The following is a 55,242-nucleotide window of genomic DNA, read 5'->3' on the forward strand; positions in this document are numbered from 1 at the left end:
GCCTGCTTTTGTCCACCGGTTTGGGGGAGTTGGGCCACCGATTGCGGCAGTTTTTTATGGGTCCCTCGGTCAAGTCCGGATCAATGAACTTGACCATGGTCTGAAAGTGAATTTTTCAGGTACGACTATTTAAATCAAAACTGCCGCATATACACGATTTCATGACTGGCAAGGACTGCTGGGCATTGAGATGCGCGCTTCTTCATCAGGGTATCTCTGATACAACTAAACAGAAGTCCAAGGACACCATCTCTAAGTTTTGTTTTACAACTTTGCCGATGCATAGATGTAAACATGATGGCGTGTTGGTGCTGAACACTAAAAATTTTTGCGAAGAAATGATTGGAGCTGTTGAAAAATGGCTTGAATATGTAGCTACACGGGGTGATGTTATGGAACGGATCAATTCATTAATGAAAATACATCAAGGTCCTGGTTTTTCATATGATTTGATTAAGTGACATTTTCTTAAGCAAATCTAAGGCGGTGTGGAGCGCAGCCAGGGCAAGGCCAAACGAGTAGTGGATTTGCGTAGTCAGTGAACCATTACCTCGCGGGTGATTGTTTGCATAAGCCCATCCCTGCAGACGATTGCACACACACCGCCAAGGCTTGCCATCGAACAGGGTCGCTGACTGCCGATGCAATGCCCGCAGGGCATGCCTGGCAGCCCTCACGCTGCGGGCCAGCCGCTTTGGCGGCCCTCGGCCGTGGCCAGTTTCCAGGTGCTGGACTCCTCGGGCATTTTCATGGGCAAGCGCAGCAGGCGTTTGTCGCGTGCGACCAAGGCGATGAATTGACGCTCTTGGCCAAGCAAAGCGCTCAGCTCATCGAGTTTGTTCAGACGCCAACTGCCGCCTTGGCCCTTGTTCCCCACATCCAGCCCCAACCACTCGTCACCTGCGGCCAGGCCTGCTGCCTCGGCAGCGCTGTGGCGCAGCACGCTTTTGACGTGCACATGGCCGCTGTTTTCATTCACGCGCAGGCCCAGGCGCTGTGCCAGGGAGCCGGCTTCGGACTTGATGTCAATGCCCTGACTTGACAGCAGTTCGCGCAGGGGCAGGTCATGGGTGCTGTGCACCCAAGCTTGGATTTCAGCTTGCCAACTGCGCCCGGTCAGGGCGTGCAACTCGTCGAGCAAATCCTGTTCGCGCATGGGCCCAGCTTTGCAGCGTTTCCACAGGCCGCGCATCACGCCGTCCAGGGTGTGGCCTTCTTTGCGCAGGCTCAAGTCCAGACACAAGGCGACCAAGGAACCTTTGGTGTAATAACTCACGGTGGCGTTGAGTGTGTTTTCGTCCTGGCGGTAGTACTTGACCCAGGCGTCAAAGCTGGCCTGTGCCACAGTCTGAACATGGCGGCCTGGCGTTTGCTGAACTTGGTTGATGGCTTGGCCCAAGAGCTTCAGGTAAGTGGCATCGTCAATCAGGCCCGCTCGGCGCAGCAGCAGATCGTCGTAATAACTGGTGAAGCCTTCAAAAAACCACAGCAATGGCGTGTAGTTTTCTTGGGTGTAGTCGTAGCTGGCCAAGGCATCTGGGCGCAGTTGCTTGACGTTCCAGGTGTGAAAGTACTCATGGCTGATCAGCCCCAACAAGGTGGTGTACCCGTCGCTGGCAAACGGGCGGCCCTGCTTGTGCACGAGGCGTGGCAGGTCGGCGCGGTTGCAGATCAGCGCAGTGCTGTTGACGTGTTCCAGCCCGCCGTAGCCGTCGTGCACAGCGTTGAGCATGAAGAGGTAACTTTGGTGAGGTGCTTTGGAGCCGGCCTGCGTGCCTTGTCCGTGCCAAAAGCGAATTTCAGCCTCGCAGATTTTTTGTGCATCGGCCAGCAGGCGGTCACCATCAAAAGAGGGCAGAGCACCGGCCACCACAAAGCGGTGCGCAATGCCGCAAGCCGAAAACTGACCGCTCCAAAACTCGCCCAACTCCACCGGACAATCCACCAGTTCGTCGTAGTTGACAGCTTGGTACAGGCCAAACCCTTTTTTGTCGGTTTTGACGGGTGTCAGGCCCGTGGCGGCTTGCCAGGTCGCTTGGCCTTTGACGGCGGGCAGCAGCAGCTGGTGCGGCGCATGCTCTTGACCATGCACCCGCAAGCAAAGACTGGTGCCATTGAAAAAACCGCGCTGGCTGTCGAGCCAAGCGGTGCGCACCGACGGGTCAAAGGCATAGACCTCGTAGCTGAGCACCAAAGCTTGATCGCGCTTGCAGCTCATCACCCATGTGCATTTGTCCTGTTGGATCAAGGCGATGCTGCGACGGCCTTGTTTGGCCGTGAGTTTTTGCAGGTTTTTTGCAAATTCGCGCACCATATAACTGCCGGGAATCCAGACTGGCAGTGACACGGTTTGAGTGGCTTGGGGCTCCGGGACGGTCAGCGTGACACGAAACAAGTGGGCGTGCAGGTCGGCGGCTTCAACGGTGTAGTGGATGGCGGTCATGGGTCAAGGCTGAAATGGGGGGGCTTGGGCTCAGGTGGCGCCTGCGGCCAAAAAACAGCTCAGGCTGGCCACGATGGTCAGCTGCAAGCGCATGGGCAGCCACGGTGCCAGGCCTGCGGCAGGCCATGTGCGCCGGTCCATCACGTAGCAGCCGATCAGCACAAATCCCAGCAAGGGCAAACCGGCAAAGGCGGGCATCATCACGCCCACCCAAGCCAGGATGGAAGGCACCACGCCCCAGGTGAAATGGATGCGCGGAGCGTTGGGCACGATCAAGGCATTGCGAAACCCCACACCCCAGTGAATGCCCCCCAAAAAGGACACGATCACTGCGCCATAGCCCTGCATGGCCAAGGCCACATAAGGGTGCAAGTCAGGACCCACCAACCACAGACACAGGGCCAAAAACACAAAAGGGATCAAGCCTGCATAACCCAGGCGTCGGATCCATTGCCAAGTAGGGTCTTCGGTTGTGTGCATGTTCATTTGATGTCAGCGAGCATTTTTTCGATCTGGGCCAAAGGCACAGCACCTGGCACGCGTGTGCCATCGGCCAACAAGATCATGGGTGTTCCGGTGATGCGGTTCTTCTTGCCAAACTCCACTACGGTGTCAATGGCGCTGGCATCGCAGTTGGCTGTCACCGGCACTGTCGCGTTGATCATCCAGTCGTTCCAGGTTTTGGCTTTGTCTTTGGCGCACCAGATGTTTTTGGACTTGGTCTTGGAGTCCTCGCCCAAGATGGGGTAGAGGAAGTGATAGATGGTCACGTTGTCCAACTTTTGCAGGTCTTTCTCGAAGCGCTTGCAGTAGCCGCAGTTGGGATCGGCGAACACCGCCAATTTGCGTTTGCCGTTGCCGCGCACCTGGGTGAAGGCGGTTTTCAGGGGCAACTGGTCAAAGGGGATGGCCGACAGTTTGTCCATGCGCTCTTCGGTCAGGTTGCGTTTTTGCTTGACGTCGATCAGCGCCCCTTGGATCAAAAAGTTGCCCTCGGCGTCGCTGTACATCACATCGTTGCCCATGCGGATTTCATAGAGGCCGTTCATCGGCGTTTTGCTGACCTCGTCAATTTTGGGCAGGTTGCTCAGGCGTTCGCTCAGGTTTTTGCGGATGGTGGCTTCCTGGGCCATCACGCTGCCCAAAGACAAAGCGGTGGTGGCCACAATCAAGGCCAATTTGGAGAGAACGAACTTCATAAAAACGCTTTCAGATGCAGAAAAACAAAAGGGCAGTTCAGCGCGAAGCTGAAGCTTCATGCGCACTTTGGCCCATGGCGCGTTGGGTCATCCAGTGCTTGAGGGGGCCGCTGCGGTCAAAGCCGCGCATCCCCCAATTGCGCAGGTTTTGCCAGACCGGACCGGGCTGCGCAAACAAGCGTTGCAGGCCATCGGTGACCAGGCCCATGGCCTGGACATCGGCTTGACGTGCGCGTTCGTAGCGGCGAAGCAGTTTAGGGTCATAAACTGGCCGCCAAAATTCTTTGGCACGGATCACCTGCACCAGTTCAGCCACATCGGCCAGGCCCACGTTCAGGCCTTGACCTGCCAGCGGGTGCATGGCGTGAGCGGCGTCACCGGCCAGCACAAAAGCCTGTTTCGTGGTGCCGGGCATCACGCCCATCCAGCGCGAGGCACGGGCCAGTTGCAGCGGCCACACAGCACGCTCTGCAGACAGCGTCATGTGACCCAAGGCCAGGCCACAGGCCTGTGCCAATTCGGCGGCAAAGGCTTCGGCAGTCAGACCCATCAGGTCAGCGGCGCGCAGAGGGTGGACGGACCAGACCAGCGCCACTTCACGGCCGCCTTCGCCGCCCAAGGGCAGCAGCGCCAAGATCTCGGCTTGGGCTTCAGTTCTGCCCGGCACTTGGCCCCATGTGAACCACTGGCGAGCCACGCCACCGTGCGGCCGTTCGCAGAGCAAACGGGTCGCCACGGCGTGCTGCTCATAGGCCTTGATGTCAAAAGCCACGCCCAGTTGTGCGCGGGTCAGGCTGTCGCGGCCTTCACAAATCACAGTGAGGGAAGCGGCCACGGGGGCCTGCACGACTTCGATCAACGGTTGAAACTGAACGGCTGCCGTCAAGCGTTCTTCCAGCACGGGCACGTCCACCATCCAGTTGAGTTCGCCTGTGCCCAGGTTGGGGGTGTCAAAAGTCAATTCACCGCCGTGGTCGCCAAAGACCTGCATCTGGTGCACAGGTGTGACGGCCGGGCTGTCAGGCCAGCAGCGCAGGTCTTGCAAAATGCGCTGCGAAGCCCCATTGAGCGAGTAGGCCCGCACGTCGGGGCTTGCGCCTTTGACAGGTACATCGACCAGCGCCACGCGCAGACGTTCGCGGGCCAGCAGCAGTGCCAAAGTGCGGCCCACAATGCCAGCGCCGCGGATGCATATATCGGAAGGGTTAGCCATGGCTGCATTGTAGGTGGCCGCCCCAGAGCACCAAGCGGTCACTGGACCACAAGACCCTGTCCATCCTGGGCATGTCCTGGAAGGGCACATCTCACCCGTGCAGGGCTGGGTGCTTGTGTTCTTTGGGTCAATTGACCGTAAAAAATATCTACTTTTATCAATTAAATGTGAAATATTGAATTAAATTCAGTCTTTTTGATGAGGTGTTCAGTGAGTTACAAAAGCAAAGTGGCCATGGTTTTGGGGTGCATCGGGCTGGTTTCATGCAGCGCCATTCCTGATGTGACGCATCAAGGTCAACCCACGGGCACCACCGCGCAGTCACGCCACAGTGGTGCGACCCCGTCCTTGGTTTGTGTCGTGCAACCCGGCGACCCCTCCAACGGACAAGAGAAAACGGCCGGAAGTGGCGCTGAAATCGGTCGTCGAATTCAGCAGTCGGTGCAACTAGCGGGATCGAAAACACTGATGATCCAGGGCGGCACGGGGCAGCCCTCGGAAGAGTGCCTGCGCCGAGGGGGCACGCATGTGCTTGAGACCCGAATCGCCCACTACGAAGACAACATGACAGGCTGGTCTGGCAAGCCGGACCGGATCGAGCTTCAGCTGCGCTTGAGCCTGGCATCTGAACCCGCATCGGTGCGGCAAATCAGCTACGAGGCCAAGTCCAATGTGGCGGCCAGTGCTTTCATGGAGTGGGGAAATGCCAAACCGGTCAGCCTTTTGAAAGGCGATTTTGACCATCTGGTCAGCCGTCTCTTGCGCGATATTCGCTGATCCATCGTTTCTTGGGTCCGTGCAGTCTGGATGGGGTGAGCGCTTTTGAAATCACCCCTGAAACGGATGGACGACAGCCACGACAGATGAGACTCGATCTTTTCAAAGTTCACAGGGCTGGATCCCTCAGTACAATCGTTGGCACACCCCCCAGGACAAAACCAGGACACAAAACCCGCATTTGGCGCAGTTTTGGATGAAACCCCCGGCACTTTGGCTACCACGGATCTGCGCAGGTCAGGCTGATTGACCACGCGGGTTTTGGACATGAACGCATGACTGGGGTCTTGATTTATAAGGACTTTTTCCATGAGCCTCAAATGCGGCATCGTGGGTTTGCCCAACGTTGGCAAATCCACCCTTTTCAACGCCCTGACCAAAGCCGGCATCGCCGCTGAGAACTACCCCTTTTGCACCATCGAGCCCAACACCGGCGTGGTCGAGGTGCCTGATCCGCGCTTGCAGCAATTGGCCGACATCATCACACCCGAACGCATCGTGCCGGCCATTGTGGAGTTTGTCGACATTGCCGGTTTGGTGGCCGGGGCCAGCACGGGCGAAGGCCTGGGCAACAAGTTTTTGGCCCACATCCGCGAGACCGACGCCATCGTCAACGTGGTGCGCTGCTTTGAAGACGACAACGTGATCCACGTCGCCAACAAGGTTGACCCGATTGCCGACATCGAGGTCATCCAGACCGAGTTGTGCCTGGCCGACCTGGCCGCTGTTGAAAAAGCCATCCATCGCGTGAGCAAAATCGCCCGTTCTGGCGATAAAGACGCGGTCAAGCAAATGGCGATCCTGGAAAAGTGCCAAGCGGCTCTGAACGACACCCAGCCGGTGCGCACCATCGACTTCAGCAAAGAAGAACGCGCCGAACTCAAGCAGTTCTTCTTCATCACCGCCAAACCCGCCATGTTTGTGGCCAACGTGTCGGAAGACGGCTTTGAGAACAACCCCTTCCTCGACCGCTTGAAGGCTTTTGCCGCCAAGCAAAACGCACCCGTGGTGGCCATTTGCGCCAAGATCGAAGCTGAGTTGTCCGAAATGGAAGATGCAGATCGTCTGGAATTCTTGAAGGAACTGGGCCAGGACGAGCCCGGCCTGAACCGCCTGATCCGCTCGGCTTACAGCTTGTTGGGCCTGCAAACCTACTTCACCGCGGGCGTGAAAGAAGTGCGCGCCTGGACCATCCATGTGGGCGACACCGGCCCGCAAGCGGCTGGCGTGATCCACACCGACTTTGAAAAAGGCTACATCCGCGCCCAGACCATCGCCTTTGACGACTTCATCACCTTCAAGGGCGAGCAAGGTGCCAAAGACGCGGGCAAGATGCGCGCCGAAGGCAAGGACTACGTCGTGAAAGATGGCGACGTGATGAACTTCTTGTTCAGCTCCTGATGCCGCGTCAAGGCGGTCAGTTCAAAAAACTTTTCACCGCCTGCACCGTGGCCTCGGGGTCCTCTTCGTGGGGCACATGGCCCAGGCCCTCAAAGACCTGGAGTTGGCTGCCTGCGATGTCCTTGTTAAAACCTTGCCCGTGCTCGGGCGGTATCAACCGGTCTTCGCTGCCCCACAAAATCAAGGTGGGTTGGCGCAGCTGAGAAATCTCCCCGGCCAGGGCGGCGTCGCTGCTGCGGTATTGGAAGCGTTTCGTCAAGCTGGCCCGGTTGCCTTCGCGCAGCGTCAACTCGTAGTAGCGATCCACCAGATCGGCGCTCACCCTTTCCGGCTGGCCATAGACGTTGCGCACGCTGGCGGCAATCATGGATCGGGGCAGGACTTTCTGGGTGACTGGCGCCAGCCATGACATCTGGGCCAGTCGAAAACCGATGGGCATGGACTGGGGTTGCAAGGGGTAACCCGTGGCATCGACCAGCACCAGTTGGCGCACCCGCGTTGGGTGGGCCAGCGCGGTTTGCCAGGCAATGCCGCCGCCCAGCGAGTTGCCCGCCAGCACGGCCTGGTCGATGTTCAGCAAGTCCAGCAAATCCCGCATGAAGCCGGTGTATCGCGCCATGCTGTAGTCGCCATCGGGTGCGGGGCCGGTCAGCCCGAAGCCGGGCAAATCCATGCGGACCACACGGCGGTGTGGGCTCAACGCGGCCACCCAGCCGTCCCAAGTGTGCAAACTGGCCGAGGTGCCGTGGATCAACACAATGGGGGTCGGGTCATCGCGTGGCCCCTCGTCGCGAACATGCACCTGCATGCCTTGCAGCGTCACAAAGCGCGATGGCGGTGCGGCCCAGCGTGCTTTGAGGGAGTCCACCGAGCGGTCGGGTGCCCAGCTCCAGGCCAAGACCCCAATGCAGGCCACCAGTAAAGACAAAAACAAAGTCCAAAATGTGTTGGCCATGTGCAAATCTCAGAAAGTGAACAACTGCACACTTGTTGTGTGATGTGCCTTGTTGGTGTGCAAGCGGGGGCAAAAGTGCATGCAATGGGGTCAGCAGTCAGGCTCAAAGCCTGGCCAGCGGAGAATGGCTGTCGATGTTGCTCAGCAAGCGCTCGCGCCCTTTGAGCACGTGCCGCTCGGCGGTGGTTTTGGCTTTGGCCTTCGAGCCTTTGACGATGGCTTCATACAGTGTGCGGTGCTCGGCATTGGACTGGCGCATGTTGCCCGGCGCATTGAAGTATTCACGCCGAAACAGGTGCATTTCTTTCACATAGTCGTCGTAAGCCGCCTGCGCCCGCCGGTTGTTGGCGAGCTGCAGAACCAGGGCGTGGAACTGCAGATTCAACTCGTAATAGAGGTTGGGGTTTTCAGTTTCACAGGCATGGTCCATGGCTTGCAGAAGTTCTTCGAATCTGGCTTTGTGACTCTCGGCCATGTGTTCCGTGGCGCGTTCGGCGGCAAAGCCAAACACCAGGGCCCGCAGGTCGTAAAGCTCCAGCATTTCGCGCACCGACATCTGGCGCACAAACACCCCCCGGTTGAGCACGGCCGTGACCAATCCCAAACCGGTGAGCATGCGAATGGCCTCGCGCACAGGGCCACGGCTGGTGCCCATGCGCAGGGCCAAAGCCGCTTCGTTCAGGCGCTCACCGGGTTTGAGCTCACCGCTGTAGATGAGTTGCTTGAGCTGGTCCGCCACAAAAACAGGCAAACCTTGCTCGGGCTTTTCGGGGGCTGCGTTCATGGGCTGAAGGTTGTGCTGTTCAGGGTTGGATGTTGCTGAAAAACGCAGCAGTTGCATGTCTTCATGCTAACTGATGATGTGACAAATCATCCCATTGGCGTCGCCAATGTGTCAACAATTCAGTCAAAGTGTTGACACTTTTTGGGCTGACGTTCACACTTTATGTGGTCAACAAGTGTCTGTTTTTGACCCGTTCGTGTTTTCCGTTTGGAACTTTTCATGCCGCACCAACCCGCATCTGCTGCGCTGTCGCGTTTTCGAGTGATCGACTTGACCCAAGTCCGCGCCGGCCCCACCGCTTGCCGCCAGCTGGCCGATTGGGGAGCCGATGTGGTGCAGGTGCAAATGCCCGAGCACATGCGAGGTGACGACACGCTGGGTGGGCAAGAGGGCTCGGACTACCAGTACACGCACCGCAACAAGCGCTCGATCACGCTCAACCTCAAAGAGCCCGAGGGCATTGCGCTGCTCAAAGACTTGATCGCCAGGGCCGATGTGGTGGTCGAAAACTTCCGCCCCGACGTCAAGTTCCGCTTGGGCATTGATTACGAGACCCTGAAAAAGGACAACCCTGGCTTGGTGTACGCCAGCATTTCGGGCTTTGGCCAGACCGGGCCTTTGGCTGCACGGCCGGGCTTTGACCAGATCGCGCAGGGCATGGGCGGACTGATGTCGGTCACGGGCTTGGCCGAGCAGGGACCCATGCGCGTGGGCATCCCCATTGCTGATTTGTGCGCGGGCATTTTTGCCGCCCAAGGCATTTTGGTGGCCTTGCTGGAGCGTGAAAAGTCTGGCCAAGGCCAGTGGCTGCACACCTCGCTGCTCGAGTCCATGGTCTACATGATGGATTTCCAGACTTCGCGCTGGCTGATCGACGAAGAAGTGGCCACACAGGCGGGCAACTTCCACCCCACCAGCATCCCCACCGGGGTGTACAAGGCCCGTGACGGCTACATGAACATCGCGGTGTTTGGCTCCAAAATTTGGGAGCGCTTTTGCGATATTTTGGAAGCGCCGCAATGGGTCACCGACCCGCGTTACCAAGACAAGCCCAGCCGCTCGGTCAACCGCGACGCCCTGAACGCCGAGATCAACGAACGCCTGGCCAAGCAAGACCGTGCTTATTGGATTGAGCGCCTGAACGATGGCGGTGTGGCCTGTGGCTTGATCAACAGCATGGACGAGGTGTTCAACGAACCCCAAGTGCAGCACTTGAAGATGGTCAAAGAAGTGGTGTCGGTGCACCAAGGGCCGCAGCGTTTGGTGGGCCAGCCGGTGCAACTCGAGCGCACGCCCAGCACCATCGCCCGCGCCGCACCCCGCCGTGGCGAGCACAGCGAAGAAATTTTGGGCGAACTCGGGCTCGATGCCCAGGTGCTTGCCCAACTCAAATCCAAAGGAGTGTTTTGAATGTCCGACGTCGTCTACACCTCACCCACCGAACGGGTCAACACCTGGCTGGAGGGCAGCACCCTGCACATCCAGTTCAACAATGTGGCGCGGCACAACGCCTTGTCGGTGGACATGTGGGAGGCCGTGCCTGCGCTGCTGAACCAGGCCGAACACGACCCGCGTGTGCGTTTGGTGGTGTTTTCGGGGGCAGGCGAGAAAGCCTTTGTGTCGGGGGCTGACATTTCGCAGTTTGAAGACATGCGTGCCGCGCGTGAGGCGGTGACCCGCTACGAGCACATGGCCGAGACCGCGCTCATGGGCATCTTCAATTTCCCCAAGCCCACACTGGCCTGCATTCGCGGTTTTTGCATCGGTGGCGGCATCAACGTGGCCATCAGCTGCGACATGCGCATTGCCGCCAGCGATGCGGTGTTCTCGGTGCCCGCCGCCCGACTGGGCCTGGGCTACCGTTATTCGGCCATGAAAAACCTGGTGGACTTGATTGGCCCGGGTGCGGCCAAAGACTTGTTTTTCACTGCTCGAAAAATCAAAGCGCCAGAGGCGCTCAGCCTGGGTTTGGTCACGCGGGTGTGTGCCCCCGAAGACTTGCCTGAGTTGCTGGCCGAATACACCTCGGCCCTGGCGGCCAACGCCCCCCTGACCATTCAGGCAGCCAAGGCCATCACCCGCGAAATCCTCAAGCCCTCACCCGAGCTGGACATGGACCTGTGCACCCAGCTCATTCGCGGCTGCTTTGACAGCGCCGACTACGCCGAAGGCCGCAAAGCCTTCATGGAAAAACGCCAACCCGTCTTCAAAGGCGAATGAGGTCTCACATGAAATCGTATTGGATGAACATCGCTGAAGGCCAAGCCAGCATGGCGCTGCGCGAAGTGGACAGGCCGGAGCCCGGCGCAGGCCAGGTGTTGGTCAAGCTGCACGCGGCGTCGCTGAACCGGGGTGAATTGATCGTGGGCCACGGGCTGCACGGCAAAGGCGGCAGCAAGCCTGCCGGCATGGAAGGGGCAGGACAAATCGTTCAGCTGGGCAGTGACGCCGGGGCCTGGCAAGTCGGTGATCGTGTCATGGGCCGCTGCCCGGGGGCGTTTGCCGAATACGCCTTGATGGATGTGCGCGAAATCATGCGTGTGCCGGACAACTTGAGTTTTGAGCAAGCCGCATCGATACCCCTGACGTTTTTGGTGACCTATGACCTTTTGGTTTTGCAAGGTCATTTGCAAGCCGGGCAATGGCTGTTGGTCAATGGTGTGTCTTCTGGTGTGGGGGTGGCCAGCCTGCAAATGGCCAAGGTGCTGGGGGCCAAGGTGATGGGCACCTCAGGCTCGCAGGCCAAGCTCGATCAATTGAAACCACTTGGCTTGGACGTGGGCTTGTGCACACGCGGTGCCGATTTTCACCAGGCCGTGTTGCAGGCCACCGATCAACAAGGCGTCAACCTGGTGGTGAACACCGTGGGCGGCACGGTGTTTGCCGAAAACATGCGCTGCATGGCCTTTCAAGGGCGCATGGGTTTTGTGGGGTATGTGGACGGCACGCTCAACGCCAACATTGACCTGGAAGCGCTGCACGCCAAACGCTTGTGCTTGTTTGGGGTGTCCAACAAATTGCGCACGCCCGCCCAGCGGGCGCAAGGCATTGCGCAGTTTGCCGCGCAGATTTTGCCGGCCTTTGCCGACGGTCGCATCCAGCCCTTGATCGACCGCGTGTTTGAGTTTGACCAGCTGGAGGCGGCCAAGCTGCACATGGAAAGCAACCAACACACGGGCAAGATCGTCTTGCGCATTGCCAGCAGCGCCTGAGACCGCGCTCAGGCCACTGCCCATTTTGAAGCCATGGAGACAACAGCATGAACAAAAGAATCCTGATTTCCGCCTTGGTCCTGTCCTGTGTGACCTGGAGTGCGCAAGCGCAGGGGACGGCTTACCCGAACAAGCCCGTGCGTTTGGTGGTGGGCTTTGCGCCCGGTGGTGCGGCCGACTATGTGGCCCGCGCCATGAGCGACGCCATGGGCAAATCTTTGGGCCAAACGGTGATCGTGGAAAACCGGGCAGGTGCCGGCTCCAGCATCGCGGCCGAAAACGTGGCCAAGTCGGCAGCCGATGGCTACAGTGTGTTGCTGGCCAGTCCCAGCAGCATTTCGGTCAATCCTGCTTTGAACCCCAAGCTCAACTACACACCCAAAGACTTGGTGCCGGTGACCAAGGTGACCACGTCGCCCCTGGTCATTGCCGTCAACCCCGGCATCGGCATCAATTCGGTGCAAGAGTTGATCGCCCGCGCCAAACAGGCCCCAGGCAAGATCAATTACGCCACGTCGGGCAATGGCTCGGCACCGCATTTGGGTGCCGCTTTGTTCACCCAATTGACCGGGGTCGAGATGGTGCACATCCCGTTTCGGGGGGGCAGTCCAGCCATTCAGTCGGTCATTGCGGGCGACACCCAGGTCACCTTTGGCACACCGCCTTCGGTTTTGCCCATGATCCAAGCGGGTCGTTTGAAAGGCTTGGCCGTCAGTACCAAGAACAGCACGCCATTGGTGCCCGGCTTGCCGGGCATGCAGGAAGCCCGATTGCCCGAATACGGGATTGAGTTTTGGTATGGCTTGTTTGTGCCGGTGGGCACGCCACCTGCCGTGATCAAAAAGATTTTTGATGCAGCACAAACCGCCATGGCCCAGCCTGCTGTGAAAGCGGCTTTGGCCCGCGAAGGCACCGATGTTGCTGTGTCCACTTCGCCAGAACACTTCGGGACCTTCTTGACCGAAGATGCCAAATTTTGGGTGAATCTGGTCAAGAGCGCCGGCGTCAAACTCGATTGAAACACTGGAGTTGTCATGCTTGAAAACGGAATATTGAAAATCGAGTCGATGCAGGCTCGTTGTACACCCGAAGAGTGGCAGGCGCGTGTCGATCTGGCGGCTTGCTACCGGCTGTTGGCCATTTATGGCATGTCGGACATGATGGCCAACCACATCTCGTCGCGAGTGCCGGGCGAGGAGGGCGCTTTTCTCATCAACGCCTACGGCATGATGTACGAAGAGATCACAGCGTCGAGCTTGATCAAGATTGATCACGACGGCAACATCTTGGCCAAGCCCGATTTTGGTGACTTGAACTACGGCATCAACAAGGCCGGTTATGTGATCCACAGCGCGGTGCACGCGGCTCGTCCCGAGGTGGACTGCGTCATTCACACCCACAGCTGGGCCTCCATGGCGGTGTCCTCGCTCGAATGTGGCCTCTTGCCGATCACGCAAACGGCCATGCGCTTTTTGAAGATTGGCTACCACGACTACCAGGGTGTGGTGCTCGATCTGGCCGAACAGGCGTCCTTGGTCCAAGACCTGGGGCAGGGGGAGGCGCTCATCTTGCGCAACCACGGGGCCTTGACGGTCGGCCGCAGCGTGGGCGAGGCCTTCAACTGGATGCACCGCTTGGAGCTGGCTTGCCACGCTCAACTGGCGGCCATGGCCTGCAACACGCCCTTCGTGAAAGTGGCCCCTGAGGTGCTGGAAGAAACCTGGAACAACTACCAGCCCAGCACGCGCAGGCCTTACGGTTTGATGGAGTGGCCCGCCTTGCTGCGCAAACTCGACCGCATGGACCCCAGTTACAAGACCTGAGGTTTGTTTTGCCCCAGGGCTGTGATCACCATTGTTGAATAAACGGAGACACCCATGAAACTCAAAGCCATGACCTTGTTGGGCTGCCTGACGCTTGTGGCGTGGGTTGGAGCGCCGTTGGCCCAGGCGCAAACCTATCCCCAAAAGCCGGTCAAAGTCGTGGTGGCCTTTACCGCTGGGGGCACCACCGACATCCTGGCCCGCACCGTGGCGCAGCAATTGTCTGAAAAGCTCAAGCAGCCTTTTGTGATTGACAACAAGCCCGGCGCAGGGGGCAACTTGGGCACCGAAATGGTGGTGCGTGCAGCGCCCGATGGCTACACCCTGATTGTCAATTCGGTGGGGCCGATCGCGGTCAATCCTTCGCTGTATGCCAAGCTGCCCTATAACCCCTTGACCGATCTGGTGCCCATGGTGCAAATTGCCGATGTGCCCAATGTGCTGGTGATTCACCCGTCGGTGCCCGCAAGCAATATGGAGGAGCTGGTCGCCTACGCCAAAGCCAACCCGGGCAAGCTCAACTACGGCTCGACCGGCATTGGCACCTCTTCGCATTTGTCGAGTTTCATGCTGGCCAAACGGGTGGGTTTTGAGGCCACCCACATTCCCTACAAAGGGGCAGATGCCTTGAAGGACCTTTTGGCCGGGCGCATCCAGTTCATGTTTGCCACCATCCCGTCCGTCATGCCGCACATCACGGCGGGCAAACTCAAGCCCATGGCGGTCAGCTCGCTCAAGCGCTCCCGTTCCATGCCCGATGTGCCCACCGTGGTCGAAAAAGGTTTTCCCAATTTCGAGGCGGGTTCGTGGTTTGGTTTTTTTGCACCCAAAGGCACGCCCGAATCGGTGATCAACTTGGTCAACAAGGCGGTCAACGAGGTTCTGCAAGTGCCCGCGATCGAGCAGCAAATGATTGCGCAAGGGGCTGACCCTGCAGGTGGCACCCCCGCACAGTTTGGACAGTTTGTGCAGCGCGAACACGACAAGTGGCGCTTGATCGTGCGTGACTCGGGAGCGCGGGCCGAATGAACGCCCCCATACGCCCATTGCGCTTGCTGATGTCGCAGCCAAGCATCGAACAGTTGGGGCCGGCCATCTCAGCGCTCATGGGCCCGCGACCCCACGAGTTGCTGGCGCTGGACACGGCGGTGGCCACGCAGCGCACCGATGCCGATGTGGCCTTCATCTCGCGTGAAGTCACTGGCACCTCGACCAAGCACCAAATTCACCCCGCCTTGCAGCGGGTGTATGACTTGCTGCGCCAATCGCCGGGTTTGAAGTGGGTGCACATCCACTCGGCAGGGGCTGACCGGCAGATCTATCTGGACTTGAAGGCCCGGGGGGTGCAAATTGCCACCTCGTCCGGGGCCAATGCGCAGGTGGTGGCCACCGTGGCCTTGGCGGGCTTGTTGGCTTTGGCCCGGCGTTTTCCGGGTTTGTGGGCCGAGCAACAAGCACGCCAGTGGATCCCGCTGCTCGGTGAACGCATGCCGCGCGACTTGCCAGGCCAAACCGCCACCCTTGTGGGCTGGGGACCGATTGGTCAAAAGCTGGGCAGTTTGCTGCAGGCTTTGGGCTTGCATGTGGTGGCCGTGCGCCAGCACGCCGCATCACCTTGTCAGGCCACGCCCGATGCGGTCGAGCATGTCACATTTGAGCGCTTGCATGAGGTGCTGCCCCGCACCGATTGGCTGATTTTGGCCTGCCCCTTGACCGACAAGACCCGTCAATTGGTCAATGCGCACACCTTGGCCGCCTTGCCAGCGGGGGCTCACCTGATCAATGTGGCGCGAGGTGAGGTGGTGGATGAGCAAGCTTTGGTGTTCGCCCTGCAAAGTGGCCATTTGGGCGGTGCTTTTCTGGATGTGTTTGCGCACGAACCCTTGCCAACAGACTCCCCTTTGTGGGCCATGCCCCAGGTCATGGTCACGCCCCACGCGGCGGGTCATTCGGATGGCAACGAACAGCGCGTTCGTCAGATGTTTTTGGACAATCTGCGGCGCTACACGGCCGGGCAGTCTTTGTTGAACGTTGTGAGCTGAGTTGGGGATTCACTTGACAGCAGCAGCGTTGGTTTTGAGCCAGCAGGCCGACTGGCCAACTGGCAAGGCTCGCTCGGCCAAGCCTGGTCAATGCCAGGGAAACACCCAAAGCAACAAGGCGGTCATGACCAGGTAGCGCAAGAATTTGCCGATGGCCATGTACAAGGTGCAAGGCCAAAAAGGCATCTTCAGCCAGCCAGCCACCGCGCACAAGGGGTCGCCCACCACCGGCAACCAACTGAGTAAACAGGCTTTAGGACCCAGTTTTTCGAGCCAAGACAGGGCTCTGAGGTGCCCTGGCGTGTCGCGCCAGCGCTTCATGGCGTGCAAGGTGCCTCGGCCCATCCACCAGCTGAGCATGCCACCCAAGGTGTTGCCCGCCGTGGCGACCACCACCGCAGGCCAAAAAAGTTCAGGATTGAGTTTGACCAGCCCAAAAACAACGGGCTCAGAACCCATGGGCAACAAAGTGGCCGAGATGAAGGCCACCACAAACACCGTACTCAAACCGTGTTGCGGCAAAGCCAGCCATTGCAAGAGGTGATTCAACCAAACATCCATCGGGGCAGTGTAGCGGTGTCCGGTTTTGTGGTTTTTTTCCGGGTTACCCGAGGCCCTGAGGTCATGGAACAGTGGAAACAAAGACTGATTCGAATGAATACTTCAAATATAACAAATTGAATAAATGCAAGTTTTCTTTGGACATCAAAAAACAGGAAATATAAAATCTAATAACTGATCTTGAGGTGACAATAGATTCAAAAGGGAGCATGCCGATGAGGGAAAACAAAAACAAACGCCAAAATCTCTGGCGATGGACGCTGTTGGCATGCGCCATTCACGCCTCGTGTGCAGCAGCGGCCACGGGCAATGAGTTTTTGGACATGTCTTTGGAGGAGTTGGTCGATTACCGGCTCATGTCCATGTCGCGCAAAGAGCAGCGTGTGGCCGACATGGCGGCAGCCGCCTATGTGATCTCGGCAGAAGAAATTCGGCGCTCCGGTGCGCAATCCATCCCTGAAGCCTTGCGTTTGGTGCCGGGCCTGAACGTGGCGCAAATGGCGCGAAACCGTTGGGCAGTCAGCTCTCGCGGGTTCAATGAGCGTTTTTCCAGCAAATTGTTGGTGCAAGTCGACGGCCGCAGCGTTTATTCCCCCTTGTTTTCTGGCGTGTTGTGGGAAACGCAAGACCTGATCATGGACGACATCGAACGGATTGAAGTCATCCGTGGCCCAGGCGCAGCCTTGTGGGGCACCAACGCCATGAATGGCGTCATCAACATCGTCACGCGTTCGGCCAGCGCCAGCCAGGGCCAACGGGTAAGTGCTGTGCTGGGCAATGGTCAAACGGCCTCGGCCTCGCTGACTCAGGGTGGCGAGTTGACCCAAGGCGGGCACTACAAGGTGTATGGCAAAGCCAGCAGCATGGGGGGGTCTTTGGAGCGCGACACGGGTTTGACGGGTGTCGATGCGGCCAAGGGGCAGCGCTTGGGCATCCGGCTTGAGCCCAAGCTTGACGGTGGCTCTTTGAGCCTCAAGGCCGAGGTGTACCAAGACCGGTCGCACGATTACTGGGGCACGCCCTCGGTTTTGGCTTTGAGCGACCCGGCCACCCCATTTGCGCGTGACAGCCTCATGAACGAACGTGCCCAGGGCGGGGCCTTGCAAGCGCGTTATGCCTGGAAAGGCAGTGCCGGGGCCGAGAATGTCTTGCAAGCGTCGATTGACCGAGACCGGTCGATTCATGAGGGGCTTTGGGGCTCAGGTGCAGGCACTTCAATGCCCTTGGCAGAGTTGCCTCGATTTATGGACATGGGGGGCAGCAAAACAGATGCCGATGTGGATTTTCAGCAGCGTCAAATTTGGGGTGACCATGATTTCATTTGGGGACTGAACCTGCGCTACACCTCGGACAAGCTGATCTTGCCCACCTCGCCCTATCTTTTGCTGGATGGCGAAAGCCATCGACTGAGTTACAGCGCCTTTGTGCACGACGAAATCACCTTGGTGCCCGAACGCTTCAAGCTGATTGTGGGCTCCAAGTTCGAAAAAGATGGTTTGACAGGGTTCAACATCCAGCCCAATGTGCGCATGCTCTACACGCCGGGACAGAACGAAGCCTATTGGGGGGCCTTGTCGCGTTCGGTGCGTTCGTCGCGTCGCACCGAGAGCCTGGCCACGATTGACATCAGTGCTGCGGATGCTGCCAGTTTCAATGGCGTGACGGGCTTGAACCTGCCGGCCCAGATGCTCACGGCCATCACTCAGATCTCGCCGCGTGCGCAGGCGGGCTTAAAAGCCGAGCAGGCACTCAGTCTGGAGGCCGGTTGGCGCAAACAATTCTCCAATTTCCTGAGCGTCGACGTCTCTTTGTTTGCGTCCGATTACAGCCATTTGCGTGGTGCCCGCATGAACAGCCAACCGGTGGTGGGTTTGCCCGAGGCCCTGGGTTGCTTGGCGGTTTATGGTCCGGGCATGTGTTACTACACCATGTCTGGCTACAACACCAACCTGGACAAGGCCCGTTCATGGGGTGGGGAGCTGTCCCTGGAATGGCATCCCCGTGCCTGGTGGAAGGTGCAAGGTTCTTACAGCCTGTTGCGTGTCAAAGGGAAAATGTCTGGCGACTTGTTGGGTGATATCCAGGTCCGGGCCTTTGAAAACAGTGCGCCACGTCACCAGATTTTGCTGCGCAACAACTTCAACCTCGCCAGCGATCTGAACTTGGACGTGCGCCTGCGCTACAACTCGGGGACGGCCCACTACACCCTCAACACCGACACGCCCACCCCCTTGCCTGGCTATACCGGCCTGGACATGCGACTGGCATGGCAAGTCAACCGCAGCACCGAACTGTCCTTGATGGGGCGCAACCTGCTCAAAGACCGTCACACCGAATTCATCAACATTTTCCCCGTGACCCGGGCGTATGACGTACAGCGCAGCGCTCTGGTTCAAGCGGTGGTTCGTTTTTGAAGGACATGACCATGACCTTTCAAAATATGAACCGTCTCGCGTGCCTGCGACAAGTCTCTGTGCAGGTGGGGCAAGGCCTTCGCTGGGGTGCCATGTTGTGGTGCTGTTTGTCCTCTTGGACGGCTGCAGCCCAGCCCGCAGGGCAAACGGTGGACCGCATCAAAGCCGCTTATGTGTTCAACTTCGCCAAGTTTGTCGAGTTGCCCGCCTCCGAAGACAAAATTCTTCGGATGTGTGTCATGGGTCGCGATGACCTGAATGGGGCCATGCTCAGCTTGAATCGCCGCGTGGCTCAGGGCCGCGAAATCATGGTCCGCAAGGATGTGGCCATCGAGCAGGCCAAGGAGTGCAGCATGGTCTTTGTGGGCGAGAGTGATGCACGACTTTTGCCTTTGTTGGTGCGGCAATTGGGCTCAGCTTCGGTGCTTTTGGTCAGCGACGCCCGCCAAGCCATGGACCAGGGTGCGCACCTGTCCATGGTTTTCAACGACGACCGGGTGGAGTTTGATGTGAACCTGCTGAACTTGCAAAAATCCAGCATCAAAGCCAGCAGCCAGATGCTCAAGTTGGCCCGCGTGGTCGTTCGATAAGGGCTCGATGGTGCTGACCTTTTCCAATTGGCGTCGAGAAAAACTGCTGCATGCGCCCATGCGCGAGAAGCTCAACCATATTTTGGCTTTGGGCATCTGGTGCGTGCTGATCTTGTTTTTTGTGGTCATCACCTTGTGGCAAGCCAGTCAGACTTTGCAAGCCACACAGGCTGCGGCCAAAAGCCTGGCCGAGCTGGCCGCAGAAAGCAATGCAGCAGCAGTCCTTTTTGAAGACAGCGCTGGGGCCCACAAGCAACTGGAAATTTTCCGGCACATCAAAAATGTGGAAACCGTCGACATTTACACCAAAGCCTCGGGTTCGGTCGCTTTTGCGCATTACCCGTCACGGCTGGGCGACGTGAAGTCAACGCCAAGCACCACCCCAGCGGCCATGCTGGACGGGACCCAAATCTCGCAGCTCACACTCAGCCGCTATGCCATTCGCTTGCCCATTGTTCAAGATGGCGAGCGCATCGGCTTTGTGCTGGTCAAGATCCGGCTGGATGACTTTTGGTGGAACATCGCTATCACCTTGCTGGTGGCCGTGGTGGCCATGATGTTGGCCTATGCGGTGGTGCGCCAATTCATGGGCCAGTTGATCGTCATCATCAGCCAGCCCATTTTGGATTTGGCCGAGGTGATGCGGCGCATCACCTCGGTGCACGACTACAGCCAACGCGCCAAACGTCAAAGCCAGGACGAAATTGGCGAGTTGGTGGCCGGTTTCAATTCCATGCTCGACCAAATCGAGCACAAAGACAAAGCACTGGGTCAATACAGCCAGCAACTTGAATCCGAGGTGCAAGCCCGTACCGCCGAGCTGTTGTTGGCCAAAGAGCACGCCGATGCCGCCAACCAAGCCAAAAGCCAGTTTTTGGCCAACATGAGCCATGAGATCCGCACCCCTCTCAACGGCCTGATCGGTGTCTCTGAGTTGCTGGGCTCGACCGACCCGACTGAGCAGCAGAAAAAACTCATCAGCATGATCAGTTCCTCGTCGTCGACGCTGCTCTACCTGATCAACGACATCCTTGATTTTTCCAAGATCGAGGCGGGCATGCTGCACTTGGAAAAAGTGCCTTACAGCCCGGAACAGGCGGCGCGTCAGGTGGCTGCCTTGTTTGAGCCGCATGCCCAGGACAAAGGTCTGAAGCTGGTGTTTGAGCCACCCGCCGATGGGGTTCCCCTGATGCTGCTGGGCGACCCGCACCGATTCACCCAGGTGGCCAGCAATTTGGTGTCCAACGCCGTCAAGTTCACCGCCCAAGGCCAGGTGAGCGTGGGCTTGGTCTACATGACGCAAAACGACGGCATGACCCGTGTGCGCTGCACGGTGCGCGACACCGGCATTGGCATCAGCGAAGAAGAAGCCCACCGTTTGTTCAGTGCGTTTTCGCAAGCCGATATTTCCATGGCCCGGCGCTATGGAGGCAGCGGCCTGGGCTTGGTCATTTCGCGTCAGTTGTCCGAACTCATGGGCGGGCAAGTGGGTTTTTCCAGCCAACCCGGGCAAGGTTCAGAATTTTGGTTTGAGGTGTGTGGCCCCCGCCTGAAAGACCTGCCGCTGGAAGCCAGCCACACACAGGCCAAAACCCCGCAAACACTGGACTGCACCGTGTTGATCGCCGAAGACAACGATGTGAACCGTGAAATCTTGGTGACCATGCTCAAAACAGCGGGCTGCCGTGTGCTCCAGGCCCACAACGGCTTGGAGGCGGTGCACATCAGCGCGACCGAAGGACACGACATTGTGTTGATGGATGTGCAAATGCCCGAGATGGATGGCATCACCGCCACACGCGCCATCCGTGCTCGCGAAGTGGCGCTGGGCTTGCCCCGCAAGCCGATTTTGGCCTTGACGGCCAATGCCTTGGCCGACGACAAGGCCAATTGTCTGGCCGCAGGCATGGACGATTACCTCACCAAGCCCTTCATGCGCCGCCAGATCCTCGAATTGATGGGCAAGTGGCTCGACCGGGCAAGCGGTCATTGAAGCCATTCGACGGTCAAAACCGCCTCTGCATTGAGCCCATCAAGCTGCAGGGATGCCGCAAGCCCTGAAACGAAGACTGCGCTCGTGGAGCGCAAGTCGCCATCAAGCGGGTGCTGCTGCCCGCCGCAATGGCTAGCACACTTCGCTTTCATTTGCTGAAATATTAAGCAATTACAATCGTGCTTCCTTTTCAGGCCCCCCCACCAAATACCGACCCCCAGTCATGCAGATTGGCCCTTACCTATTGCCGAACAATTTGTTTGTCGCCCCCATGGCGGGGGTGACGGATCGGCCATTTCGCCAGCTGTGCAGGCAGTTTGGGGCGGGTTATGCCGTGAGCGAAATGGTGACTTCGCGGCCCGATTTGTGGGCCTCGCTCAAAACCTCGCGCCGCGCCAACCACGACGGCGAGCCCGGCCCGATTGCGGTGCAAATTGCGGGCACCGAGGCGCAGATGATGGCCGACGCTGCCCGCTACAACATCGACCGGGGCGCGCAAATCATCGACATCAACATGGGTTGCCCGGCCAAAAAAGTTTGCAACAAATGGGCTGGCTCGGCCCTGATGCAAGACGAGCCGCTGGCGCTGGAGATCATCAGCGCCGTGGTTGAAGCGGCTTTGCCTCACGGCGTGCCCGTCACACTCAAGATGCGCACAGGCTGGTGCGATGCCGAAAAAAACGCCCTGAGCTTGGCCCGCGCCGCTGAGAGCGCCGGGGTGCAAATGGTCACCGTGCATGGCCGCACCCGCGAGCAAGGCTACAAAGGCCTGGCCGAATACGACACTGTGGCCGCCGTCAAGGCCGCCTTGCGCATTCCTGTGGTGGCCAATGGTGATGTGGATTCGCCTGAAAAAGCCCGCGATGTGATGAAGTTCACCGGCGCAGATGCCGTGATGATCGGCCGCGCCGCGCAAGGCAGCCCCTGGATCTTCCGTGAGATCGACCACTTTTTGGCCACGGGCGAACACCTGGCCCCACCCCTGGTGGCCGAGGTGCGCCGCGCCTTGCTGGAACACCTGCAAGATCACTACGGTTTGTACGGCGAATACACCGGCGTGCGCTCGGCGCGCAAACACATCGGCTGGTATGTGCGCACGCTGCCCGGTGGCGACGCCTTTCGTGAACACATGAACACCCTGGAAACCGCAGACGGACAACTGGCCGCCGTGGCTGCTTATCTGGACGGCTTGGCCGAGCAGATGGAGCGTCTGCCCCAGCGCCAGGCCCAGCGCCCCGAGGCCTGCACCGATTTAGAGACCACGCCATGAGCGAACCCCAATCCATTGAAAACTGCATCCGGGACAACCTGGACATTTACTTCCGCGACCTGGACGGCACCGACCCCACGGGTCTTTACGACATGCTGGTCAAGCTGGTCGAAAAGCCACTGCTCGACGTGGTGATGAACCAGTCTGGGCAAAACCAGTCACGCGCCGCCGAATGGTTGGGCCTGAACCGCAACACCTTGCGCAAGAAACTGCTCGAACACGATTTGTTGAAATGAAGCTGGGGCGGCCTGCTCCCGCCCAGCCCACTTGAATACCTGCCGGAACCCTTTAGCCCGGCCCCACCTTAAATACTCTGAATTTTGAAGAAAGCCCCCATGAGAGCCCTCATCTCTGTCTCCGACAAAACCGGCATCGTCGAACTCGCGCGTGACCTGCACGCCTTGGGCGTGGGCCTGATCTCCACCGGCGGCACCGCCAAACTGCTGGCCGAGCAAGGCCTGCCCGTGACCGAGGTGGCCGAAGTCACCGGCTTCCCCGAAATGCTCGATGGCCGCGTCAAAACACTGCACCCCAAAGTGCACGGCGGCTTGCTGGCGCGCCGCGACACGCCCGAGCACATGGCGGCATTGCAAGCGCATGGCATCGAGACCATCGACCTGCTCATCGTCAACCTCTACCCCTTTGAGGCCACCGTGGCCAAGCCCGGTTGCACACTGGCCGACGCCATCGAGAACATCGACATCGGCGGCCCCGCCATGGTGCGCTCTGCCGCCAAAAACTGGAAAGACGTGGGCATCGTCACCGACGCCAGCCAATACGCCGACGTGATCGCCGAGCTCAAAGCCAGCGGCAAACTCAGCGACAAACTGCGTTTTGCCTTGTCGGTGGCCGCGTTCAACCGCATCAGCCAATACGACGGTGCGATCAGCAACTACCTCTCCAGCGTGAACTTTGAAGCTGAAAAACTGAGCGAAGACTACGTGCCCGAGCGCGCCCAGTTCTCAGACCAGTTCAACGAGCAATACGTCAAGGTGCAAGACCTGCGCTACGGCGAGAACAGCCACCAGCAAGCCGCTTGGTACCGTGACTTGGCTCCAGCGGCTGGGTCTCTGGCCACTGGCGTGCAGCTGCAAGGCAAAGAACTGTCTTACAACAACATCGCCGATGCCGATGCGGCTTGGGAATGTGTGAAGAGCTTCGAGAACACCGCGTGTGTGATCGTCAAACACGCCAATCCCTGCGGCGTGGCCGTGGGCGCGACCGCACTCGAGGCCTACAGCAAAGCCTTCCAAACCGACCCCACCAGCGCCTTCGGCGGCATCATCGCCTTCAACCGCCCTGTGGACAAAGCCGCTGCCGAGGCGGTGAGCAAGCAATTCGTCGAAGTGCTGATGGCCCCTGACTTCAGCGCCGAAGCGCTCGAAGTGTTCAAGAGCAAAGTGAACGTGCGCTTGATGAAAATTGCTTTGCCTGCCAACTATGGCGACGTGCGCAACGCACTCGAAACCAAACGCGTGGGCTCTGGCCTGTTGCTGCAAAGCGCCGACAACCACGAGTTGGCTTTGGCCGACATGAAAATCGTCACCGTCAAACAACCCACCCCCGAAGAACTGCACGACCTGCTGTTTGCCTGGAAAGTGGCCAAGTTCGTCAAATCCAACGCCATCGTGTTCTGCAAAAACGGCATGACCATGGGTGTGGGCGCCGGCCAAATGAGCCGCCTCGACTCCGCCCGCATCGCCAGCATCAAGGCCGAAGCCGCCAAGCTCAGCCTTCAACACACCGTGGTGGCCAGCGACGCCTTCTTCCCCTTCCGCGACGGCCTCGACGTGGTGGTGGACGCGGGTGCCACCTGCGTGGCCCAGCCCGGTGGCTCCATGCGGGACCAGGAGGTCATTGACGCCGCCAACGAGCGTGGTGTGGCGATGGTGTTTACGGGGGTGCGGCACTTCCGTCATTGACATCAACGGTCACGACGAACCAAATTTTCACGGCGAGTGCAGCGCAGCAGCGCAAACTTGGCTCGCCTTGTGCGCCGCGATCTCTGGTGCATCATTTCTGTGCACCCACGTCATTAGGCCCGATGCTGATTATTCGCTGATATCATTGGCAACATCATGAAAATCATGTTGCTGGACACCAACGTGCTGGTTGCAGGCTTGAGCAGCGCTCGGGGCGCGTCGTATGCACTGCTTCAAGCGGTGGCTTCGACGCGTTTGCGCGTGGTGGCGTCGCCTGCTTTGTGGCTTGAATACGAGTCGGTGCTCAAGCGCGATTCGATACGGGCCTTGCATGGTTTTTCTGTTGAGCAGGTCGATGCGTTTTTGTCCGCCTTGGCCCTTTGGGTGGAGCCGGTGAGCTTGCATTACATCTGGCGGCCACAGTTGCGCGACCCGGGTGATGAGATGGTGCTCGAGGCCGCTGTCAACGCGCGGGTACATGCCCTGGTCACCTTGAATGTGAAAGATTTTTCGATCGCCGCGCCACGCTTTGGCCTGGCTGTCAAAACACCAGCCCAGGCTTTGGCTTTTTTGGAGGATGCCGTATGAGTACTTTTGCGCTTCGTTTGCCCGATTCTTTGTATGCCCATGCACGCAAGTTGGCAGAACAAGATCAGGCTTCGCTCAACCAGTTCATTACTGTGGCTGTGGCCGAAAAGGTGTCCGCCCTCAACGCAGTGGCTTTTTTTGCCGAACGTGCTGGTGCGGCCAAGCCGGGCGATTTGGCCAGCTTTTTGGCGATGGTGCCCGAACGTTCTCCGCTGGAGGGTGATGAGCGATGAGCCGTTTCACCTTGATCCTTAACGGGCAGCATTTTTTTGAGGATCAAGCATGACCTTGAGTTTTGGCCCATTGGGCCTGTCCCCCGCGCTGCAACGCGCCGTGTCCGACATGGGCCTCTATGCCCCCACCCCCATCCAGGCCGAGGCGATTCCGGCTGCCCTGAAGTTGGCTGACGTGTGGGCCACCGCGCCCACCGGCTCGGGCAAAACGCTGGCTTTTGCGCTGCCGCTGCTCCAGCACCTGCTGGCCGCACCGCGCCAGACCAATTTTCGCCGCCCCGTGCGTACGCTGGTGCTGGTGCCCACGCGCGAGCTGGCGGTGCAGGTGGGCGATGTGTTGGCCAACCTGGCTTACAAGTTGCCGCAGTCGCTCAAGGTGAACACCGTGTTTGGCGGCGTTTCGGTCAACCCACAAATGATGGCGCTGCGCGGCGGTGCCGACATCGTGGTGGCCACACCCGGCCGTTTGCTCGATTTGATCGACCAGAACGCCGTGCGCCTGGCCGATGTGCAACACTTGGTGCTGGACGAAGCCGACCGCCTGCTGGATTTGGGCTTTGCCGATGAGCTGCAACGCGTGCTGGCGCTGCTGCCCGCCCAACGTCAAACCTTGTTGTTCTCGGCCACGTTTGCACCCGAGGTGGAAGCCTTGGCGGCCAAGCTGCTGCGTGATCCGGTGCGCATCACAGTAGAGGCTTTTGAAGGCCACAAGCCCGACATCACCCAGCGGGCCATTGCCGTGGACGAGAAAAGCCGCACCGCCTTGTTGCGCCACCTGATCACCGAAAACAGCTGGAAACAGGTGCTGGTGTTTGTGGCCACGCGTTACGCCTGCGAGCATGTGGCGAACAAGCTCTACAAGGCGGGTGTGTTTGCTACGCCTTTTCATGGCGAGATGAGCCAAGGGGCAAGGCAAGAGGTGCTGAGCGAGTTCAAGGCCGGACGCTGGGACGTGGTGGTCACCACCGACCTGGCCTCACGCGGCATCGACATCGCCATGCTGCCCGTGGTGGTCAACTACGACCTGCCGCGCTCGGCCACTGACTACACCCACCGCATCGGCCGCACCGGCAGGGCGGGTGCGCATGGCGACGCGGTGAGCTTTGTCACGGCTGCAGCGCTGGCGCACTGGCAGCTGATCCAGAAACGCGAAAGCTTGGAGCTGCCTTTGGAGCAGGTGCCAGGTTTTGAGCAAACCGAAACCCCACCGCCGCCATCACCCGGCAATGGTGGTATCAAGGGTTCACGGCCCAGCAAAAAAGACAAGCTGCGGGCGGCAGGTCTGCTCAAATCCAACGATTGATCAGACCGCAGGCTGTTGTCTGTATCTTTGTAGGAGCCCACCCCCGTGGGCGATGGCTTGCCCTGGCGGTTGGATGCAATCGCCCAGGGGTGGGCTCTTACAAGCAGCCCATCAGCCCATCCACCCGGGCAACCAGGTAGCGATGCCCGGCACCATGAAGACGGCCACCAGCAGCAACACGCTCATCGCCAAATAAGGCGTGACCGCCAAAAAGATGTGCGTCATGGTGACCGACGGTGGGGCCACGCCGCGCATGGTCATGAGCAGCAAACCATGGGGCGGCAAAAGCAGACCCATTTGCATGCAGATGAGGAACAACACACCAAACCACACCGGGTCGATGCCCAGGGCGTTCACGATGGGCATGAAGATGGGCAGGGTGATCATCATCATGCTGACCTGGTCCACAAAGATACCCAGAAAAATCAGGAAGAGCATCATGCCGATCAGGATCTGGTTGGCCGACAAACCTTGTTCGGTGATGAGCTGCACCAAACCTGAACTTGCACCCGAAAAAGACAAAATCTGTGCGAAGGTGGTGGCCCCCAAGATGATGAACAAAATCATGCCGGAGATGCCTGCCGTGCCCTTGAGGGCCTTGAGCACCGCCTCCCAGCGCAGGGCGCGGTAAAGCGCGGCCAGCAGCATGGTGGCAAAGGCACCGAGCGCTGCGCACTCGGTGGGCGTGGCCCAGCCCGCTGCCAGCGCGCCCACCACCACCCCAAAAATCGACAAGGTGGGCAAGACGTAGGCAAACAGCGGTTGCCAGCGGTCCCAGCCTTGGTGCTGCACGGCCTCGGTGTCGTTAGGCGCCAGATGGGGGCTGATGCGCACCCGCACAATGATCCAGGCCACAAACGCCACCGACAACAGCAGCCCGGGAACAACACCACCCAGCAGCAGCTTGGAAATCGAGATGCCTGAGAGCGAACCCAGCAAAACCGTCAGGGCCGAAGGCGGAATCAGCATGTCCACCGCGCCAATGGCCATGATCGGACCCGTGGCCATGGTGGGGTGGTAGCCGCGGGCCAGCATCACAGGCAGCATCAGGGCGCCCAGCATGGCCGTGGTGGCAATGGTGGAGCCCGAGATGGCCGAAAACACCGTGCCCGCCACCACCGCCACCACCGCCAAGCGCCCAGGCACCCGAACGATCAAGCGCTCGACCCCGTCGATCACTTTCACGGCCAAACCGGTATGGAACAAAATCTCGCCCATCAGCACAAACAGCGGAATGGGCGTGAGCGCAAAGGCCGTGACCGAACTGACGCTGTTGCGCACCAGCTGCACCAAGCCGGGCTCGCCACCCATGTAAAGCACGGCCCCGATGATGTTGACGCCCAAAAAAGTCAACGCCACGGGCATGCCCATGAACAGCAGCAAGGTGGAGCCGCCCAACATCAACCAGGCTGCGATGGGCCAACTGCTCATGTGCAGACTCCAGATGAGGAAAATAAAAACATTTGGAACCCGTTCAAGCGGCGCTCACCGCGTCCTGACGTGGTCCGCGCTCGGCGTGCAGCAGGCGGTGCATGCGAAACACCATCTCGATGGACAGCAGAACAAACACCACCGGCAAAGGCGCGAGCGACCACCACTCGGGTGTGACCAGGGTCTTGATGCTGAGTGACCCTGCGGCATAACTGGCCCAGGTGGCCAAAACGCCATACCAGGCAAGCACCAGGCAGCACAACAGGCCCAGCACATCGCCCACCCATTCCAGAGCCCAAGCCATGCGCGGTGGAATGGCCTGCAGAAAAATGTCCACCCGGATGTGCTGACCCTGACGCAGCAGCCAAGGGGCCACGCACATCGTGATCAGGTAGAGCATGAGTTCAGACACCTCGTTGCTCCACGACAGCCCCAGTGGCATCCCTGGAATGGCCAGATTGCGCAGGGCCACATCGGCCACGATGATGAGCATCATGGCCAGCAGCAGCAGGCAGCCCAGCAGGGCCAGACCCGACAGCCACCGGCCAAATCGCTCAGACAGCGCTTGCATCATTTGGAGAACAGCGCCTTGAACCGAGCGGCCACTTCAGGGCTTTGCTTGGCAGCACCGGCCCAGCCGATGTCGTAAGCCTTGTCGCGAAAGGCCTTGCTGGTGGCGGCATCAAAGGTGATGGTCTGGATACCCGCCTTGGTCTGGCGTGCGATTTCATCGGCCCCGTAGCGTGCCCAGAACGTGTTCTCGGCCTCCAGCGCCAGCAACTGTTTTTGCAGGTAGTTGCGCTGCGTGTCGTTGAGTTTTTTGTAGGCCGGCAGGTTCATGATCAGCGAGACCTCGGCGTCGTAAAAGCCCGGGTCGATGCGGAACTTGGTTTTTTCATGCCAGTTGAAGTCAAAAATACCGCCAATGGGCCAGCCATAACCGTCCACCACACCGCGCTCCAGGGCGGTGTAGACCTCGCCCGGAGGGGTGGTGATCACACTGGCGTTGAGGGACTGAAAGAAGTCGCGGTAAACCGGTGTGATGCGGATTTTTTGACCCGCCAGGTCGGGCTTGTCGACCTTCTTGTTGGTGTAGATGTGGAAGGGCTGGTTTTCGACCATGCGGGCCAAGTACTGCATGTTGCCTTTTTCGTTCCAGACCTTGTTGATCGCATCAAAAGCACCGTTCTTGCGCTGCTCGGCCACCGGGATCTGGGTGAGCTTCAAAAAGTCGGCCTCGGGCATCACGTTGGTGTAGAAAGCGCCGGTGTTGAGCGCCATGTCGACCACGCCGGTTTTGACCGCGTTGCCCAGCTCAAACGAGGGAATGGCACGGGGGCCGCCGATGAAGTTGATTTGCAACACGCCTTTGCCTTCGGCGTTGACCTTGTTGATCCAGGGCTGCAGGCGTTGCACGTAGATGCCGTTTTCGGCAAAGCCACTGATCAGGCGCAAAGTGACCTCTTGCGCCAGTGTGGCCGAGGTGGCACCGAGGGCCAGAACCAGTGCCGTGGCCTGGGTGAGTAAACGTCGTTTCATGGGCTTGTCTCCTGAGTGTGTGGAAGGTGGATGGGAAACTTGAAGGGTAGTCCTGCCTGGTCGGATGCATGCGTCACGCAGGTGCCAGCTGGCTCAGGGCTTGCTCCAGCGCCTGGCCGCTGTCGTCGGCCAGCGCCGCTTTGCGCAAGGCGCTCAACCGGTTGGCTGCATCGGGCAGCTTCTGCAGGCGCGGCAAGGCGGCCATGAGTTTTTCAAAATGTCGCCAGCCACGGGCATGGGTGTCGCCATAGCCCTTGACCAGCTGCTGGGCGCGCAGGACTTCCAATGCCAGATCGGCATGTTGCGGCAGCAGCGCCAAGGTCTGTGCCCACCAGACATTGATGCGTTGATGTTCGGTTTCGTAGCGCAGTGACAAGGGTCGAATGCGGCGCAAACTGGCCACGCCATAAAGCAGCAAAAAACCGCGTAAGGAACTGGTTTTCACCACGCGCCCTTTTTGCGTGAAACGGCCCACCACGGCGCGGGCTGTTTTTGAAGCCAGCAACCACCGCCCCAAACCTGCAGGCAAGGTGTCGGCGATTTCTTCGAGGCGCGGGTGCATGAACTCGTGGATGTCGATGAGCTGTTTGTCGCTCTGGTTGACCTCTTGGCTGACGCGGGCGAAACGTGAGCGGCGTGTTTTCAGATCGGCCACACGCACCGTGTCTTCGTAGGACATCCAAAGCGCCAAGTGCCGAGCACCGTCGCGCAAGAGGTCTTCGGCCAAAGACGGGGCCAATGTGGCCGAGGCCAAAGCTTGGGCCAGGTCTTGCAAGTACCCCGCATACAGGGTGGCATAGCCCACACTTTGGTAATCGGCCAGGCGCGTCAAACCCGAAGCGATGACGGAGTGCGCGGATGGGGCAAATGTGCCCTCCAAACTGTGCGCCAGGGCCTGCAGCTTGGGGCCGACTTGGCGGTGCAAGGGCAGGGCAAGCGGGGTGACATCGGCCACGCTTGTCGTCTGGGGATGCAACACCTGCATGGCAGCATCAAAGCCAGCGGCAAAAGCCTTCAGGCTGGTTTTGACACCCACGCCGCTGCGCTCAATCGTGGCTTCAAACTGCGCCCTGGAAAACGGCAGACGCTCACTGGCCGCCAGCGCCCCATACAAGGCGGGCGCAATCAGGCTGCCGGTTTGCTCGGCCAGTTGGGCAAAGTCGGCGCTGATGAACAACTTGGCAGCCGCTTGTGCACCGGCGAGCAGCTTGGCCTCGTCCACCCGACCATCGCCCATGGCGGTGCGCTCGGTCATGGAGTAGACGCGGTGCGAGGACGCGATGAAGGTGGTTTTGTGGGCATCCACCAGGCCGCGCTGCAGAGCGCGGCCTGCTTCCATGAGCTCGGAGGCCAGCACGATGTCCACTTCGCCTGGAAAGGGGCTGAGCGCCATCACCGGCAGCTGCCCTGTGGGGGAGGCCGCTTGCGGGTACATCTCGATGTAATAGATGGTGGCCCCGGTGCGTTGCGCCACGCCGGGCACCGAGGTGGTCTGGGCCCAATGGCCGTTGTGCTCGGCCAAGTCCACCAGCCAGTCGGCCAGCACACCGCCGCCTTCACCGCCCATGGCCAAAATGGCCAGGCTGATGATGCCTTGGGTTTGGGGAGAGTCGTTCATGCGGCAATGCCTTCCAGGCGGCGCTCGATGCGGTTTTGCAGCCAGCCAATCACGCGCTGGCGCAGGCCTTGTTTGAAGCGGTCCCAGCCGCTGGGGTTGTTGATGATCTCGGCCCGGTAAAACGAGGGGCAGAGCACTGCAGCGTGCGCGACCTCGCCGCACAGGCCGCAGCCCACGCAGCTGTCGGCCACGGCCGCCACCGGGTCCAGGCGCAGCGGATCGGGGTTGGGCTTGATGCTGAGCGATGGGCAGCCCGACAGGCGAATGCACGAGTGGTCGCCGGTGCAGGTGTCGGGGTCGATGCCAAAGCGCTCGCGCACCACGCGCTCGCCTTTCTGGATGCGCTGGCGGATCAGTGGTTTGACGCGGCGCTGGCGGTTGAGCATGCATTCGCTTTGCGCCACGATGACCTTGGGGCCTTGCTGCTTCGTGGTCAGGGCCTCACGCAAGGTCTGGCGCATCTGGTCCAGGCTGTAGGTGTGGGTCACGGTCTTGACCCACTCCACGCCCACGCCGCGCACCGCTTTTTCAATCGGGTTGTTGGTGCTGCGGATCGGGTTGATGGCTTTGGACGAGAGCACGTCTTGCCCACCGGTCGCTGCCGAATAACCGTTGTCCACCACCAGCAACAAGTTGTCGGACTGGTTGAACACCGCGTTGCCCACGCCGCTGGTCAGGCCGTTGTGCCAAAAGCCCCCGTCGCCCATGATCGAGACGGTGCGCTTGCTCGTCTCGTTGGTGTTGAAGGCCGAAGCGCCCGCCCAGCCCAGGCCATAGCCCATGGTGGTGGCGCCAATGTTGAAAGGCGGCAGGATCGAAAACAAATGGCAGCCGATGTCGCAGCTGACATGGTGTTGACCCAGCTCTTTTTCGATCATCTTGATGGCCGTGAAGATGGGCCGCTCCGGGCAACCGGTGCAAAACGAGGGCGGACGCGGGTGCACCTGGGCCACGGCTTCGCTGATCGCCAGTTGGTTGCTCGCTTGAACTGCGGGCACCGTTGCTGGCAGCAAGTGCGCCGCGTATTGCGCGATGAACGCCCGGATACCTTTCAGCACCACCCCACCGGTGTATTCACCGCCCATGGGCAGCACGTCTTTGCCGTGGATTTGGTTGCTCAGACCCGCTTTGTGCAAGATGCTGTGGATGTTTTGCTCGATGAAGTCGGGCTGGCCTTCTTCCACCACCAGCAGGCCGCGCTTGCCTGTACAAAAGCGTTTGAATTCATCGTCGACCAGGGGGTAAGTGATGTTCAGCACATACAGCGGGATGTCGGTCTTGCCAAAGTCATCGGCCAGGCCCAGCAGCTGCAGTGCACGCACCACACCGTTGTACAGGCCGCCCTGCATGACGATGCCAAAGTCTTGCGCGTCTTCGGAGAAAAACTCGTTGAGCTGGTGTTCCTGAATGAATTGGACCGCAGCGGGCCAGCGCTTGTGTGTTTTTTCTTGCTCGTGCAGGTAGCTGGCGGGCGGCAACACGATGCGGTTGACATCGCGTTTGGGGTTTTCGATGGCGTCTTTCAGCGTGAAGCTGGGGCGCACGTTGTCCCGGGTGGGAAAACGGCCGTGTACATGGCAGGCGCGGATGCGCAACTCCAGCATCACCGGCGTGTTGCTGGCCTCGGACAACTCAAAGCCTTTTTCCACCGCGTGCACGATGCTGGGCAGGTTGGGACGGGGGTCGATCAGCCAGACCTGCGATTTCATGGCAAAGGCGTGCGAGCGCTCTTGCATGATGCTGGAACCTTCGCCGTAGTCCTCGCCCACGATCAGCATGGCCCCGCCGGTGACGCCGCCTGAGGCCAGATTGGCCAGTGCGTCCGACGCCACATTGGTACCCACAGTGGATTTGAAGGTGACCGCGCCGCGCAGAGGGTAGTTGACCGAGGCGGCCAAAGTGGCGGCGGCCGTGGCTTCGGAGGCGCTGTGTTCAAAATGCACACCCAGTTCTTGCAGGATGTCGTTGGCGTCGGTCAGCACATCCATCAGGTGCGAGATCGGCGCACCCTGGTAGCCCGCCACATACGACACGCCCGATTGCAGCAAAGCCTTGGTGACGGCCAAAATGCCTTCGCCATGGAATTCGTCGCCATCGCCCAAGCGCAGTTTTTGCACCTCTTGCACAAACGAGCGTTCAGCCATGCCCAAAACCTTTCATGGGGCCTTGCCCCGTGGTGTTGCCTGATCAAGTGAGGGCAATTTAGGCCAGCTGAGGCCTTGTCGCAAATGGATTCTTTCAATGCAGTACATTGATCGTGTGAATAATTAGGGGCAACCCTTATTCACATGAACCATGGGCAAAGCATGAATTTCCGACAACTCGACCTGAACCTCTTGCGGGTGCTGGTGGCCATCCACCGCAGCCGCTCGGTCACGGCGGCGGGCAAGGCGTTGGCCTTGTCGCAGCCCGCCACCAGCAACGCCTTGGCCCGTTTGCGCGAATTTTTTGGCGATGAATTGTTTGTGCGCTCGCCCGCTGGTTTGCAGCCCACGCGGCTGTGCGAACAATTGGCACCCGCCATGCAATCGCAGTTGCTGGCCATGGAAAGCCTGGTGCTCAACCACCAGCCTTTTGACGCATCCAGCAGCCACCGCCATTGGCGTTTGTCTTTGTCCGACTTGGGCGAAATTTTGTTCTTGCCGCGCCTGGCTTCGGCGTTGCGCAAAGTCTCGCCCCATGCGAGTTTGTCCAACGTGTCGGTGGATGCGTCCCAAGTGGCTGCTGCCCTGGAATCGCGTGACATCGACATGGCCATCGGCATCCTCAAGCCGCAGCACCGGGGCATACGCAGCCAGCTGTTGTTCAAGGAACGCTATATGGCCATCTCTTCCAAAGACTGGTCACCCAGCCCACCAGGGCGCAGCAAGACGCTCAGCCCAAGCCAACTGGCGCAAGCGAATTTTGTGGTGGTCTCGCCCACGGCGACCTTCCATGGGAGCGTGGAAAAAATGCTGGCGGGCATGAAACTCCAAGACCGCATCTTGGTGCGTCCACGCCACTTTGGCGCGATCGCCGAGCTGGCGCAAAACACCGATTTGCTGTGCATCGTGCCCGAGATGTACGCCCGCGAACTGAGCCAGCGCGTGCAGCTGCAGATGTGGGCCTTTGAGGATGCACCTGTTTATGAGGTGCACATGCTGTGGCACAGCAGCACCGAGCAGGACTCGGATCAGCAATGGCTGCGGGCAGAGGTGGAGCGCTTGTTCACGCGGGGTTGAGGAGTGAATCTTTGCTGCAGGTGGTCGTGGTGTGCGGGTGGCCATCGGCCGCATCCGCATTGGTAATCCCGCGAAAAGTGTATTGATGGTGGGTTTGCGCGGCGTAGGCAAAACCGTGTTGCTGGACAGAATGCGTCAGGACGCCGAAGCCAGTGGGGTCTACACCCTGAAGCTGGAGGCTCCCGAAGACCGCTCTTTGCCAGCCTTGTTGGCACCTCAGTTGCGCTTGATTTTGCTCAAACTCAGCGCTGTCGAATCGGCCAAAGCCTATGCGACGCGCGGGCTGCGTGCTTTGGCTGGTTTTGCCAAAGCCCTCAAGGTCAAATTCAACGACATCGAGGTTGGGCTCGACTTGGAGCCCGAGTTGGGCTTGGCCGACAACGGCGACTTGGAGGGCGATCTGGCTGTGTTGTTGGAGCAGGTGGGCTTGGCGGCTCAAAGTGCCAAAACTGTCGTGGTCACGTTCATCGATGAACTGCAATTCGTGAAAGAGGCCGAGCTTGCCGCGCTCATCACCGCATTGCACCGATGTGCCCAAGCCAAGTTGCCCGTGACCGTGATTGGGGCCGGCTTGCCTCAATTGTTGGCGCGGGCGGGACAAGCCAAATCTTATTCTGAGCGCTTGTTTGATTACCCCATGGTCGGCCCTTTGTCACTGGCCGACGCCAGCCAGGCCATCACCCGTCCAGCGGAAGAACTCAACGTGGTGTTTGAGCCCGAAGCCATCGATGAAATTTACAAAGACACCGACGGCTATCCATACTTTTTGCAAATGTGGAGCAAGTACGCCTGGGATGTGGCGACGATCAGCCCCAACTCGCGTACGGATGTCCAGCGGGCCAGGTTGTTGACCGAAGCAGACTTGGATGAAAGCTTTTTCAAAACCCGTTTTGAACGCTGCACTCCCAGCGAACGGCGCTACCTGCGGGCCATGGCATCGCTGGGCTCTGGTCCGCACCGCTCGGGTGATATCGCTGCGGCGCTGGGACGATCCATCAACACCTTGGGCATGGTGCGAAGCAGCCTCATCAACAAAGGCATGGTCTGGAGCCCCAGCCACGGAGATACGGCGTTCACCGTGCCCTTGTTCGACCAGTTCATGCTGCGCGCCATGCTGGGCGACGGTTGGCGGCAGGTGTGATGCTGGGGCTGATGCGCCCCCTGAATGGCAACACAAGGACCTGAATTGACACCGTCAATTCAGTGACTGCTCAAATTAAGGTCTTAAAATAACCTTGCATTTTGATAAATCACCTATCAAAATGCAAGGATGATTGATCGTATTTTCATGGCCGATTTGTCGGACCGATTGTCTTTTTATCCGGGTGTTGTTTTGCTAGGCGCTCGCCAAGTGGGCAAGTCCACCTTGGCGCGGCAGGTGGCGGCGCAAACGCCAGGCGCGGTATTTCTGGATCTGGAACTTCCGGCTGACCGGGCCAAACTTGACAACCCCGCTGCATTTTTTGCTGCGCACCGTGACCACTTGGTGGTCATTGACGAAGTGCAAACCATGCCCGACTTGTTTGTGCAGCTGCGCCCCGAAATCGACGCGGACCGACGGCCTGGACGTTTCTTGTTGCTGGGTTCTGCCAGTGGGGTGTTGCTCAGGCAAACAGCTGAATCGTTGGCTGGGCGGGTCAGTTACCTGGAGTTGCCGCCTTTGCTGTGGTCCGAAGTCCAGGCCAAAGTTCAACCTGGAGGGGCTGCCCATCAAGAAGCCACCAGCGACCCTGCACACAAGGACACGCAGCAGTTGTTGGCCCTGCAATCGCATTGGCAACGCGGGGGCATGCCCCTGAGTTGTTTGGCCAAAACGGACGCGCAATCGCTGCGCTGGCGCAACGATTACTTGCAATCGGTGGTTCGACGAGATTTACCCAGCTTGGGCATTCACATTCCCAGCGAAACCTTGTGGCGTTTTTTGCGCATGCTGGCGCACCAGCATGGGCAACTTTTTAATGCTTCGGCGCTGGCCGTGGCCATGGGCGGCATCTCACCCATCACTGTGGGCCGCTACCTCGACATCTTTTGTGATGCCCTGATCGTGCGCAAAGTTGAGCCCTATTTCGTGAACCTGGGCAAGCGTCTGGTCAAGTCGCCCAAGGTGTATTTCCGCGACACGGGCTTGCTGCACGCCCTGCTGGGCATAGGCAACGCGCAAGACCTGCAAGGCCATCCTATGTCGGGATTTTCGTGGGAGGGGTTGGTGGTCAACCACATCGCCGCATTGTTGCCCTTGATCGCGGGTGGCAACGCGAGTCTGCACTTTTTCCGAACCGCCGCTGGGGCCGAACTCGACGCCGTGGTCGACACGGGGCAAGAGCGCTTGGGGTTTGAAATCAAGCTCTCCGACGCCCCCCGCGTGACCAAAGGCTTCTGGAACGCCTGCGCCGACCTGCAAGTCAGCCGCGCTTATGTGGTGGCCCCCGTGTCGAGTAGCTGGCCGCTGTCAGACAAGGCGCAGGTGATTGGGCTTTTGGATGTGGGGCGGGTCTTGGGGATTGTTGAGCCTTGACGCCGCAGCTGGCCAGGGGCGGCGACTTTGCCGACGGTGTGATTGCAGCCGATCGTGAGCTGCTGGGCGGCACCGAGTTTGTGTCATTTGAGCAGCAGGCCATTCAGCTGCTGAAGGCACAAAAACGCAAGGCGCGGTTGTTGGTTGCGTAGCTTTGAATTGGTTTCTCCAAATAACCACCAGTTTTTTCGGCGACTTTCACTGTTGTTCTGGTCTCGCTCAGGCTTCACCCTTTCCATCGCCCTTGTCACTGGCGGGCAGCAGGCCCACGTCTTCGGCAAACATGCTGAACAGGCAGCGCGTCAGGAAGGCGCCGACCTGGTGAGCGGGGTGTCCATCGGCCTCCAGGCTTTTGGCCAAGGTGGCCAGTTGTTTGGCCACTTCGCGGGTCACTTGGGCGTTGGCGTAGCAGGGGTCCAGCGCCATGGGGTCGGTCCAAATTTGGCGCAGGCGGTGGCGGATTTTTTCGTCGCGCAGGTCTTGCAGCTTGATCTGGTAACTGCGCGGATCAGGAAAGGGAATGTAGTTGCCGCCGGTGCGGCTGAACTCGGCGAACAGCTGGATGACTTGGCCCACGTCGATCAACAGGAGTGGCCGCGTTTGTAGCAGTCCACGTACCGGTCTGATTCTTGGCCGTCAGCATGGGCTTCTTTCAAAGCGCGTTCAAACATGTAGTCCCGGTCTGCGGTGGCTTGCGGCCTGGGCACGTCCAGCAGTTCGCACAGTTCAATGATGAAGCTTTGCGATGTGGCGAGTTCGCTGGCGGTGCTGATTGCCCAGCGCTGGATGAAGTTTTCGGCGCGCTCGTCTTGAGTATTTATGGGGTCCATGATTTATATCATGGACCAAAAAGAAAACTTTTTATTCAATATTTAGCGTCTTCCTGCGGATCTTCGTAGTCGTCTTGTGCCTTGATCACACGCACACCGTGCTTGCTCAAAATCTCCACATACACCGATGTGGCCCCTGTTTTGGCGGCGGCGTCCACGGCTTCGATCACGGCGCTCACGCGAACCACTTCGGCGGTGTCGGCGGTCAGGCCCACTTTGCAGTCAAAGTCCCAAAAGTCCACGCCTTTGGGCACGTCGCGGTTGCGTTCGCGTTTGAAGTATTTGCGGATGTCGTGCTTGACGGCTTCGAGCACGCGGTCGGGGTGCTTGCCTTCGGCTTGCAGAGGGAAGTTCTTTTTCATGGGGGGTCCTGAGGGGTGGGCAAGCGCCCGGTCTGGACGTGAATGCAGTGGCGAATTATCGCTGGTTTGCTTGGGCGCACGGGGCAATACGGTGGTGCACATCAAGACGGCTTGTGCATATTGATGCATTCATGCAAAAATGCAGACATGCGAACTTCACTTGATTTTCCCGACGCGCTGTTCAAGCACCTCAAAACCCGTGCAGCCCAAGAGGGCCGGACCCTGCGCGACCTGGTCATTGAGCTGGTGGAGCGGGGCTTGACCGCCCGCGAGGTGGTGGACCCGCAAAAGCGGTTTGAGGCCAGGCCACTGATCATTCCAAACCAAGGCCCATTGCCGCTGCATCTGAGCAAATTGACCAATGCCGATTTGTATGAATTGATCAACGAGGAAGACGATGAGCGAACCATCCAGCTCTTGGGGCGTGGCTGAGGCCTCGGCCAACTGGCGATTGGCAGCGGGTGATTTGCTCGATGTGAATGTGTGGGTGGGGCTGTGCAGTGCCGCTCACCCGTTTCATTCGCAGGCCATGCGCTACTGGAAATCGGCATGCGAAGCAGCAACGCCTTTGTGGTTTTGCCGCAGCACCATGATGGGTTTGGTGCGCGTGCTGTCGCAGCCCCGGGCGATGGGCCCCAATGTGTTGAATCTGACGCAGGCCATGGCCATGTACCGCCAATGGCTGGAAACGCCAGCCGTGGGATTGTTGGCCGACCCGCCTGGTTTGGATGACGCCATTGCGCAGTTACTGGGGCGTCGCGGTGAGCCCCAGCCCATTCGCTTGTGGACCGACATGTGCTTGGCGGCCACAGCCCAAAGCGCAGGCCTGCGCATGGTCACCTTCGACCGTGACTTTGAGCGTTTTGGGCTGACGCGTTGCCTGGTGTTGCCAACCGACGCCAAGCCCCACACCAACTCAGACACCGCGCTCTGAGCGCATTCACATCAGTCGGCCTTGATGCCTTGGTCCTTGATCAGGCGGGCCCAGCGCTCGGCGTCGCGCTCGACCAGTTGGGCAAAGGCTTGTGGGGTGCTGCCGCTGGGGTCCATGCCTTGTGAAACAAATGCTTTTTGCACGTCTTCACCGCCGAGCAGTTGGTTGATCTCGCGGTTGTAGAGGTTGACGATGTCGGCTGGTGTGCCTTTGGGGGCAAAAAAGCCATACCACATGTCCACGTTGACATTGCCTGCTTTGGCCTCGGCCAAGGTGGGCAGATCGGGCAGCAGGGCGTGGCGCTTGTCACTGCCAATGCCCAGCGCCACCAGTCGGCCAGATCGGATGTGCGGCAAGGCCACATGAATGGGCAAGAACATCGCGTCCACCTGGCCGCCGAGCAAATCGGTCACGGCCGGGCCGGTGCCCCGGTAGGGAATGTGGGTCAGAAACACCCGGGCGGTGTTTTTAAACAGCTCCATCGACAAATGGTGTGGCGTGCCCACGCCGGGTGATGCGTAATTGATGCGGCCTGGCGACTGGCGTGCACCTTGCACCAATTCGCCTGCGGTTTTGTAGCCGGTTTTGGGGTGCGTCACCAGCAGCAGTTGCCCCCAGCTGGTTTGCGAGACGGCCGTCAGGTCTTTCACCGCATCAAAACTCAGGCCCGGGTACAGCGCCCGGTTCATGACCAAAGTATTGACGCTCACCAGCAAGGTGGCACCATCGGGCGCGGCGCGGACCACGGCTTCGGTGCCGATGTTGCCGGATGCACCTACACGGTTTTCGACCACCACCGGGCGGTTCAGGCGCTGCGAGAGTTTGGGCCCCAAGGTGCGGGCGATCAGGTCAATGCCGGTGCCGGGGGTGAAGGGCACGATCAGTTTCAGGGGCGCTTGGCTGGCTGCAGATTGAGCCCAAGCCAAGGGGGCAGCGCCCAAACTCAAAAGGCTGGCACCCAGCAAGGTGCTCAGTTGGCGGCGTGACGGGTTCATGGGGCGATCTCCAAGTGTTTTTGGTCAATGGTCATTATTGAAGAGCCCAGCTGTGCCTTGTACCTCTGGAGTCCCTTCACCTGTCGTGTGCCGGACAGTGCCGTGTCAGCGTAAACGGTATTTGAGTTGAAAACTGACCGCACCATACAGCCGGTCTTTGAGGGGCGGCACCAGCGCCACGTTCAGGCCCCAGTGCTGGCCTTCCAGGCTGGCGGTGGGAATGAGGGCTGGAAACCAGCCACCCTCGTAAGCATTGGGGTAACCGTTGAAAGCCCCGGCCACCATGCCCAGCTTCACGCCGGCCCAAGTCCAGGGTTGGTAGTAGGCACCCACATAGTTGGAGTTGGCGTTGTTGCTGTTGCGAAAGCGCCCCGCTGTGGCTGACCAGGTGTCGTCAATGCGGTATTCGAAGCCGATGCCGGGGTTGGCGTTGCGCAGGCCTTGGTTGGTGTCAAAGTGGGCCGAGTAAAACCCGGCGTTGACCCACAGGCGGCTGGCGTCGAACTCTGCTTTTGCTGCGCTGCCTAATGTGCACAGCAAAACCAAGCTGAGGGCTTTGAGGGAAGAGCCCAAGACCAGATCAGGTGGAACTGGCAATTTCATCGGTGTCTCTCCATACAAGCCCAAGTTGCAGGCGGCGTTTTTGGGGCGTGTGCCACGCCCATCGCCCACAGGGCTCCCACAAAGTCAGAGGGTTTTGAATACCTCGCCTGCCACCCGTACCGTCTCGGCGATGTCGGCTTCAGTGTGGGCGGCGCTCACAAAACCGGCTTCGTACAAAGCGGGCGCGATGTAGACACCGCCGTCCAGCAGGCCGTGGAACAGTTTGTTGAACTTGGGGCTGTCGCTGGTCATGACCTGGGCGTAGTTTTGCGCCAACTCGGGCAGCAAGAAAAAGCCAAACATGCCGCCTTGGCAGTCGGCGCTGAAGGGCACGCCCGCATGGGCCGCAACACCTTTGAGACCGTCGACCAAACTTTGCGTGCGAGCACTCAACGCATCCCAAAAGCCGGGCTTGGCGATCTCGCGCAGTGTGGCCAAGCCGCAGGCGGTGGCCACCGGGTTGCCGCTGAGCGTGCCCGCCTGGTAGACCGGGCCGGTGGGGGCCAACTCGCGCATGATCTCGCGCGGGCCGCCAAAGGCCGCCAGTGGCATGCCGCCGCCAATGACCTTGCCCAGCACCGTCATGTCGGGCTTGAAGCCGGGGATCAATTTGGCGTACACGCTTTGTGCGCTGCCCAGGGCCACGCGAAAGCCCGACATGACTTCGTCAAACACCAGCAAGGCACCGTGTTCGGTGCACAGCTCGCGGCAGCGCGTCATGAAGGGCACGCTGGCGCGCACAAAGTTCATGTTGCCTGCAATGGGCTCGATCATCACGCAGGCCAGTTCCTTGCCGTGCAGGGCAAAGGCTTCTTCCAGCGCTGTGATGTTGTTGTACTCCAGCACCAGGGTGTCGCGCACCACTTCGGGTGGCACACCGGCGCTGGTGGGGTTGCCAAAGGTGGCCAGGCCCGAGCCGGCCTTGACGAGCAGCGCGTCGGCGTGGCCGTGGTAACAGCCTTCGAACTTGATGAACTTGGTGCGGCCGGTGGCGCCCCGTGCTAGGCGCAGCGCGCTCATGCCCGCTTCGGTGCCCGAGCTGACCAGGCGCACCATCTCCATGGACGGTACATGCTTGAGGATTTCTTCGGCCAGTTCGATCTCGCGCTCGGTCGGGGCACCAAACGAGAAGCCGTCCAGTGCCGCTTTTTGAACGGCTTCAAGCACGGCGGGGTGACCGTGGCCCAGGATCATCGGGCCCCAGGAGCCGATGTAATCGATGTATTTTTGGCCGTTGGCGTCCCAAAAATAGGCGCCCTGGGCACGTTGCACAAAGCGGGGTGTTCCGCCCACGGCGCGAAATGCGCGAACGGGAGAATTCACCCCCCCGGGGATCACCTGGGCGGCGCGGTCAAAAAGGGTTTGGTTGCGATCAGTCATGGGGTGTGTCTCCGGCTTCAGTGTTTGGTTTCGTTGAAAGGCACTTCAAAATAATCGGCCCCTGGGTGCCCTTCGGGGTCGGCTTCGTCGTCGGTCTCTTCGTCATCGGGCAGGGCCCAAAACAAGCGATCCGGGATGACCTGACCCATGCCGGGGCGAAAGCCTTCGCTCAGGCAGCGGTCCAGATAATGCAGGGCTTCGCTGGTGGCTTCAGGCAGGTCCATGCCGGTGGCCAGCAATGCGGCCAAAGCCGCGGTGAGCGTGTCACCCGCACCGGCAAATACAGCTTCAATGTGCTCGAATTTCTCGTGGGCCATGACCGACTCAGGTGACGTCAACACGTTGTCGATGTGCTGCTCGGGCAAGGGCAAGCCGGTCACCAGGGTGTAGGGCACCCCCCATTCGCTGGCGGCCTTGGCAATGTCGCGTGGACCGGGGTTGCGCTGCCCTGTCCATTCGGGCAAGAGCCAGCGTCGCAGCGTGCTGTGGTGGCCGATCAAGACGCTGGTCTGCGGCAACAGCAGTTCGCGAAAGGCGTCCAGGTAAGCGTCGATTTTGTCTTCGTCCCACCACGACAAGTTGGGCATGTAGGCCACCACCGGCACACCTTCGTAGTCATCGGCCAACTCGGCAATCGCACTCAAGTTTTCAGGGGTGCCCACAAAACCAACCTTGATGACCTGCACCGGAACGTCTTCGGCCATGGTGCGGGCCTGGTCGTTCACGGCTTCGCTGTCCAAGGGATAAAAGTCGGTGATGCTGGTGGTGTCTCGCACGTAGGCACCGGTGCACACGGGCAGGCAATGCGCCCCCACTGACGCCATGGCGACCGCATCGCAGCTCAAGCCCCCGGCACCACTGGGATCGTTGGCATTGAAGGACAGGACACAGGCCATGAGGGCAGGCTCTTGGTCGGCAAACAGCTGTTCAAGGTCGGGGTCGTGGCTGAAGTCGGTCATTAAAAGGGCGAATCTCAGGTGCTTCAGAATGATGTACGGGGCGATCGTTGAACGGCCCGATACAATCAATTCATTCTATTCGACTCTCTGATTGCGACACTGTGATGGAACTCAAAACTTGGATGTGCCTGATTTGCGGCTGGATCTACGACGAAGCCGAGGGCGATCCCGAGCATGGCATTGCTCCCGGCACCAAATGGGAAGACGTGCCCATGAACTGGACTTGCCCCGAATGCGCCGCCCGCAAAGAAGACTTTGAGATGGTCGCGATCTGATCGGCATTCGCATGCCGTAGGTCGGTGGCTTCAGCCCCGACAAATCCGGTGGGCCAAGTGTCGGAGCCGAAGCTCCGACCTACAACGAGCACCCGTATCGCAGCCTTATTCAGACAGTGTTTTCTTGACCAAGGCATAGCGGGCCAGCGTTTTTTCGCGGGCTTGGGCGTGGTCCACGATGGGGGCCGGGTAGGTTTTGCCGATCACAACCCCTGCCGCTTGCAATTCCATGGGTTTGGCCAGCCAAGGCGCGTGCAACGCGGCCGTGGGCAAGTCCGCCAATTCCGGCACATAGCGGCGGATGAACTTGCCATCTGGGTCGAACTTTTCGCTTTGGCTGATCGGGTTGAAGATGCGAAAGTAGGGCTGCGCGTCACAGCCGCTGGAGCTGGCCCACTGCCAACCGCCGTTGTTGGCCGATAAATCAAAGTCGTTCAGGTGGGTGGCGAAGTACTTTTCGCCCCAGCGCCAGTCAATGCCCAAGTCCTTCACCAAAAAGCTCGCGACCACCATGCGCAAGCGGTTGTGCATGTAGCCCGTCTGGTTGATCTGGCGCATGGCCGCGTCGACCAGCGGGTAGCCGGTGCGCGCTTCGCACCAGGCGTCAAACAACTTGTGGGCGTGCGGGCCGTGCTCCCAGTGGATGGCGTCGTAGTCGGGCTTGAAGCTTTGGCCTTGGCCCACATGCGCAAAGTTGTGCAGCACCTGCACATAAAAGTCGCGCCAAATCAGCTCCGACAGCCAAACACTGGCCCCCACGCTGCCGGCCAGCATGCGCGGGTGCGCCTCGCGGGCCAGTTGGCGGATCGACACCGTGCCAAAGCGCAAATGCACACTCAAATAACTGGGGCCTTTGACAGCCGGAAAGTTGCGTGTGTCCTCGTACTGGTCGATGCGGGTCAAAAAGTCTTGCAGCAAAGCCTGGGCACCCGATTCGCCGGTGGGGATTTTCAGGGCTTTGAGGTTGGTGATTTCAAAATCAAGGTCCTGCAGCGCAGGCACGGCTTGGGCCAAGTCATCCGGCCTTGGGGCCAGCCGCTGGGCCATGGATGCCACGTCAAAGGCCTGCAGGTCCTCCGGCCTGACTTTTTTCAGCCAAGCGTTTTTGTAGGGCGTGAACACGCTGAAGGGCTTGGCCATCTGGGTCAGCACCTCGTTGCGCTCAAACACCACATGGTCCTTGAAGGTGTGCAGCACGATGCCATGGTCCGCCAGGTGGCCGCGCACCTGGATGTCGCGGACCAGCGCCAGGGGCTCGTCGTCGTGGTTGGCAAACACGGCCTGGGCCTGCAGGTGCTGGGCCAGTTTGACGATTTTGTCTTTGGCCACGCCGTGGCGCACGATGAGGCCCGCCTGCGGGTGACCCGACATTTCCCGCAAACGGGCATCGACTTCGACCAGTGACTCACGGATGAACTCGACCCGGCGGTCGGCGCGGGGCAGGGTGTCCAGGATCTCGGTGTCGAAAACAAACACCACATGCACCCGCTGGCAGTGCTTCAGGGCTTGATGCAGGGCTGCGTGGTCACTCACGCGCAGGTCGCGCCGCAGCCAGACCAGGCCGCAAGAAAAAGGGGTTTGCATGGGGTAAGCCGGGTTGTATCAAACAATGCACATCTGGCCCAAACAGAGGAGACGGGGCCGCTAAAATCGGTGCATGACCGCCGATTCTGCCTCCATTGACCTCAAGCATCATTTCCTGATCGCCATGCCCGGGTTGGAGGACGAGACATTTGCCCGCAGCGTCATCTACATGTGCGAGCACAGCCCCCGCGGTGCCATGGGCTTGATCATCAACAAACCCTCTGACATCAGCATGCGCCTTTTGTTTGACAAGGTGGAGCTGCCCTTGCGCCGGGAAGACCTGATGCAAAACCCGGTGGGCCACGGCGGCCCGGTACAAACCGAGCGCGGCTTTGTGCTGCACGACCCTTTGCGCCCCCTCGTGCACGATCCACTGCGCATGGATAAACCCGAACAAGAAGGCTCGGCCTACGCCTCCACCCTCACCGTGCCTGGGGGTCTGGAGATGACGACCTCGCGCGACGTGCTCGAAGCCCTGTCGTCTGGCGCTGGACCGCGCCGTGTGCTGGTCACGCTGGGTTATTCGTCCTGGGGCGAAGGTCAACTCGAATCCGAGCTGGGTGAAAACACCTGGCTCACGGTGCCCGCCTCGGCCGAGGTGATTTTTGATGTACCCATGGCCGAGCGCTACGACCGAGCCCTGGACTTGCTGGGCCTCAAAAGCTGGATGCTCTCGCCAGACGCGGGGCACGCATGAGCAGCACGCCCGAGAGCACCGTCCCCGCCAATCACCAGAGTTTTCTGGCCTTTGACTACGGTCTCAAGCGCACCGGCGTGGCCGTGGGCAACCGCCTGATGAAGTCGGCCACGCCCCAAGGCACCATCGCCGCCGAGGGTGATGCCCGGTTTGAACACATCGCCAAACGCATCAAAGAATGGCAACCCGATGCGCTGGTGATCGGTGTGCCTCTCCATCCCGACGGCGGTGAGCACGAGAACACCTTGCGCGCCCGCAAGTTCGGCCGTCAACTGCGCGGCCGCTTTGGCCTGGTGGTGTACGAAGTGGATGAGCGGTACACCACCACCGAAGCCCACTCTTACGGGGCCAAAGACGCCGATGCGGCGGCGGCGGCGATCATTCTTGACCAATTCTTAAGGAGCCTGCCATGAGTGCTTTGGCGTTGAATGCAGAAGCCCTGTACCTGGAGCTGCTGCGCGGCGTGCGCAGCCTGTGTCAGGCCAATACCCGCTTGGTCGGCATTACCTCGGGTGGGGCCTGGCTGGCCCAGCGCCTGCAACGTGACTTGGGCTTGCCCGGTGAGTCGGGTCAGGTGTCTTCGGTCATGCACCGCGACGACTTTGCCCAACGCGGCTTGTCGGCTGGTGGTCAGACCAGCTTGCCGTTCGAGGTCGACGGTGCCGACATCCTGGTGCTGGACGATGTGCTCTACACCGGCCGCACCATCCGCGCCGTGCTGAACGAAATTTTTGACTACGGCCGCCCCGCCCGCGTGCAGCTGGCCGTGTTGGTGGACCGGGGTGGACGGCAGCTGCCCATTCAGGCCGACTTTGCCGCCGCCCGCGTGGCCTTGCCCGAGACGCAATCGCTGGCGCTGGCCCGCGATGCGGCGGGCAATTTCAGTTTTGACGTGGAGATCAAAGCCGCGCTTTCTTGAAGGCACTTCAACAGGCCACGAGGTGAAAAAAACATGCTCTACAAACGCAACAACCCCCAACTCAACAAAAACGGCGAGCTGATCCACCTGCTCTCCACCGAGGGCCTGTCCAAGGACATCCTGACCCACATTCTGGACACGGCGGCCAGCTTCGTCAGCGTAAGCGACCGCGAGGTGAAAAAGGTGCCTCTTTTGCGCGGCAAAAGCGTGTTCAACCTGTTTTTTGAAAACAGCACCCGCACCCGCACCACCTTCGACATCGCCGCCACCCGCCTGTCGGCTGATGTCTACACGCTCGACATTGCGCGCTCGTCGGCCAGCAAAGGTGAGTCCTTGCTGGACACCATCGCCAACCTGAGCGCCATGGCGGCCGATATCTTTGTGGTTCGCCACAGCGAGTCGGGTGCGCCGTATTTGATCGCGCAACACGTCGCGCCCCATGTGCATGTGGTCAACGCGGGCGATGGGCGTCACGCCCACCCCACCCAGGGCCTGCTGGACATGTACACCATCCGGCACTACAAAAAAGATTTCACCAACCTCACCGTGGCCATCGTGGGTGACGTGTTGCATTCGCGTGTGGCCCGCTCCGACATCCACGCGTTGACCACCTTGGGTTGCGCCGAAGTGCGTGTGGTCGGCCCCAAAACCCTGGTGCCCGCCGACATGGCGCAAATGGGTGTGCGCGTCTTCAACAACCTCGAAGAAGGCATCAAGGGCTGCGACGTGGTCATCATGCTGCGCCTGCAAAACGAGCGCATGAGCGGGGCACTGCTGCCCTCCAGCCAGGAGTACTTTGAGAGCTTTGGCCTCACCCCCGAAAAACTGCAATTGGCCAAGCCCGACGCCATCGTCATGCACCCCGGCCCCATCAACCGCGGGGTCGAGATCGACTCGGCTGTGGTCGACGGCCAGCAAAGCGTGATCCTGCCGCAAGTGACCTTCGGCATCGCGGTGCGCATGGCGGTGATGAGCATCGTCGCGGGCAACGAGGCGTGAGGACAGACAACATGAAATTACTCATTCAAAACGGCCGTGTGATCGACCCCGCCAGCGGCTTTGACCAAAAGGTGGACTTGGCCATTGCGGCGGGTCGCATTGTGGCCATGGGCAAGGCCCCGACAGACTTCACGCCCAACCGGGTGATCGATGCCCAGGGCTGCATCGTCGCTCCTGGCTTGGTGGACTTGGCGGCTCGCCTGCGCGAACCCGGCCAGGAACACGCCGGCATGCTGGAGAGCGAAATGGCCGCTGCCGTGGCCGGTGGCGTGACCAGCCTGGTGTGCCCGCCCGATACCGAGCCGGTGCTCGACGAACCCGGTCTGGTCGAGATGCTGCGCTACCGCGCCGAAAAACTGCACCAGGCCCGTGTACTGCCCTTGGGCGCGCTCACCGTGGGCCTCAAGGGTGATGTGCTGACCGAGATGGGCCAGCTCACGGCCGCCGGTTGTGTAGGCTTTTCTCAGGCTGAGGTGCCGATTCCCAGCACCCAGGTGCTGCAACGCGCTTTGCAATACGCCAGCACTTTTGGCTTCACGGTCTGGCTGCGTCCGCAAGAGCTGCACCTGGGCAAGGGCGTTGCTGCCAGCGGCGCTTTGGCCACACGCATGGGCCTGTCGGGCGTGTCGGTGGCGGCTGAAACCATTGCCCTGCACACGATTTTTGAGCTGGTGCGCAGCACCCAAGCCCGTGTGCACCTGTGCCGCATCAGCAGTGCCCAAGGGGTGGATCTCATTCGCAAGGCCAAGGCCGAGGGCCTGCCCATCACGGCTGACGTGAGCATCAACTCGCTGCACCTGACCGATGCCGACATGGGCTACTTTGACAGCCGTGCTCGCCTGGTGCCCGTGCTGCGCCAGCAGCGCGACCGCGATGCCTTGCGCGCAGGCCTGGCCGACGGCACGCTGGACGTGCTGGTGTCTGACCACACCCCAGTCGATGCCGATGCCAAGGCCTTGCCCTTTGCCGAAGCCGAACCCGGCGCGACCGGCATGGAGCTGCTGTGGAGCCTGGCCCTCAAGTGGGGACAAGAGGCCGGTCTACCCGTGACCCAAGTGCTCTCGCGCATCACCGCCGACCCGTCCCGCGTGCTGGGTGCCACTTTGGGCAGCTTGCAAGATTCGGTGGGCCATCTGGCGGTGGGCGGCGTGGCCGATGTGTGTGTGCTGTCCACCGAAGGCCACTGGCTGGTGCGCGACGCTGCCCTGCGCAGCCAAGGCAAGAGCACCCCGTTTTCTGGCTACGAGTTGCCCGGTCGTGTGCTGGCCACGGTGGTGGGCGGGCAAGTGGCGTTCGAGGCCCGGTGAGCCTCGCCTGCGTGAAGCGCCCTTTGTGTGCCATCCCCGGTGCACTCTTGGGGGTGCCCTTCATTCATACACCGTGCTGCTAAGCCATGAACTCTGCAAAAGCCATCTGGAAATTCCTGCGGGGACTGTGGCATGTCTTCGTGGGCATGTGGACGATTTACTTTCGTTTTCCTCAGCTCTCACCAGAGCAAAGGGAAATGCATGTGCAAGCCTGGGCCTTGCAGTTTTTGGCGCTCTGGGGCATTCACCTCAAAGTGCTGGGCCAGCCTGTGGTCAGTGGGCCAGCGCTCATGGTGGCCAACCACATTTCGTGGCTCGACATTTTGGTCATCCACGCAGCGCGGCATTGCCGTTTTGTCTCCAAATCGGATGTGCGCGACTGGCCTTTGGTCGGCATGCTGGCCACGGGCGCGGGCACGTTGTACATTGAACGCACCAGCCGCAAAGACGCGCTGCGCATGGTCAAAGACATGGCCGATGCCATGCGAAACGGCGATGTGGTGGCCATTTTTCCTGAAGGCACCACCAGCGATGGCCGCGATCTGTTGCCCTTTCATGCCAACTTGATCCAGGCGGCCATTCAGGCCAATGCCCCGGTGCAGCCCATGTCGATTCAATTCGTGGATGCGCAAACAGGTCAAATCAGTTGGGGGCCTTGCTACATCGGTGACGATACATTGCTGGGCTCCATGTGGCGCACCCTCAAGTCGCCCCCCATTTTGGCGGTGGTTCATTTTGGTGAACTTCAGCAAGCGCATGGGCGCGACCGCCGCGCCTGGGCTCATGACTTGCGCGAACAAGTGATTCGATTGCGCGACGTCTGAACGTCAACGCCCAACGTCAACGCCCGTTCGCCCAGCCAGGCTTGCAGCGCCTTGGGCTGAGCGTTCAGCCTGCAAGCCCATGAATGGGGTATTGATCAAAGACCTGAAACCACAACATCCATGGCTGCGATCAGCAAGCCCGCTTGGGGTGCCAAATGGCCAACCCGCTGGCGCAAGCTGCGAGTGGGCAAGGGTGCCGCGTAGTGGGCCAATGCTCGACGTGCTAGGCCATTGATCATGACCATCGGGCAGAGCTTGTCCGGCGACTTTTCAGAAAATTCAATGGAAGCCAAAGGGATGCTCATGCGCGTGGCCAAGGCATCGAGCAAGTCGGTTTGAACGACAACCACAAAAGGGATGCCTTGAGCAGCGGTGTCACTGGGGTTCACATGAACGTCAAACTGAGCCATCGCGCTTTACCAAGGACGCAGGTCTGAACCCGGCCAAAGCGCAGCAAGGACGGGCGCAACGCCGATTCAAGTCTTTTGCCCGCGGCACTTGGGTATGGCCATCTGGCATCTTCGGCATGTGCATTGGCGCGATCCGATGGTGACGCTTCGCGCCCCAGCGGCGACCATCAGTTCATTCGCAACACAAGCACGAACGGAGTTTTTCATGGCATCCACATCCCCCGCAAAACAAGTGGTCCTCGTCACCGGCGCATCGTCTGGCATGGGCAAAGAAACGGCCAAGCGGCTGCTGCAAGAGGGCTTGGTGGTTTACGTCGCGGCCCGGCGTGTGGCGCAAATGGAAGACCTGCGGGCCTTGGGCGCGATACCGCTGCAGATGGACATTTCGGTGGACGCTGACATCGTCGCGGCCGTGAACACCATCACCCAGGGTCATGGGGGCATCGACGTGCTGGTGAACAACGCGGGCTTTGGCATGTACGGCGCGATGGAAGATTCAACCCTGGCCGATGCCCGCTACCAGTTTGAAGTCAACCTGTTTGGCATGGCGCGGCTCACGCAGTTGGCACTCCCCCACATGCGCCGCCAACAGGCGGGCAAGGTCATCAACATCTCGTCCATGGGCGGCAAGATGTACACGCCCTTGGGCTCGTGGTACCACGCCACCAAGCACGCGGTGGAAGGCTGGAGCGATTGCTTGCGCCTCGAGTTGACGCCCTTTGGCATTCAGGTGGTGATCATTGAGCCCGGTGTGATTGCCACCGAATGGGGCGGCGTGATGCTCGAGCCCATGCTGGCGCGTTCGGGCCAAGGCCCTTACCACGCCATGGCGCAGGGCATGGCCAAGGCGATGCGCAGCACCTACGCCAAAGCGGGTGCCGCCTCGCCGCCTTCGGTGGTGGCCGATGCCATACTGCAGGCGGTGCGTTCGCGCCGACCCAAAACCCGTTACGTCATCGGCAAAATGGCCAAGCCCCTGATGTTCATCCGCAAGTATTTCGGGGACCGCCTCTTTGACATGGCCATCATGAGCCAAGCCAAATAGTCCGACCCTCGAAACGCTCCACACGTCAGAAAGCCCCCCACCGTGAAACAGGCCACACGCTTTGCCCTGCAGATGGGTTGGAAACTGCTCATCCTCGACATGGGCTACGCCCCCGCCGATGTGCTGAGCCTGGCGCGGCTGCCGGGTGACCTGTTTGCACGCCCGGGCGGCGCGAGCTTGTCGCCCGCGCAGTACTTTGACCTGTGGCGAGGACTGGAGCAGGCCGCCGGCAAAGACGAGCTGGCACTCAAACTCGCGCAAGCCATGTCGGTAGAGGCCTTTGACCCGGCCATGTTCGCCTGCCTGTGCAGCCCCGACCTGAACACCGCGCTGCAGCGGCTGGCGCATTACAAACGCCTGATGTGCCCTTTGCACATGGTGGTCGACATCCGCGCAGACCGCACGCAAGTCACGCTCAGCTGCTATGGCAGCACCGAGCCGATTCCCCGCAGCTTGGGCGTGTCGGAGCTGGTGTTCTTCACCCAACTGGCGCGCTTGGGCACACGCGAACGCATCGAACCCTTGGCGGCTTCGGTGCCCGATTTGCCTTTGAACCTTGTGCCCTACCAGGCTTACCTGGGCTGTGCTTTGGGCACTTCTGAACAGATCCAAATGACGTTCTCGGCGCAAGATGCGCGGCGTCCTTTCTTGACCGACAACATGGCCATGTGGGCAGCGTTTGAACCTGCCCTCAACAGTCGGCTCTCTGAGTTGGATGCACAAGCGAGCCTGCGCGAGCGGGTGCGGGCCGTTTTGCTGGAGACGCTGCCCGCAGGCATCAGCAGCATCGACGCCGTGGCCCAGCGCTTGGCCATCAGCAAACGCTCTTTGCAGCGACAGTTGGCCGACGAATCGGTGGGGTTTCAAGAACTGCTCAGCGAGGTGCGCCATGAACTGGCGCGGCATTACCTGAGCCGCACCGACATTTCAGCCGGCGAGATTTCGTGGCTGCTGGGCTTTCAGGAAAGCAATTCCTTCATCCGCGCCTTCAGAAGCTGGACCGGCACCACACCTGCAGCCTATCGGCAAGGGCGCGTGGGCATGGATGCCCAGTGGCATTGAGCGGCACAGAACATGAACACAGGAGACCTGCACATGGTGAAAGACATGACGGATTATTTTGTCGGGGAAAAGCAGGAAAGCGTGCTTTTCATGCTGGCGGCCTTGATGGCGATAGGCCTGGCGGTTTGGCTGTGGTCCCACGGCCATCGCCTGCGCTGGATGGCGCTGCCTTTGGTGGTGGTGGCGCTGATGCAGCTGGTGGTGGGCGTCACCATTTTTGCGCGCACCGATGCCCAACTGGCCAAACTCAGCACGCAACTCGTGAGCGCACCAGCCGAGTTCAAACAAGCCGAAACCGCGCGCATGCAAACGGTGATGGCCAATTTCAAGCTGTACAAAAGCGTCGAGTTGGCGCTGCTCGTGCTCGGGGCCTGTCTGATCGCGTTCTTCTCCAAATGGGATGCGGCCACCGCCATCGGCATCGGCTTGGTGGTGCAGGCGGGCTTCACGCTGGCGCTGGACTTGTTTGCCGAGGCGCGTGGGGAGGCTTATTTGAGGGCGCTGGCGGGTATGGCCACTTAGAGCAGGCAAAAAGCCAAGCCAAAAAGCCGAGCAAAAAACATGGCCATGGCTATAATTTCCGCTTCGAGAGACAAAAATCGGCTCCATGCCGTGAGGTGATTCGGTTCATCCTATATCTCTCGATCCATCTTCCCAACACCCGCTCGACTTTCCAAAGTCAGCGGGTGTTCTTGATTGAAGACGGTGCTTTGTTGCTTGAATTGGCTGGCTCCTTGAGGCAAATCCAGATCCAGAACTTCCAGAATCTGGGGCCACACAAAATTCAGATACCGGACCTCGCTGCGTTCATAAAACCGTTGAAGCGCCCACAGGTAGTAGTCAACTGCTTGCAGACCCGCGTGGTCTTTGGGGAATGAGCACAGGACTTCAGTGGGTTTGGGGCGTGCTAAGCCAGATTTCTCGGGAATGGTGTCGTGCTCGATAGCGTCCACAAACGCCTTGGTGCGCGGTTTGTGTCCGCGCTGAGCGAACACAATTTTGTGGTGATTCAAGCCGTGCATCCGCGAAAAAAGGTGCCGAGTCAATTCGTCATACAGCTCGTGGCCGTCGGGGTCATAGCGGTACGCGGGGTCTATCCGGCGGCGTTGTTGGGCATAGTCAAGCAAACGCAATTTATCGCGAACCACGGCGACAAAACGCAGGTCGTGTTTCGCCAATAACTTGTAGACCAAAAACCGCACCTCAGGCGGATCGTCTTTCGCATGAAAGTGCACTGCCGTGCGTTTGCGTGCAGGGTCCAGCGAAGGCACATCCTTGAAAAAAGGGTCAGACAACAGGTCGCTGCGCAAGCGATCCAGATCTGAGGTCAGGGCCTGCACATCGCGGCATTCCAGTTTTCCAGCAATAAAAAAACGTGAACAGCCATCGGTGGCTGCTACGACTTTGCCACCTTTGCCAAACAGCGTCGGATCACCCGCCTCGTCGACAAACCAGGTCACATGCGCGGTGTGCTTGTCTTGGGTTGTCATATCTTTTTGCTCAGGTCGCATGGCCAGGCCGTTGAATTTTTTGGCGTTAACTTTGATGTCAAAAAATGGAGTTCAAATCTCTTTCGGAACTCAAGCCGTTGATTGGATCATGCGTTCATCAACTTGCCAAGGCCAGCTGCAAAGCCAGCTGGTTGTGCCGCTCGATCAGCGGCCCCATGTCCACCGTGGTGATCTGCCCTTGGCGAACCACCACGCGGCCATTCACGAGGGTGTAGTCGGCGTTGTCACTGGCGCACAGCAAGAGCGCCCCCACCGGGTCGTGCACCGCACCGCCCGCCATGCTGAGCGTGTCGGTGCGGAACAGGGCGATGTCGGCGCAATAGCCCGCTTTGATTTGCCCCAGCTCGTGGGCGCGGCCCAGCACTTCGGCGCCGCCGCGTGTGGCCAAGCGCAGGGCATCGCGGGGTGTCATGTCTGACGGACCCAAGTCACAGCCAAACACAGTGCGTCCGTTTTCGACGCGCGGTGGCTCCATCGCTCTGCCTACTCGCGCCAGCAGCATGGCTTGACGCGCTTCGTTCAGCAGGTGCGCCGCGTCGTTGCTGGCACTGCCGTCCACACCCAGGCCAATGGGCACCCCCGCGTCGAGCATTTTGCGCAGCGGCAAGATGCCGCTGGCCAGGCGCATGTTGCTGCACGGGCAGTGGGCAATGCCGGTGCGCGTGCGTGCAAACAAATACGTGCCTTCTTCGTCGAGCTTCACGCCATGGGCGTGCCACACATCGTGACCCACCCAGCCCAAGTCCTCGGCGTATTGCGCGGGGGTGCAGTTGAACTTCTCACGGGTGTACGCGATGTCGTGGTCGTTTTCTGCCAAGTGGGTGTGCAGGCGCACGCCGTGGGCGCGGGCGAGTTTTGCCGATTCACGCATCAAGTCCTGGCTCACGCTGAAGGGCGAGCAGGGCGCCACGGCCACATGCGTCATGGACCCGAAACTCGCGTCATGCCAGGTCTCGATCAGGCGCTGGGTTTCTTTCAGGATGGCGGGTTCTTTTTCGACCACGCTGTCGGGCGGCAAACCGCCTTGGCTCTCGCCCACACTCATGCTGCCGCGTGTGGCGGTGAAGCGCATGCCGATGGTGTGCGCGGCTTCAATGCTGTCGTCCAGCCGCACGCCGTTGGGGTAAATATAGAGGTGGTCACTGCTGGTGGTGCAGCCGCTCAGCAGCAGCTCGGCCATGGCCACCTGGCCAGAGACACGCACCATCTCGGGCGTCAGACCCACCCAGATGGGGTAGAGGCCCTTCAGCCAACTGAATAGCTCGGCGTTTTGCACTGACGGAATCGCCCGCGTGAGCGATTGGTACATGTGGTGGTGGGTGTTGATCAGGCCCGGCACCACCACATGGTGGCGGGCGTCGATCACTTCATCGACTTGCGTGAGCAACTCGTCGGTGTTTTCAGTGGCGGGAATGATGCGTTCGATGCGGCCGTCGCGGATCAGGAGCGAGGCGTCTTTCAGTTCGGTGTTCGCATCGTCTTGTGTGGCGATGCAACGG

At 60.0% G+C, this 55,242-nt stretch carries 58 protein-coding genes (1 of these 58 only partly in view); 35 read left to right on the forward strand and 23 right to left on the reverse strand.

Going from position 1 to position 55,242, the window contains the following annotated elements:
- Positions 1–161 precede the first annotated feature (161 nt).
- Positions 162–461, forward strand: coding sequence for a hypothetical protein (locus tag B9Z48_RS21360; RefSeq protein ID WP_146186256.1), 300 nt, complete (start codon positions 162–164; stop codon positions 459–461).
- Positions 462–673: 212 nt separating this feature from the next.
- Here the strand turns inward: B9Z48_RS21360 and B9Z48_RS09450 are convergent, their stop codons facing one another.
- From B9Z48_RS09450 to B9Z48_RS09465, 4 genes are read right to left on the reverse strand one after another with little or no spacing between them, the layout of a single operon-like run.
- Positions 674–2,443 (reverse strand): M61 family metallopeptidase, encoded by a 1,770-nt coding sequence (locus tag B9Z48_RS09450; protein WP_108377973.1) that lies wholly within the window; start codon positions 2,441–2,443, stop codon positions 674–676.
- A 30-nt stretch (positions 2,444–2,473) separates the two neighbouring features.
- The gene (locus B9Z48_RS09455) at positions 2,474–2,929 is read right to left on the reverse strand and encodes a DUF3429 domain-containing protein (protein WP_108377975.1); all 456 of its coding nucleotides are present in this window, start codon (positions 2,927–2,929) and stop codon (positions 2,474–2,476) included.
- Entirely contained in the window at positions 2,926–3,642 is a 717-nt protein-coding gene (locus tag B9Z48_RS09460; protein ID WP_089959007.1) for a DsbC family protein, read from the reverse strand. The genes B9Z48_RS09455 and B9Z48_RS09460 overlap by 4 nt, the downstream gene beginning before the upstream one ends.
- Before the next feature lie 37 nt (positions 3,643–3,679).
- Entirely contained in the window at positions 3,680–4,855 is a 1,176-nt protein-coding gene (locus tag B9Z48_RS09465; RefSeq protein WP_108378188.1) for an FAD-dependent monooxygenase, read from the reverse strand.
- 210 nt (positions 4,856–5,065) lie between these two features.
- On the opposite strand from B9Z48_RS09465, the gene B9Z48_RS09470 reads away from it, so the two are divergent.
- Both B9Z48_RS09470 and ychF read left to right on the forward strand, forming a co-directional pair.
- Positions 5,066–5,632 carry a DUF4823 domain-containing protein gene (locus tag B9Z48_RS09470; RefSeq protein WP_108377977.1) on the forward strand — a complete coding sequence of 189 codons (567 nt, stop codon included), beginning with the start codon at positions 5,066–5,068 and terminating at the stop codon, positions 5,630–5,632.
- Between the two features lie 309 nt (positions 5,633–5,941).
- Complete coding sequence (ychF, locus tag B9Z48_RS09475) at positions 5,942–7,033, forward strand: redox-regulated ATPase YchF (RefSeq protein WP_108377979.1); 1,092 nt, start codon at positions 5,942–5,944, stop codon at positions 7,031–7,033.
- Positions 7,034–7,049: 16 nt separating this feature from the next.
- Here the strand turns inward: ychF and B9Z48_RS09480 are convergent, their stop codons facing one another.
- The gene (locus tag B9Z48_RS09480; protein WP_108377981.1) at positions 7,050–7,988 is read right to left on the reverse strand and encodes an alpha/beta fold hydrolase; all 939 of its coding nucleotides are present in this window, start codon (positions 7,986–7,988) and stop codon (positions 7,050–7,052) included.
- Between the two features lie 103 nt (positions 7,989–8,091).
- Positions 8,092–8,829 carry a GntR family transcriptional regulator gene (locus B9Z48_RS09485; protein WP_233261075.1) on the reverse strand — a complete coding sequence of 246 codons (738 nt, stop codon included), beginning with the start codon at positions 8,827–8,829 and terminating at the stop codon, positions 8,092–8,094.
- 162 nt (positions 8,830–8,991) lie between these two features.
- On the opposite strand from B9Z48_RS09485, the gene B9Z48_RS09490 reads away from it, so the two are divergent.
- Genes B9Z48_RS09490 through B9Z48_RS09520 form a run of 7 tightly spaced genes read left to right on the forward strand, consistent with a single transcriptional unit; the run spans position 8,992 to position 15,849 of the window.
- On the forward strand, positions 8,992–10,182 hold the full coding sequence (locus tag B9Z48_RS09490) for a CaiB/BaiF CoA-transferase family protein (protein WP_108378192.1): 1,191 nt from the start codon (positions 8,992–8,994) through the stop codon (positions 10,180–10,182).
- A complete protein-coding gene (locus tag B9Z48_RS09495) occupies positions 10,183–10,992 on the forward strand; it encodes an enoyl-CoA hydratase (RefSeq protein ID WP_108377983.1) in 810 nt (269 codons plus the stop codon).
- 8 nt (positions 10,993–11,000) lie between these two features.
- The gene (locus tag B9Z48_RS09500) at positions 11,001–11,984 is read left to right on the forward strand and encodes a zinc-binding dehydrogenase (protein ID WP_233261076.1); all 984 of its coding nucleotides are present in this window, start codon (positions 11,001–11,003) and stop codon (positions 11,982–11,984) included.
- A 47-nt stretch (positions 11,985–12,031) separates the two neighbouring features.
- Positions 12,032–13,003, forward strand: a complete 972-nt coding sequence (locus B9Z48_RS09505) for a tripartite tricarboxylate transporter substrate binding protein (protein ID WP_089958980.1) — start codon at positions 12,032–12,034, stop codon at positions 13,001–13,003.
- A 15-nt stretch (positions 13,004–13,018) separates the two neighbouring features.
- Complete coding sequence (locus B9Z48_RS09510) at positions 13,019–13,807, forward strand: class II aldolase/adducin family protein (protein ID WP_108377987.1); 789 nt, start codon at positions 13,019–13,021, stop codon at positions 13,805–13,807.
- Between the two features lie 54 nt (positions 13,808–13,861).
- Complete coding sequence (locus B9Z48_RS09515) at positions 13,862–14,836, forward strand: tripartite tricarboxylate transporter substrate binding protein (protein WP_233261077.1); 975 nt, start codon at positions 13,862–13,864, stop codon at positions 14,834–14,836.
- Positions 14,833–15,849 (forward strand): D-2-hydroxyacid dehydrogenase, encoded by a 1,017-nt coding sequence (locus B9Z48_RS09520; RefSeq protein ID WP_233261078.1) that lies wholly within the window; start codon positions 14,833–14,835, stop codon positions 15,847–15,849. The genes B9Z48_RS09515 and B9Z48_RS09520 overlap by 4 nt, the downstream gene beginning before the upstream one ends.
- 87 nt (positions 15,850–15,936) lie before the next feature.
- On the opposite strand, the gene B9Z48_RS09525 is transcribed toward B9Z48_RS09520, so the two are convergent.
- Complete coding sequence (locus B9Z48_RS09525) at positions 15,937–16,410, reverse strand: YqaA family protein (RefSeq protein WP_089958972.1); 474 nt, start codon at positions 16,408–16,410, stop codon at positions 15,937–15,939.
- Between the two features lie 215 nt (positions 16,411–16,625).
- On the opposite strand from B9Z48_RS09525, the gene B9Z48_RS21815 reads away from it, so the two are divergent.
- The 9 genes from B9Z48_RS21815 to B9Z48_RS09570 all read left to right on the forward strand — a co-directional run bounded on the left by B9Z48_RS21815 (position 16,626) and on the right by B9Z48_RS09570 (position 26,723).
- Positions 16,626–18,824: a TonB-dependent siderophore receptor gene (locus B9Z48_RS21815; RefSeq protein ID WP_158273239.1), complete on the forward strand. Its 2,199-nt coding sequence runs from the start codon at positions 16,626–16,628 to the stop codon at positions 18,822–18,824.
- An 11-nt stretch (positions 18,825–18,835) separates the two neighbouring features.
- The gene (locus B9Z48_RS09535) at positions 18,836–19,414 is read left to right on the forward strand and encodes a YfiR family protein (RefSeq protein ID WP_158273240.1); all 579 of its coding nucleotides are present in this window, start codon (positions 18,836–18,838) and stop codon (positions 19,412–19,414) included.
- Positions 19,415–19,421: 7 nt separating this feature from the next.
- A complete protein-coding gene (locus B9Z48_RS09540; protein ID WP_089958960.1) occupies positions 19,422–21,407 on the forward strand; it encodes an ATP-binding protein in 1,986 nt (661 codons plus the stop codon).
- Between the two features lie 223 nt (positions 21,408–21,630).
- Entirely contained in the window at positions 21,631–22,677 is a 1,047-nt protein-coding gene (dusB, locus tag B9Z48_RS09545) for a tRNA dihydrouridine synthase DusB (protein ID WP_089958957.1), read from the forward strand.
- On the forward strand, positions 22,674–22,913 hold the full coding sequence (locus B9Z48_RS09550) for a Fis family transcriptional regulator (RefSeq protein ID WP_089958953.1): 240 nt from the start codon (positions 22,674–22,676) through the stop codon (positions 22,911–22,913). The genes dusB and B9Z48_RS09550 overlap by 4 nt, the downstream gene beginning before the upstream one ends.
- A 99-nt stretch (positions 22,914–23,012) precedes the next feature.
- A complete protein-coding gene (gene purH / locus B9Z48_RS09555; RefSeq protein ID WP_089958949.1) occupies positions 23,013–24,599 on the forward strand; it encodes a bifunctional phosphoribosylaminoimidazolecarboxamide formyltransferase/IMP cyclohydrolase in 1,587 nt (528 codons plus the stop codon).
- 156 nt (positions 24,600–24,755) lie between these two features.
- The gene (locus B9Z48_RS09560) at positions 24,756–25,187 is read left to right on the forward strand and encodes a putative toxin-antitoxin system toxin component, PIN family (protein WP_089958945.1); all 432 of its coding nucleotides are present in this window, start codon (positions 24,756–24,758) and stop codon (positions 25,185–25,187) included.
- Positions 25,184–25,420 (forward strand): toxin-antitoxin system HicB family antitoxin, encoded by a 237-nt coding sequence (locus B9Z48_RS09565; RefSeq protein ID WP_089958942.1) that lies wholly within the window; start codon positions 25,184–25,186, stop codon positions 25,418–25,420. The genes B9Z48_RS09560 and B9Z48_RS09565 overlap by 4 nt, the downstream gene beginning before the upstream one ends.
- Positions 25,421–25,475: 55 nt before the next feature.
- Complete coding sequence (locus B9Z48_RS09570; RefSeq protein ID WP_108378198.1) at positions 25,476–26,723, forward strand: DEAD/DEAH box helicase; 1,248 nt, start codon at positions 25,476–25,478, stop codon at positions 26,721–26,723.
- Positions 26,724–26,834: 111 nt separating this feature from the next.
- On the opposite strand, the gene B9Z48_RS09575 is transcribed toward B9Z48_RS09570, so the two are convergent.
- The 5 genes from B9Z48_RS09575 to B9Z48_RS09595 form a co-directional block, all read right to left on the reverse strand.
- Entirely contained in the window at positions 26,835–28,154 is a 1,320-nt protein-coding gene (locus B9Z48_RS09575) for a TRAP transporter large permease subunit (RefSeq protein WP_108377993.1), read from the reverse strand.
- 43 nt (positions 28,155–28,197) lie between these two features.
- The gene (locus B9Z48_RS09580) at positions 28,198–28,728 is read right to left on the reverse strand and encodes a TRAP transporter small permease (protein ID WP_233261079.1); all 531 of its coding nucleotides are present in this window, start codon (positions 28,726–28,728) and stop codon (positions 28,198–28,200) included.
- Entirely contained in the window at positions 28,725–29,693 is a 969-nt protein-coding gene (gene dctP, locus B9Z48_RS09585) for a TRAP transporter substrate-binding protein DctP (RefSeq protein WP_108377995.1), read from the reverse strand. The genes B9Z48_RS09580 and dctP overlap by 4 nt, the downstream gene beginning before the upstream one ends.
- A gap of 73 nt (positions 29,694–29,766) precedes the next feature.
- Positions 29,767–31,311, reverse strand: coding sequence for an indolepyruvate oxidoreductase subunit beta family protein (locus B9Z48_RS09590; RefSeq protein ID WP_108377997.1), 1,545 nt, complete (start codon positions 31,309–31,311; stop codon positions 29,767–29,769).
- Positions 31,308–33,455, reverse strand: a complete 2,148-nt coding sequence (locus tag B9Z48_RS09595; RefSeq protein ID WP_108377999.1) for an indolepyruvate ferredoxin oxidoreductase subunit alpha — start codon at positions 33,453–33,455, stop codon at positions 31,308–31,310. The genes B9Z48_RS09590 and B9Z48_RS09595 overlap by 4 nt, the downstream gene beginning before the upstream one ends.
- A 162-nt stretch (positions 33,456–33,617) precedes the next feature.
- On the opposite strand from B9Z48_RS09595, the gene B9Z48_RS09600 reads away from it, so the two are divergent.
- The 4 genes from B9Z48_RS09600 to B9Z48_RS21365 all read left to right on the forward strand — a co-directional run bounded on the left by B9Z48_RS09600 (position 33,618) and on the right by B9Z48_RS21365 (position 37,199).
- Complete coding sequence (locus B9Z48_RS09600) at positions 33,618–34,532, forward strand: LysR family transcriptional regulator (protein WP_089959137.1); 915 nt, start codon at positions 33,618–33,620, stop codon at positions 34,530–34,532.
- A gap of 37 nt (positions 34,533–34,569) precedes the next feature.
- On the forward strand, positions 34,570–35,673 hold the full coding sequence (locus B9Z48_RS09605) for an AAA family ATPase (RefSeq protein WP_255419486.1): 1,104 nt from the start codon (positions 34,570–34,572) through the stop codon (positions 35,671–35,673).
- Positions 35,674–35,802: 129 nt separating this feature from the next.
- Positions 35,803–37,047, forward strand: coding sequence for an ATP-binding protein (locus B9Z48_RS09610; protein ID WP_089958914.1), 1,245 nt, complete (start codon positions 35,803–35,805; stop codon positions 37,045–37,047).
- Positions 37,044–37,199: a type II toxin-antitoxin system VapC family toxin gene (locus B9Z48_RS21365; protein ID WP_146186257.1), complete on the forward strand. Its 156-nt coding sequence runs from the start codon at positions 37,044–37,046 to the stop codon at positions 37,197–37,199. The genes B9Z48_RS09610 and B9Z48_RS21365 overlap by 4 nt, the downstream gene beginning before the upstream one ends.
- Before the next feature lie 67 nt (positions 37,200–37,266).
- Here the strand turns inward: B9Z48_RS21365 and B9Z48_RS09615 are convergent, their stop codons facing one another.
- From B9Z48_RS09615 to B9Z48_RS09625, 3 genes are read right to left on the reverse strand one after another with little or no spacing between them, the layout of a single operon-like run.
- Positions 37,267–37,632 carry a hypothetical protein gene (locus B9Z48_RS09615; RefSeq protein WP_089958910.1) on the reverse strand — a complete coding sequence of 122 codons (366 nt, stop codon included), beginning with the start codon at positions 37,630–37,632 and terminating at the stop codon, positions 37,267–37,269.
- Complete coding sequence (locus B9Z48_RS09620; RefSeq protein ID WP_089958907.1) at positions 37,629–37,877, reverse strand: type IIL restriction-modification enzyme MmeI; 249 nt, start codon at positions 37,875–37,877, stop codon at positions 37,629–37,631. Before B9Z48_RS09620 ends, B9Z48_RS09615 begins: the two co-directional genes overlap by 4 nt.
- 35 nt (positions 37,878–37,912) lie before the next feature.
- Positions 37,913–38,239: a DUF6172 family protein gene (locus B9Z48_RS09625; RefSeq protein WP_089959134.1), complete on the reverse strand. Its 327-nt coding sequence runs from the start codon at positions 38,237–38,239 to the stop codon at positions 37,913–37,915.
- Between the two features lie 147 nt (positions 38,240–38,386).
- Here B9Z48_RS09625 and B9Z48_RS09630 point away from each other — a divergent pair, with 147 nt between their 5' ends.
- Positions 38,387–38,671 (forward strand): hypothetical protein, encoded by a 285-nt coding sequence (locus B9Z48_RS09630; RefSeq protein WP_108378003.1) that lies wholly within the window; start codon positions 38,387–38,389, stop codon positions 38,669–38,671.
- The gene (locus tag B9Z48_RS09635; RefSeq protein ID WP_089958899.1) at positions 38,637–39,173 is read left to right on the forward strand and encodes a TA system VapC family ribonuclease toxin; all 537 of its coding nucleotides are present in this window, start codon (positions 38,637–38,639) and stop codon (positions 39,171–39,173) included. Before B9Z48_RS09630 ends, B9Z48_RS09635 begins: the two co-directional genes overlap by 35 nt.
- A gap of 11 nt (positions 39,174–39,184) precedes the next feature.
- Here the strand turns inward: B9Z48_RS09635 and B9Z48_RS09640 are convergent, their stop codons facing one another.
- The 4 genes from B9Z48_RS09640 to B9Z48_RS09655 form a co-directional block, all read right to left on the reverse strand.
- Positions 39,185–40,099, reverse strand: a complete 915-nt coding sequence (locus B9Z48_RS09640) for a tripartite tricarboxylate transporter substrate binding protein (RefSeq protein WP_089959130.1) — start codon at positions 40,097–40,099, stop codon at positions 39,185–39,187.
- A gap of 174 nt (positions 40,100–40,273) precedes the next feature.
- Positions 40,274–40,771 (reverse strand): hypothetical protein, encoded by a 498-nt coding sequence (locus tag B9Z48_RS09645; RefSeq protein WP_228769260.1) that lies wholly within the window; start codon positions 40,769–40,771, stop codon positions 40,274–40,276.
- 84 nt (positions 40,772–40,855) lie between these two features.
- Entirely contained in the window at positions 40,856–42,151 is a 1,296-nt protein-coding gene (hemL, locus tag B9Z48_RS09650) for a glutamate-1-semialdehyde 2,1-aminomutase (protein ID WP_089958895.1), read from the reverse strand.
- 17 nt (positions 42,152–42,168) lie between these two features.
- On the reverse strand, positions 42,169–43,047 hold the full coding sequence (locus B9Z48_RS09655; RefSeq protein WP_228769267.1) for a bifunctional hydroxymethylpyrimidine kinase/phosphomethylpyrimidine kinase: 879 nt from the start codon (positions 43,045–43,047) through the stop codon (positions 42,169–42,171).
- Positions 43,048–43,214: 167 nt separating this feature from the next.
- On the opposite strand from B9Z48_RS09655, the gene B9Z48_RS09660 reads away from it, so the two are divergent.
- On the forward strand, positions 43,215–43,385 hold the full coding sequence (locus B9Z48_RS09660) for a rubredoxin (protein WP_089958888.1): 171 nt from the start codon (positions 43,215–43,217) through the stop codon (positions 43,383–43,385).
- Positions 43,386–43,490: 105 nt separating this feature from the next.
- On the opposite strand, the gene B9Z48_RS09665 is transcribed toward B9Z48_RS09660, so the two are convergent.
- Positions 43,491–44,969 carry a deoxyribodipyrimidine photo-lyase gene (locus B9Z48_RS09665; protein ID WP_108378005.1) on the reverse strand — a complete coding sequence of 493 codons (1,479 nt, stop codon included), beginning with the start codon at positions 44,967–44,969 and terminating at the stop codon, positions 43,491–43,493.
- A 73-nt stretch (positions 44,970–45,042) separates the two neighbouring features.
- Between B9Z48_RS09665 and B9Z48_RS09670 the strand changes: the two genes are divergently transcribed.
- The 6 genes from B9Z48_RS09670 (at position 45,043) to B9Z48_RS09695 (ending at position 49,715) form a co-directional block, all read left to right on the forward strand.
- On the forward strand, positions 45,043–45,666 hold the full coding sequence (locus B9Z48_RS09670; RefSeq protein ID WP_108378007.1) for a YqgE/AlgH family protein: 624 nt from the start codon (positions 45,043–45,045) through the stop codon (positions 45,664–45,666).
- Positions 45,663–46,079, forward strand: a complete 417-nt coding sequence (gene ruvX, locus B9Z48_RS09675; protein ID WP_108378009.1) for a Holliday junction resolvase RuvX — start codon at positions 45,663–45,665, stop codon at positions 46,077–46,079. The genes B9Z48_RS09670 and ruvX overlap by 4 nt, the downstream gene beginning before the upstream one ends.
- A complete protein-coding gene (pyrR, locus tag B9Z48_RS09680) occupies positions 46,076–46,585 on the forward strand; it encodes a bifunctional pyr operon transcriptional regulator/uracil phosphoribosyltransferase PyrR (protein ID WP_089958869.1) in 510 nt (169 codons plus the stop codon). The genes ruvX and pyrR overlap by 4 nt, the downstream gene beginning before the upstream one ends.
- Before the next feature lie 33 nt (positions 46,586–46,618).
- Positions 46,619–47,584, forward strand: coding sequence for an aspartate carbamoyltransferase catalytic subunit (locus B9Z48_RS09685; protein ID WP_089958866.1), 966 nt, complete (start codon positions 46,619–46,621; stop codon positions 47,582–47,584).
- An 11-nt stretch (positions 47,585–47,595) separates the two neighbouring features.
- On the forward strand, positions 47,596–48,891 hold the full coding sequence (locus B9Z48_RS09690) for a dihydroorotase (RefSeq protein WP_089958862.1): 1,296 nt from the start codon (positions 47,596–47,598) through the stop codon (positions 48,889–48,891).
- A gap of 86 nt (positions 48,892–48,977) precedes the next feature.
- A complete protein-coding gene (locus tag B9Z48_RS09695) occupies positions 48,978–49,715 on the forward strand; it encodes a 1-acyl-sn-glycerol-3-phosphate acyltransferase (protein ID WP_089958859.1) in 738 nt (245 codons plus the stop codon).
- Between the two features lie 95 nt (positions 49,716–49,810).
- On the opposite strand, the gene B9Z48_RS09700 is transcribed toward B9Z48_RS09695, so the two are convergent.
- A complete protein-coding gene (locus B9Z48_RS09700) occupies positions 49,811–50,125 on the reverse strand; it encodes a CcdB family protein (RefSeq protein WP_089958854.1) in 315 nt (104 codons plus the stop codon).
- Between the two features lie 205 nt (positions 50,126–50,330).
- Here B9Z48_RS09700 and B9Z48_RS09705 point away from each other — a divergent pair, with 205 nt between their 5' ends.
- From B9Z48_RS09705 to B9Z48_RS09715, 3 genes are read left to right on the forward strand one after another with little or no spacing between them, the layout of a single operon-like run.
- Positions 50,331–51,170, forward strand: a complete 840-nt coding sequence (locus B9Z48_RS09705) for an oxidoreductase (RefSeq protein ID WP_108378202.1) — start codon at positions 50,331–50,333, stop codon at positions 51,168–51,170.
- Positions 51,171–51,212: 42 nt separating this feature from the next.
- A complete protein-coding gene (locus tag B9Z48_RS09710) occupies positions 51,213–52,232 on the forward strand; it encodes an AraC family transcriptional regulator (protein WP_108378011.1) in 1,020 nt (339 codons plus the stop codon).
- Positions 52,233–52,244: 12 nt separating this feature from the next.
- Positions 52,245–52,754 (forward strand): hypothetical protein, encoded by a 510-nt coding sequence (locus B9Z48_RS09715; protein ID WP_108378013.1) that lies wholly within the window; start codon positions 52,245–52,247, stop codon positions 52,752–52,754.
- A 110-nt stretch (positions 52,755–52,864) separates the two neighbouring features.
- Here B9Z48_RS09715 and B9Z48_RS09720 read toward each other — a convergent pair whose 3' ends face one another.
- Positions 52,865–53,722, reverse strand: a complete 858-nt coding sequence (locus tag B9Z48_RS09720; RefSeq protein ID WP_146186259.1) for a DUF3800 domain-containing protein — start codon at positions 53,720–53,722, stop codon at positions 52,865–52,867.
- Between the two features lie 118 nt (positions 53,723–53,840).
- Positions 53,841–55,242, reverse strand: the 3' portion of a protein-coding gene (locus tag B9Z48_RS09725; protein WP_108378017.1) for an 8-oxoguanine deaminase. 26 nt of this gene lie beyond the right edge of the window; only the last 1,402 of its 1,428 coding nucleotides appear in the window; its start codon lies beyond the right edge, outside the window — the gene reads right to left on this strand; the stop codon is at positions 53,841–53,843.

Origin of the sequence: Limnohabitans sp. WS1 (genome assembly GCF_003063265.1) — a bacterium.
Classification (GTDB): Bacteria; Pseudomonadota; Gammaproteobacteria; order Burkholderiales; family Burkholderiaceae_C; genus Limnohabitans_A.

Coding starts and splice junctions, on each gene's coding strand:
- B9Z48_RS21360 (WP_146186256.1), top strand. CDS start 162: ATGACTGGCAAGGACTGCTGGGCATTGAGATGCGCGCTTCTTCATCAG.
- B9Z48_RS09450 (WP_108377973.1), bottom strand. CDS start 2,443: ATGACCGCCATCCACTACACCGTTGAAGCCGCCGACCTGCACGCCCAC.
- B9Z48_RS09455 (WP_108377975.1), bottom strand. CDS start 2,929: ATGAACATGCACACAACCGAAGACCCTACTTGGCAATGGATCCGACGC.
- B9Z48_RS09460 (WP_089959007.1), bottom strand. CDS start 3,642: ATGAAGTTCGTTCTCTCCAAATTGGCCTTGATTGTGGCCACCACCGCT.
- B9Z48_RS09465 (WP_108378188.1), bottom strand. CDS start 4,855: ATGGCTAACCCTTCCGATATATGCATCCGCGGCGCTGGCATTGTGGGC.
- ychF (WP_108377979.1), top strand. CDS start 5,942: ATGAGCCTCAAATGCGGCATCGTGGGTTTGCCCAACGTTGGCAAATCC.
- B9Z48_RS09480 (WP_108377981.1), bottom strand. CDS start 7,988: ATGGCCAACACATTTTGGACTTTGTTTTTGTCTTTACTGGTGGCCTGC.
- B9Z48_RS09485 (WP_233261075.1), bottom strand. CDS start 8,829: ATGCAACTGCTGCGTTTTTCAGCAACATCCAACCCTGAACAGCACAAC.
- B9Z48_RS09490 (WP_108378192.1), top strand. CDS start 8,992: ATGCCGCACCAACCCGCATCTGCTGCGCTGTCGCGTTTTCGAGTGATC.
- B9Z48_RS09495 (WP_108377983.1), top strand. CDS start 10,183: ATGTCCGACGTCGTCTACACCTCACCCACCGAACGGGTCAACACCTGG.
- B9Z48_RS09500 (WP_233261076.1), top strand. CDS start 11,001: ATGAAATCGTATTGGATGAACATCGCTGAAGGCCAAGCCAGCATGGCG.
- B9Z48_RS09505 (WP_089958980.1), top strand. CDS start 12,032: ATGAACAAAAGAATCCTGATTTCCGCCTTGGTCCTGTCCTGTGTGACC.
- B9Z48_RS09510 (WP_108377987.1), top strand. CDS start 13,019: ATGCTTGAAAACGGAATATTGAAAATCGAGTCGATGCAGGCTCGTTGT.
- B9Z48_RS09515 (WP_233261077.1), top strand. CDS start 13,862: ATGAAACTCAAAGCCATGACCTTGTTGGGCTGCCTGACGCTTGTGGCG.
- B9Z48_RS09520 (WP_233261078.1), top strand. CDS start 14,833: ATGAACGCCCCCATACGCCCATTGCGCTTGCTGATGTCGCAGCCAAGC.
- B9Z48_RS09525 (WP_089958972.1), bottom strand. CDS start 16,410: ATGGATGTTTGGTTGAATCACCTCTTGCAATGGCTGGCTTTGCCGCAA.
- B9Z48_RS21815 (WP_158273239.1), top strand. CDS start 16,626: ATGAGGGAAAACAAAAACAAACGCCAAAATCTCTGGCGATGGACGCTG.
- B9Z48_RS09535 (WP_158273240.1), top strand. CDS start 18,836: ATGACCTTTCAAAATATGAACCGTCTCGCGTGCCTGCGACAAGTCTCT.
- B9Z48_RS09540 (WP_089958960.1), top strand. CDS start 19,422: ATGGTGCTGACCTTTTCCAATTGGCGTCGAGAAAAACTGCTGCATGCG.
- dusB (WP_089958957.1), top strand. CDS start 21,631: ATGCAGATTGGCCCTTACCTATTGCCGAACAATTTGTTTGTCGCCCCC.
- B9Z48_RS09550 (WP_089958953.1), top strand. CDS start 22,674: ATGAGCGAACCCCAATCCATTGAAAACTGCATCCGGGACAACCTGGAC.
- purH (WP_089958949.1), top strand. CDS start 23,013: ATGAGAGCCCTCATCTCTGTCTCCGACAAAACCGGCATCGTCGAACTC.
- B9Z48_RS09560 (WP_089958945.1), top strand. CDS start 24,756: ATGAAAATCATGTTGCTGGACACCAACGTGCTGGTTGCAGGCTTGAGC.
- B9Z48_RS09565 (WP_089958942.1), top strand. CDS start 25,184: ATGAGTACTTTTGCGCTTCGTTTGCCCGATTCTTTGTATGCCCATGCA.
- B9Z48_RS09575 (WP_108377993.1), bottom strand. CDS start 28,154: ATGAGCAGTTGGCCCATCGCAGCCTGGTTGATGTTGGGCGGCTCCACC.
- B9Z48_RS09580 (WP_233261079.1), bottom strand. CDS start 28,728: ATGATGCAAGCGCTGTCTGAGCGATTTGGCCGGTGGCTGTCGGGTCTG.
- dctP (WP_108377995.1), bottom strand. CDS start 29,693: ATGAAACGACGTTTACTCACCCAGGCCACGGCACTGGTTCTGGCCCTC.
- B9Z48_RS09590 (WP_108377997.1), bottom strand. CDS start 31,311: ATGAACGACTCTCCCCAAACCCAAGGCATCATCAGCCTGGCCATTTTG.
- B9Z48_RS09595 (WP_108377999.1), bottom strand. CDS start 33,455: ATGGCTGAACGCTCGTTTGTGCAAGAGGTGCAAAAACTGCGCTTGGGC.
- B9Z48_RS09600 (WP_089959137.1), top strand. CDS start 33,618: ATGAATTTCCGACAACTCGACCTGAACCTCTTGCGGGTGCTGGTGGCC.
- B9Z48_RS09610 (WP_089958914.1), top strand. CDS start 35,803: ATGATTGATCGTATTTTCATGGCCGATTTGTCGGACCGATTGTCTTTT.
- B9Z48_RS09620 (WP_089958907.1), bottom strand. CDS start 37,877: ATGGACCCCATAAATACTCAAGACGAGCGCGCCGAAAACTTCATCCAG.
- B9Z48_RS09625 (WP_089959134.1), bottom strand. CDS start 38,239: ATGAAAAAGAACTTCCCTCTGCAAGCCGAAGGCAAGCACCCCGACCGC.
- B9Z48_RS09630 (WP_108378003.1), top strand. CDS start 38,387: ATGCGAACTTCACTTGATTTTCCCGACGCGCTGTTCAAGCACCTCAAA.
- B9Z48_RS09635 (WP_089958899.1), top strand. CDS start 38,637: ATGAGCGAACCATCCAGCTCTTGGGGCGTGGCTGAGGCCTCGGCCAAC.
- B9Z48_RS09645 (WP_228769260.1), bottom strand. CDS start 40,771: ATGAAATTGCCAGTTCCACCTGATCTGGTCTTGGGCTCTTCCCTCAAA.
- hemL (WP_089958895.1), bottom strand. CDS start 42,151: ATGACTGATCGCAACCAAACCCTTTTTGACCGCGCCGCCCAGGTGATC.
- B9Z48_RS09655 (WP_228769267.1), bottom strand. CDS start 43,047: ATGGCCTGTGTCCTGTCCTTCAATGCCAACGATCCCAGTGGTGCCGGG.
- B9Z48_RS09660 (WP_089958888.1), top strand. CDS start 43,215: ATGGAACTCAAAACTTGGATGTGCCTGATTTGCGGCTGGATCTACGAC.
- B9Z48_RS09665 (WP_108378005.1), bottom strand. CDS start 44,969: ATGCAAACCCCTTTTTCTTGCGGCCTGGTCTGGCTGCGGCGCGACCTG.
- B9Z48_RS09670 (WP_108378007.1), top strand. CDS start 45,043: ATGACCGCCGATTCTGCCTCCATTGACCTCAAGCATCATTTCCTGATC.
- ruvX (WP_108378009.1), top strand. CDS start 45,663: ATGAGCAGCACGCCCGAGAGCACCGTCCCCGCCAATCACCAGAGTTTT.
- pyrR (WP_089958869.1), top strand. CDS start 46,076: ATGAGTGCTTTGGCGTTGAATGCAGAAGCCCTGTACCTGGAGCTGCTG.
- B9Z48_RS09685 (WP_089958866.1), top strand. CDS start 46,619: ATGCTCTACAAACGCAACAACCCCCAACTCAACAAAAACGGCGAGCTG.
- B9Z48_RS09690 (WP_089958862.1), top strand. CDS start 47,596: ATGAAATTACTCATTCAAAACGGCCGTGTGATCGACCCCGCCAGCGGC.
- B9Z48_RS09695 (WP_089958859.1), top strand. CDS start 48,978: ATGAACTCTGCAAAAGCCATCTGGAAATTCCTGCGGGGACTGTGGCAT.
- B9Z48_RS09700 (WP_089958854.1), bottom strand. CDS start 50,125: ATGGCTCAGTTTGACGTTCATGTGAACCCCAGTGACACCGCTGCTCAA.
- B9Z48_RS09705 (WP_108378202.1), top strand. CDS start 50,331: ATGGCATCCACATCCCCCGCAAAACAAGTGGTCCTCGTCACCGGCGCA.
- B9Z48_RS09715 (WP_108378013.1), top strand. CDS start 52,245: ATGAACACAGGAGACCTGCACATGGTGAAAGACATGACGGATTATTTT.
- B9Z48_RS09720 (WP_146186259.1), bottom strand. CDS start 53,722: ATGACAACCCAAGACAAGCACACCGCGCATGTGACCTGGTTTGTCGAC.